This window comes from Acinetobacter sp. YH12156 (assembly GCF_013418235.1).
Lineage (GTDB): Bacteria > Pseudomonadota > Gammaproteobacteria > Pseudomonadales > Moraxellaceae > Acinetobacter > Acinetobacter pseudolwoffii.
Genome location: NZ_VPCL01000017.1, coordinates 1 through 50,988, shown reverse-complemented (window position 1 = coordinate 50,988; position 50,988 = coordinate 1). Strand labels below are relative to the sequence as shown.

At 43.5% G+C, this 50,988-nt stretch carries 51 protein-coding genes, 1 rRNA gene and 1 pseudogene; 33 read left to right on the top strand and 20 right to left on the bottom strand.

Annotation, left to right across the window (positions count from 1 at the left end):
- The 3 genes and pseudogenes from FTU87_RS14090 to FTU87_RS14080 all read left to right on the top strand — a co-directional run.
- Nucleotides 1-187: pseudogene (locus FTU87_RS14090) on the top strand (IS701 family transposase); the annotation flags it as partial.
- 216 nt (nt 188-403) lie between these two features.
- Nucleotides 404-2,521 (top strand): multicopper oxidase family protein, encoded by a 2,118-nt coding sequence (locus FTU87_RS14085; protein ID WP_180097689.1) that lies wholly within the window; start codon nt 404-406, stop codon nt 2,519-2,521.
- 116 nt (nt 2,522-2,637) lie between these two features.
- Complete coding sequence (locus FTU87_RS14080) at nt 2,638-3,363, top strand: folate-binding protein YgfZ (RefSeq protein WP_180097687.1); 726 nt, start codon at nt 2,638-2,640, stop codon at nt 3,361-3,363.
- Between the two features lie 52 nt (nt 3,364-3,415).
- On the opposite strand, the gene FTU87_RS14075 is transcribed toward FTU87_RS14080, so the two are convergent.
- Complete coding sequence (locus FTU87_RS14075; RefSeq protein WP_074383483.1) at nt 3,416-3,661, bottom strand: hypothetical protein; 246 nt, start codon at nt 3,659-3,661, stop codon at nt 3,416-3,418.
- 427 nt (nt 3,662-4,088) lie between these two features.
- On the opposite strand from FTU87_RS14075, the gene FTU87_RS14070 reads away from it, so the two are divergent.
- The gene (locus FTU87_RS14070) at nt 4,089-4,886 is read left to right on the top strand and encodes a tetratricopeptide repeat protein (RefSeq protein ID WP_180097685.1); all 798 of its coding nucleotides are present in this window, start codon (nt 4,089-4,091) and stop codon (nt 4,884-4,886) included.
- A gap of 15 nt (nt 4,887-4,901) precedes the next feature.
- Nucleotides 4,902-5,144, top strand: a complete 243-nt coding sequence (locus FTU87_RS14065) for a hypothetical protein (protein WP_100535377.1) — start codon at nt 4,902-4,904, stop codon at nt 5,142-5,144.
- A 1-nt stretch (nt 5,145) separates the two neighbouring features.
- Here FTU87_RS14065 and FTU87_RS14060 read toward each other — a convergent pair whose 3' ends face one another.
- The 3 genes from FTU87_RS14060 to FTU87_RS14050 form a co-directional block, all read right to left on the bottom strand.
- Nucleotides 5,146-6,072 carry an AEC family transporter gene (locus FTU87_RS14060; protein WP_005097988.1) on the bottom strand — a complete coding sequence of 309 codons (927 nt, stop codon included), beginning with the start codon at nt 6,070-6,072 and terminating at the stop codon, nt 5,146-5,148.
- A gap of 62 nt (nt 6,073-6,134) precedes the next feature.
- Nucleotides 6,135-7,244, bottom strand: coding sequence for an NADH:flavin oxidoreductase/NADH oxidase (locus tag FTU87_RS14055; protein ID WP_100329168.1), 1,110 nt, complete (start codon nt 7,242-7,244; stop codon nt 6,135-6,137).
- A gap of 93 nt (nt 7,245-7,337) precedes the next feature.
- Entirely contained in the window at nt 7,338-8,618 is a 1,281-nt protein-coding gene (locus FTU87_RS14050; protein ID WP_180097683.1) for a carbohydrate porin, read from the bottom strand.
- A gap of 396 nt (nt 8,619-9,014) precedes the next feature.
- Here FTU87_RS14050 and mutM point away from each other — a divergent pair, with 396 nt between their 5' ends.
- Nucleotides 9,015-9,875: a bifunctional DNA-formamidopyrimidine glycosylase/DNA-(apurinic or apyrimidinic site) lyase gene (gene mutM, locus FTU87_RS14045; RefSeq protein WP_159516689.1), complete on the top strand. Its 861-nt coding sequence runs from the start codon at nt 9,015-9,017 to the stop codon at nt 9,873-9,875.
- Nucleotides 9,872-10,156, top strand: a complete 285-nt coding sequence (locus FTU87_RS14040; protein ID WP_180097681.1) for a peptidylprolyl isomerase — start codon at nt 9,872-9,874, stop codon at nt 10,154-10,156. Before mutM ends, FTU87_RS14040 begins: the two co-directional genes overlap by 4 nt.
- Before the next feature lie 100 nt (nt 10,157-10,256).
- On the opposite strand, the gene mscL is transcribed toward FTU87_RS14040, so the two are convergent.
- Nucleotides 10,257-10,697 carry a large conductance mechanosensitive channel protein MscL gene (gene mscL, locus FTU87_RS14035; protein ID WP_074383487.1) on the bottom strand — a complete coding sequence of 147 codons (441 nt, stop codon included), beginning with the start codon at nt 10,695-10,697 and terminating at the stop codon, nt 10,257-10,259.
- A 182-nt stretch (nt 10,698-10,879) separates the two neighbouring features.
- A complete protein-coding gene (gene typA / locus FTU87_RS14030) occupies nt 10,880-12,718 on the bottom strand; it encodes a translational GTPase TypA (RefSeq protein WP_100329172.1) in 1,839 nt (612 codons plus the stop codon).
- A 174-nt stretch (nt 12,719-12,892) separates the two neighbouring features.
- Here typA and FTU87_RS14025 point away from each other — a divergent pair, with 174 nt between their 5' ends.
- The 3 genes from FTU87_RS14025 to FTU87_RS14015 all read left to right on the top strand — a co-directional run bounded on the left by FTU87_RS14025 (nt 12,893) and on the right by FTU87_RS14015 (nt 16,827).
- Nucleotides 12,893-14,263, top strand: a complete 1,371-nt coding sequence (locus tag FTU87_RS14025; RefSeq protein ID WP_005097996.1) for a uracil-xanthine permease family protein — start codon at nt 12,893-12,895, stop codon at nt 14,261-14,263.
- 66 nt (nt 14,264-14,329) lie between these two features.
- Nucleotides 14,330-15,364 carry a methyltransferase gene (locus tag FTU87_RS14020; protein WP_074383488.1) on the top strand — a complete coding sequence of 345 codons (1,035 nt, stop codon included), beginning with the start codon at nt 14,330-14,332 and terminating at the stop codon, nt 15,362-15,364.
- The gene (locus FTU87_RS14015) at nt 15,364-16,827 is read left to right on the top strand and encodes an amino acid permease (protein ID WP_005097999.1); all 1,464 of its coding nucleotides are present in this window, start codon (nt 15,364-15,366) and stop codon (nt 16,825-16,827) included. Before FTU87_RS14020 ends, FTU87_RS14015 begins: the two co-directional genes overlap by 1 nt.
- 52 nt (nt 16,828-16,879) lie before the next feature.
- Here the strand turns inward: FTU87_RS14015 and FTU87_RS14010 are convergent, their stop codons facing one another.
- On the bottom strand, nt 16,880-17,413 hold the full coding sequence (locus FTU87_RS14010; RefSeq protein ID WP_100329173.1) for a peptidase C39: 534 nt from the start codon (nt 17,411-17,413) through the stop codon (nt 16,880-16,882).
- Between the two features lie 100 nt (nt 17,414-17,513).
- Nucleotides 17,514-18,566 carry an outer membrane protein Omp38 gene (gene omp38, locus FTU87_RS14005; RefSeq protein ID WP_180097679.1) on the bottom strand — a complete coding sequence of 351 codons (1,053 nt, stop codon included), beginning with the start codon at nt 18,564-18,566 and terminating at the stop codon, nt 17,514-17,516.
- 375 nt (nt 18,567-18,941) lie between these two features.
- On the opposite strand from omp38, the gene FTU87_RS14000 reads away from it, so the two are divergent.
- Both FTU87_RS14000 and FTU87_RS13995 read left to right on the top strand, forming a co-directional pair.
- Nucleotides 18,942-19,463 (top strand): GspH/FimT family pseudopilin, encoded by a 522-nt coding sequence (locus FTU87_RS14000; RefSeq protein WP_164543224.1) that lies wholly within the window; start codon nt 18,942-18,944, stop codon nt 19,461-19,463.
- A 110-nt stretch (nt 19,464-19,573) separates the two neighbouring features.
- Nucleotides 19,574-20,749, top strand: coding sequence for a thiolase family protein (locus FTU87_RS13995; RefSeq protein ID WP_005098003.1), 1,176 nt, complete (start codon nt 19,574-19,576; stop codon nt 20,747-20,749).
- 174 nt (nt 20,750-20,923) lie between these two features.
- On the opposite strand, the gene FTU87_RS13990 is transcribed toward FTU87_RS13995, so the two are convergent.
- From FTU87_RS13990 to FTU87_RS13975, 4 genes are all read right to left on the bottom strand, one after another.
- A complete protein-coding gene (locus FTU87_RS13990; protein WP_180097677.1) occupies nt 20,924-21,910 on the bottom strand; it encodes a diaminopimelate dehydrogenase in 987 nt (328 codons plus the stop codon).
- Nucleotides 21,911-22,197: 287 nt separating this feature from the next.
- Nucleotides 22,198-22,683 (bottom strand): DUF934 domain-containing protein, encoded by a 486-nt coding sequence (locus FTU87_RS13985; protein WP_005098005.1) that lies wholly within the window; start codon nt 22,681-22,683, stop codon nt 22,198-22,200.
- The gene (locus FTU87_RS13980) at nt 22,676-24,319 is read right to left on the bottom strand and encodes a nitrite/sulfite reductase (RefSeq protein WP_005098006.1); all 1,644 of its coding nucleotides are present in this window, start codon (nt 24,317-24,319) and stop codon (nt 22,676-22,678) included. The genes FTU87_RS13985 and FTU87_RS13980 overlap by 8 nt, the downstream gene beginning before the upstream one ends.
- Nucleotides 24,320-24,576: 257 nt before the next feature.
- Entirely contained in the window at nt 24,577-25,698 is a 1,122-nt protein-coding gene (locus FTU87_RS13975) for a CaiB/BaiF CoA-transferase family protein (protein ID WP_100354973.1), read from the bottom strand.
- Between the two features lie 212 nt (nt 25,699-25,910).
- On the opposite strand from FTU87_RS13975, the gene FTU87_RS13970 reads away from it, so the two are divergent.
- The 4 genes from FTU87_RS13970 to FTU87_RS13955 all read left to right on the top strand — a co-directional run bounded on the left by FTU87_RS13970 (nt 25,911) and on the right by FTU87_RS13955 (nt 31,230).
- The gene (locus FTU87_RS13970; protein WP_005098008.1) at nt 25,911-26,921 is read left to right on the top strand and encodes an AraC family transcriptional regulator; all 1,011 of its coding nucleotides are present in this window, start codon (nt 25,911-25,913) and stop codon (nt 26,919-26,921) included.
- 170 nt (nt 26,922-27,091) lie between these two features.
- On the top strand, nt 27,092-28,297 hold the full coding sequence (locus FTU87_RS13965; protein WP_180097675.1) for an acetyl-CoA C-acetyltransferase: 1,206 nt from the start codon (nt 27,092-27,094) through the stop codon (nt 28,295-28,297).
- Nucleotides 28,298-28,592: 295 nt separating this feature from the next.
- Nucleotides 28,593-30,728, top strand: coding sequence for a 3-hydroxyacyl-CoA dehydrogenase NAD-binding domain-containing protein (locus tag FTU87_RS13960; RefSeq protein ID WP_180097673.1), 2,136 nt, complete (start codon nt 28,593-28,595; stop codon nt 30,726-30,728).
- Nucleotides 30,729-30,888: 160 nt separating this feature from the next.
- Nucleotides 30,889-31,230, top strand: coding sequence for a hypothetical protein (locus tag FTU87_RS13955; RefSeq protein ID WP_034608399.1), 342 nt, complete (start codon nt 30,889-30,891; stop codon nt 31,228-31,230).
- A gap of 70 nt (nt 31,231-31,300) precedes the next feature.
- Here FTU87_RS13955 and FTU87_RS13950 read toward each other — a convergent pair whose 3' ends face one another.
- Both FTU87_RS13950 and FTU87_RS13945 read right to left on the bottom strand, forming a co-directional pair.
- Complete coding sequence (locus FTU87_RS13950) at nt 31,301-31,732, bottom strand: GNAT family N-acetyltransferase (protein ID WP_074383497.1); 432 nt, start codon at nt 31,730-31,732, stop codon at nt 31,301-31,303.
- The gene (locus tag FTU87_RS13945) at nt 31,726-32,949 is read right to left on the bottom strand and encodes an SAM-dependent methyltransferase (protein WP_180097671.1); all 1,224 of its coding nucleotides are present in this window, start codon (nt 32,947-32,949) and stop codon (nt 31,726-31,728) included. Before FTU87_RS13945 ends, FTU87_RS13950 begins: the two co-directional genes overlap by 7 nt.
- Nucleotides 32,950-33,052: 103 nt before the next feature.
- Between FTU87_RS13945 and FTU87_RS13940 the strand changes: the two genes are divergently transcribed.
- The 3 genes from FTU87_RS13940 (at nt 33,053) to FTU87_RS13930 (ending at nt 35,679) form a co-directional block, all read left to right on the top strand.
- Entirely contained in the window at nt 33,053-33,697 is a 645-nt protein-coding gene (locus tag FTU87_RS13940; protein WP_005098015.1) for a hemolysin III family protein, read from the top strand.
- A gap of 142 nt (nt 33,698-33,839) precedes the next feature.
- A complete protein-coding gene (locus FTU87_RS13935) occupies nt 33,840-35,147 on the top strand; it encodes an MFS transporter (RefSeq protein ID WP_074383499.1) in 1,308 nt (435 codons plus the stop codon).
- Nucleotides 35,148-35,277: 130 nt separating this feature from the next.
- Nucleotides 35,278-35,679, top strand: a complete 402-nt coding sequence (locus FTU87_RS13930; protein WP_180040192.1) for a hypothetical protein — start codon at nt 35,278-35,280, stop codon at nt 35,677-35,679.
- A gap of 24 nt (nt 35,680-35,703) precedes the next feature.
- On the opposite strand, the gene FTU87_RS13925 is transcribed toward FTU87_RS13930, so the two are convergent.
- Complete coding sequence (locus tag FTU87_RS13925) at nt 35,704-36,714, bottom strand: metallophosphoesterase (protein WP_034608396.1); 1,011 nt, start codon at nt 36,712-36,714, stop codon at nt 35,704-35,706.
- 101 nt (nt 36,715-36,815) lie between these two features.
- Here FTU87_RS13925 and FTU87_RS13920 point away from each other — a divergent pair, with 101 nt between their 5' ends.
- Nucleotides 36,816-38,450: a phospholipase D family protein gene (locus FTU87_RS13920; RefSeq protein ID WP_180097669.1), complete on the top strand. Its 1,635-nt coding sequence runs from the start codon at nt 36,816-36,818 to the stop codon at nt 38,448-38,450.
- A 295-nt stretch (nt 38,451-38,745) separates the two neighbouring features.
- Here the strand turns inward: FTU87_RS13920 and FTU87_RS13915 are convergent, their stop codons facing one another.
- A complete protein-coding gene (locus tag FTU87_RS13915; protein ID WP_180097667.1) occupies nt 38,746-39,552 on the bottom strand; it encodes a 1-acyl-sn-glycerol-3-phosphate acyltransferase in 807 nt (268 codons plus the stop codon).
- A 189-nt stretch (nt 39,553-39,741) separates the two neighbouring features.
- Here FTU87_RS13915 and FTU87_RS15205 point away from each other — a divergent pair, with 189 nt between their 5' ends.
- The 8 genes from FTU87_RS15205 (at nt 39,742) to FTU87_RS13880 (ending at nt 44,654) form a co-directional block, all read left to right on the top strand.
- The gene (locus FTU87_RS15205; protein WP_005098021.1) at nt 39,742-39,873 is read left to right on the top strand and encodes a hypothetical protein; all 132 of its coding nucleotides are present in this window, start codon (nt 39,742-39,744) and stop codon (nt 39,871-39,873) included.
- 77 nt (nt 39,874-39,950) lie between these two features.
- Complete coding sequence (gene hflX, locus FTU87_RS13910; protein ID WP_005169463.1) at nt 39,951-41,291, top strand: ribosome rescue GTPase HflX; 1,341 nt, start codon at nt 39,951-39,953, stop codon at nt 41,289-41,291.
- Nucleotides 41,292-41,326: 35 nt separating this feature from the next.
- Nucleotides 41,327-41,698: a hypothetical protein gene (locus FTU87_RS13905; protein ID WP_005098027.1), complete on the top strand. Its 372-nt coding sequence runs from the start codon at nt 41,327-41,329 to the stop codon at nt 41,696-41,698.
- A 9-nt stretch (nt 41,699-41,707) separates the two neighbouring features.
- Nucleotides 41,708-42,382 (top strand): LrgB family protein, encoded by a 675-nt coding sequence (locus FTU87_RS13900; RefSeq protein ID WP_005098028.1) that lies wholly within the window; start codon nt 41,708-41,710, stop codon nt 42,380-42,382.
- An 86-nt stretch (nt 42,383-42,468) separates the two neighbouring features.
- Nucleotides 42,469-42,915 carry a DUF2147 domain-containing protein gene (locus FTU87_RS13895; RefSeq protein WP_005098029.1) on the top strand — a complete coding sequence of 149 codons (447 nt, stop codon included), beginning with the start codon at nt 42,469-42,471 and terminating at the stop codon, nt 42,913-42,915.
- 183 nt (nt 42,916-43,098) lie between these two features.
- Nucleotides 43,099-43,548, top strand: coding sequence for a DUF2147 domain-containing protein (locus FTU87_RS13890; RefSeq protein WP_005098031.1), 450 nt, complete (start codon nt 43,099-43,101; stop codon nt 43,546-43,548).
- 61 nt (nt 43,549-43,609) lie between these two features.
- Nucleotides 43,610-44,059: a DUF2147 domain-containing protein gene (locus FTU87_RS13885; RefSeq protein ID WP_074383505.1), complete on the top strand. Its 450-nt coding sequence runs from the start codon at nt 43,610-43,612 to the stop codon at nt 44,057-44,059.
- A 148-nt stretch (nt 44,060-44,207) separates the two neighbouring features.
- The gene (locus FTU87_RS13880; RefSeq protein ID WP_005098035.1) at nt 44,208-44,654 is read left to right on the top strand and encodes a DUF2147 domain-containing protein; all 447 of its coding nucleotides are present in this window, start codon (nt 44,208-44,210) and stop codon (nt 44,652-44,654) included.
- Nucleotides 44,655-44,706: 52 nt separating this feature from the next.
- Here the strand turns inward: FTU87_RS13880 and FTU87_RS13875 are convergent, their stop codons facing one another.
- The 3 genes from FTU87_RS13875 to pdxA are packed head-to-tail and all read right to left on the bottom strand — an operon-like array spanning nt 44,707 to nt 47,373.
- A complete protein-coding gene (locus FTU87_RS13875; RefSeq protein WP_005169457.1) occupies nt 44,707-45,552 on the bottom strand; it encodes a symmetrical bis(5'-nucleosyl)-tetraphosphatase in 846 nt (281 codons plus the stop codon).
- Nucleotides 45,553-45,558: 6 nt separating this feature from the next.
- The gene (gene rsmA / locus FTU87_RS13870) at nt 45,559-46,371 is read right to left on the bottom strand and encodes a 16S rRNA (adenine(1518)-N(6)/adenine(1519)-N(6))-dimethyltransferase RsmA (protein WP_005169455.1); all 813 of its coding nucleotides are present in this window, start codon (nt 46,369-46,371) and stop codon (nt 45,559-45,561) included.
- A 33-nt stretch (nt 46,372-46,404) separates the two neighbouring features.
- Nucleotides 46,405-47,373: a 4-hydroxythreonine-4-phosphate dehydrogenase PdxA gene (gene pdxA / locus FTU87_RS13865; RefSeq protein WP_180083418.1), complete on the bottom strand. Its 969-nt coding sequence runs from the start codon at nt 47,371-47,373 to the stop codon at nt 46,405-46,407.
- A gap of 305 nt (nt 47,374-47,678) precedes the next feature.
- On the opposite strand from pdxA, the gene rplM reads away from it, so the two are divergent.
- The 5 genes from rplM (at nt 47,679) to FTU87_RS13840 (ending at nt 50,603) form a co-directional block, all read left to right on the top strand.
- Nucleotides 47,679-48,107, top strand: a complete 429-nt coding sequence (rplM, locus tag FTU87_RS13860) for a 50S ribosomal protein L13 (RefSeq protein WP_004281682.1) — start codon at nt 47,679-47,681, stop codon at nt 48,105-48,107.
- A gap of 13 nt (nt 48,108-48,120) precedes the next feature.
- Nucleotides 48,121-48,507, top strand: coding sequence for a 30S ribosomal protein S9 (gene rpsI / locus FTU87_RS13855; protein ID WP_005007735.1), 387 nt, complete (start codon nt 48,121-48,123; stop codon nt 48,505-48,507).
- Nucleotides 48,508-48,844: 337 nt separating this feature from the next.
- Complete coding sequence (locus FTU87_RS13850) at nt 48,845-49,498, top strand: glutathione S-transferase N-terminal domain-containing protein (RefSeq protein ID WP_005098044.1); 654 nt, start codon at nt 48,845-48,847, stop codon at nt 49,496-49,498.
- Nucleotides 49,499-49,507: 9 nt separating this feature from the next.
- Nucleotides 49,508-49,936 carry a ClpXP protease specificity-enhancing factor gene (locus FTU87_RS13845; protein ID WP_005098047.1) on the top strand — a complete coding sequence of 143 codons (429 nt, stop codon included), beginning with the start codon at nt 49,508-49,510 and terminating at the stop codon, nt 49,934-49,936.
- 19 nt (nt 49,937-49,955) lie between these two features.
- The gene (locus FTU87_RS13840; RefSeq protein WP_005169443.1) at nt 49,956-50,603 is read left to right on the top strand and encodes a hypothetical protein; all 648 of its coding nucleotides are present in this window, start codon (nt 49,956-49,958) and stop codon (nt 50,601-50,603) included.
- A gap of 276 nt (nt 50,604-50,879) precedes the next feature.
- On the opposite strand, the gene rrf is transcribed toward FTU87_RS13840, so the two are convergent.
- A 5S ribosomal RNA gene (gene rrf, locus FTU87_RS13835) occupies nt 50,880-50,988 on the bottom strand; the annotation flags it as partial.

Sequence of the window (50,988 nt, the reverse complement as noted above, 5' to 3'; positions counted from 1 at the left end):
ACTGATTTTGAATCATATTTTTTCAGCCTTGATGGCCTACGTTGAGATACAAAAGAACCAGTTTGAGCGGATCTTTGAAAATGTATATCGTTGGCAGAAGAAATTATTTAGACCAGTTATCAAAAACGTCATTGATGACTTTATTCTCGATAAAAATCATCTGCTACCACAGAGAATCTATAAATAATAGTGCGTAAGTCCTATATGTATAAATATTATCGAATAATTAAAGATTTACATAAAAATTAGCACATTCAACACCAAAGAAAAAATACTTTAGACATACCGTTTATCTGCCTCCCCTAATTTGGTGATAACAGTTTTTCTCTCAATTAAGTAAATCTAAACAGTAATTACTTCACAACAACAATACTCATCACAAAAGTAGATAAAGGTGATTACGATGTTACAGCTTGCGATTATCGGTGTCATAGCAGCGGTCATAGCCGTACTGGCATCAAACTGGAATGGAGCTAAAAACCCTCCTAATCCTTATAACCCTTCAAATCCAAATAATCCGTCAAATCCAAGTAACCCAAACAACCCGACTCAGCCACCACCTGCTCCAACAGCACCGGATTCTCTGATCAGTAATCCGCCATTGCTACAGAAAAATGCCAAAGGCAAATACGAACTGATCATCGCGTATAAAATGGATAAGTTGTATAACCCCAGAAAAGGAACATGGGATCAACTGGTGCTCCGTGGCTATGTGACCAAGCCCAGTGTATTTAATAAGAAAAAAGCAGGTGAATATGTCGAAGACCGGCTGGTTGGGCCACAGATTCGGGTCAAACAGGGAGAAACCTTTTCTGTGCATTTGAATAACCAACTGCCCACGGAGTCCACAGCAACCTGCCCAGAACATATTCTCGATGCGAATGACCCGCATTGTTTTAATACCACCAATCTGCACACTCATGGCCTCTGGGTCAGCCCGCAAGGCAATAGCGACAATGTTTTCCTGAAGTTCAAACCACAGGAAAAATTTGACTATCAATTCAAAATGGAACCAAATCATCCTGCGGGTACTTACTGGTATCACGCTCATCTACATGGTTCAACGGCTATTCAGGTCTCTAGCGGCATGGCTGGCCCATTAATCGTAGAAGGCAGCCGTATTCCTCAAGTCAGGAATGGCAAAATCACATCGACGGGAGACATGGATATTCTGTGGAAAGATAAAGGCAAGAACAGCTATTCTAATGAAAATATCCTCCTGTTTCAGCAAATTCAGTATCGATGCACTCACCCGGCAGGTACAACCAATCTCAATAATTGTGATGCTGGTGAAGTCGGTATGCTGGAAGATTATCAAGGCCTGAATGCCTTTAATTCATGGGGAGCAAATCATTATTACACCTCGATTAATGGCAAAGTACATGGCGAGATTCAAGTTGAGCAAAACCAGTTTAAGCGCTGGCGTATGATTCATGGTGGTGTTCGCGACACCCTTGGTCTTATTATTAAGGAACTGCCAAAATCACAAAAATTTACCGCTGAACAAACCATTAAAGCTTGTTCTGAATTCCAGGAAGAAGACAAAAAAGCAGATTTTGATCAGCTCACCAGCTTGCCGGTCTATACCATTGCTCAGGATGGTTTAACCATGGATCATGTGCAGACACGTAGAATCTCGATATTTCAACCCGGTTACCGTCACGATGCGATGGTCACCTTTCCAAGCACGAATAGATACTGTATTTTTGACACCAACTTGAACATTGATGATGAAATCAATGCCATCCCTACATCCGGACAAATTACCCCTCAACTCGCTCCGGGTAATACGTTAAATGCCCAACTACTGGGATGGGTGAATGTCAAAGCGAGTAAATTAAAAGTGCAAACGCCAGCCCAGTTTTTACAAGCTCAGGCACAGAAAATTGGCTTAAACAAAGAAATCCAGACCCAGCTCTCACAGTTAAAACTTTCTGCCTTTATCGACCATCCATCGCTGATGACCACTGAAATTGAAAATCGCTTAAAGAACCGTCCACCACAACGCTCAACCTTCGATGCCAGCTTTGGTCCAAATGGTAAGTTTGGCTACCGTTACAGTGATATTGAGGGAATCTATAGTTTTGGTGACCTCTTTACCGGCGCGGATGCAGTAGAAGGTGCATATGTACGGAAACTGGAATTTGGGCAAATTGATGAATGGATTCTTAGCAGTAATAACCTGAATCATCCTTATCATATCCATGTGAACCCCTTCCAGATTGTAAAAGTACTGGATCCAACGGGTAAGGATGTCAGCGATATTCCGCTGGCAGTAGATCCAAATCCTAATCTGGAAGATATTCAATACCGCGGCTTAAAAGGACAGTTTAAAGATACAATCTTTGTTAAACAGGGGTATCAGGTAATTGTCCGCAGCCATTACAAGAAATTTGAAGGTGATTTTGTACAGCATTGTCATATTCTCGATCATGAAGATCAGGGCATGATGGAATATGTTCGGATTTGTGGCGGTAAATTCCCTTGTGATTCGCCATTACCGGCTAGCCATCACCACTAAATATTATCATTCCATAAAAGCCGATGATTTAGATTGTTGGCTTTTTTGTTTGCCTCTATTTGATGCTTGCTGCACAATAACTGCATTGATTTATAGTATTCAAACTGGGGCTTATCATGGCAACGTCTCCTGCTTTTACATTGTTTAGTCTGAATGGTGTTGATGCACAAAAATTCCTTCAAGGTCAGGTGACTTTGAATACTGAAACATTGGCTGAAAACCAGACACGTTATACCGCGATCTGTAGCTTGAAAGGCCGTATTCAATTTGGCTTATGGCTTAAAAAGCTCAGTCCGGAAAACTTTGAAATTGTAAGTACTGACGATCAGGCCACTGAACTGGCGAATCATATTAAAAAATTTGGTGCCTTTTCAAAAATGAAACTGGAACTGGTCGGTGCGGTTTATCCTGTGATCAATGATATTCATACTGACTTTGTTGCGACTGAAACCGATGTGGCGACCTGGGAGCAGCAAGCCATTGAATCAGGTCAGGCCTGGATTCAGGCGGCCACTGCGACCCTGTTTCAACCACAGGAATTGCGCTTACATCAACGTGAAAGCATTCACTATGACAAAGGTTGTTACTTAGGTCAGGAAGTCATTGCACGCTTATGGTTTAAAGCCAAGCCAAAACATTGGCTGCATCTGATTCAAGCGACGGGTGAAGCACCTGTAGTCGGCACTCAGCTCAACAACAATGTTGAAGTCGTGAATAGCATCAGTCTGAAGGATGGCTATAAAGCCTTGGTCGTAGCCAAACCTGACGCATTGGCCGAGTTGGGTCTAGAGGTTCTGAAACTTCCTGAAGCTTTGAGCGGTGATGTAGCACGTCCGCAATAATTCCGGTTTAGGCCCTAAAAAAGCCAAGAGTTAACTCTTGGCTTTTTTTGTTTTAGAAACCATGAAACAGCTTATTCATATCTTTCACCACATAATCTTTGAAGTGATAAGCACGAGCATGTTTGGCATCAAATTTTGTGGTTAATTCACCTTTTTGAAAGGTGTAGACCCGGTCTTCCTGACTAATCAAAAATTCTGCACCGAGCTTCATCAGCAGTGCGTCAATCTTGTCTTCATCCGCAATCGTGTCATCTACGTTAATTCTGTCATAGTGGCGTTTAATCGTTTTGACAAACATGGCTCAATCCTGGGAGGCTGATTTAAACCGAGATTTAACCAGAGAAGTTCCTTTAAGCAAAGTAATCCTTTCAATATCTGAATGATTGATAGGAAAGTTATCCAGATCAGTGATCTGGTTAAATCGGTATATCCTGCTTTGATGATTTATTTTGATTAAATCCCTTTCATAACTCAAGAAATGATAATTTTATTCATATTTAAATAGAGGTTGGACGTTCCTTCTCCCTTCGGGAGGAGGAGCATGCTGCGCAAGTCTCCGACAAGAAGATAGAATTTCATTTATAATAATTAAAAAATGATTTATGAAAGAACTCTAATGACAAATTGTATATTTACAAAGCACAAAATCCTTTTATGATGTAAGTGAAAATGATTAAAACCGCACCAAGGACTTAGGTGCCAGCAATAATAAGGTTATAGGAACCATGAAAAAGTTAATACTCGCTACTGTTCTTGCAGTTTCTGCGCAATTCACTCTGGCAAATACTGTAAAAGATCAGGCTGACCCCCAGTTTGTAAAAATTGAAGCCATGGTGAAAGCCAATAATTTCAAAGGCGCCTATGACGCTTTAAATCAATTGGCTAGTCAGGGAAATGCCCAAGCCCTATATAACTTAGGCTATTTAACCCAGACCGGCCAGGGCACTGCCAAAGACGAGAAAAAAGCCATCCAGCTCTATGAACAGGCAGCCAGCAAAGGTTACCCTGTGGCCAATTATGTACTGGGCAAAAATTATGCGGCGGGTACATTAGGACTAAAGCAGGATTTAAGCAAAGCCAAACAGTATCTGGAACGTGCCTCAGCAGCCAATTTTGATGATGCCAGTGTAGATCTGGTTGTGCTGTTATTTGCTGAAAATACCCCTGCCTCAAATAAAATCGGACTACAAAAGCTGCAACCATTAATCACAAAAGGTAATATGCAAGCGATTCACGCCAAAGCCTTATATGACATCAGCTCTGGTTTTAAAAACAAAGATGAAAAACCGATTCAGCAAGGTTTAAGCAGTATTCAGGATCTGGCGAAAAAAGGCTATATCCCTGCCCTGATGGCAGTCGGCAATATGTTTGCCAATGGCAGTATCGTGCAGCAAAACTTGCCTGAAGCGAAAAAAATCTTTGCTGCATTGGCACAGCAAAATATTCCGCAGGCTAAAGAGTCTTTGGCAGCAGTAGACAAAATGATGGCGGAGCAGAAAAAAATACCTGCCAAAAAGAGTTAATTTGGTTTCGCCCCAATGAGAAGCGGAGCTTCGCAAGAAAGGCATCTTGCGGAGCCATACTCTCATCGCAAAACTCGTCAGCCAGCATCCACTGGTAAATTTGTCGCAAAAACAATCATTTTTAATCTTGCGGTGCAATACACCGCATTCCTCAAACAGTTGCGGCTGACTTTTCTACCTGTAAAATATAATCATGAATTTAAAAAAGAAAATGCCAATATGGGGCTTTTTATAAGGAGAGAATCAATCCTGGAATGAGCTATCCCCACCACAAGGCAATCAAGCCGCTGGTCACGATAAAACCAGCGATGGTGCTCATCAGCAGTGGTGTTAAGGCTCGATCATTTAAACCATAGGCCTGTCCCAACATACCGAAGATTGTTGGCATCGGTAAGGCAGCAATCAAAGTACCCGCATGAACCATTTCCTGACTTAAACTGGTCAATTGACTGAGGCCAAGATACATCAGCAGCGGCATCATAATGTTGTTAGAAAACACCAGATAGAAACTTTGCAGATTAACGTATTTCAGGCTCATTCCCACAATACCGCCACCAATTGCAAACAAGGCCAATGGCGATGCTGTCTGCCCGATCAAGGCAAAAACCTGATCGATATAGAGCGGAATTTTAATCTGGAAAATCGCACAGGCCATACCCAGTACGACCCCCATAAATAAGGGGTTTGTTACTAAAGTCAGCACCACACTTTTAAAAATGGAGCCAAGATTTGCCTGATGCTGTGTTCCCAGCGCAGCCATGACCAGTACCAAAGGAATCAGCAACATACTTTCAATGATGACCACCAGAGAAGTATAAGTCATGGCCTGCTGCCCGATTAACAGACTAAGCACGGCCGTACCAATAAGTCCGGTATTCGACATCGCGGCGCCCAGCGACAATACTGCACTCTGCGAATGCGTATTCTGAAAATAACGGCGCATCATCCAGAAACCGCTACCATAGAGCAGTAAAGTTACGCTGCTATACACCGCAAAGTATTCAAAATACCAGATTTCATGCAGGTCTTTAGAGGCGAGAGACTGGAAAAACAGCAGAGGCAACGCCACTTTAATGACAAAAGCACCGACTGTACCCACTTGCTCTTTGTCTAACACTTGACTTTTTACAGTCAGATAACCCAGTGCCAACAATAAAAAAATGGGCACAATGACCGCAAAAATCATAATGCAGCGTCCTCATTTGCAATGAGTGACTATTATACGACCTTCCTGCTTAGAAAAGATTGTTAAAAAGGCTCAAACAGATGGTTTAGACCATGCGGGGCACTGCGAAGATATTGGGGTGAAATCTTTAGTTTTTCTTCAAGTGCCGCAGCTGCATGCCAAGGCCAATGTGGATCGTAGAGAATCGCGCGTGCAATAGCGATGGCATCGGCCTGCCCTTTTTGCAGAATATGTTCTGCCTGTTCTGCTTCGGTAATTAAACCTACAGCAATTACCGGAATATTGACGGCTTTTTTGATGGTATCTGCAAAAGGTACTTGATAGTTCGGTTTCACATCAATGTTCTGTTTGACATGTAAACCGGCACTGGAAATATGAATATAAGCTGCGCCCACCGCTTCGAGGGCCTTAGAGAGTTCAACCGAAGAATCAATATTCCAGCTATCCTCATGCTCCATCCAGTCACTCGCTGAAATACGCACTCCGATTGGATAATCTTCCGGAACTGCTGCCTTCATCGCTTGCAATACTTCCAGCGTCAGGCGAATCCGGTTTTCCAGTGAACCACCATATTTATCCTCACGCTTATTGGAAAGTGGCGACATAAACTGATGTAACAGATAACCATGTGCTGCATGTAGTTCAATCAGGTCAAAGCCTGCATCAACTGCGCGTTTGGCACTTTCTGCAAAGTCTGCAATGACCTGATCAATCTCTGCCTGATTCAGCGCTTTAGGAGGATGTTCGTCTGCCTGAAAAGGAAGATCACTGGCAGAAACAGTTTGCCAGCCATGTGCCTCATCCGGTTTAAACTGGCCTCTACCTGCCCATGGTTTATCTGTAGAGGCTTTACGTCCGGCATGTGCAAGCTGGATAGCAAATGGCATTGGCGATATAGATTTAACTTTGGCCAATAATGCTTTGATCTGGGCAGCTTGCTGATCATTCCACAATCCCAGGTCTGCATAACTGATACGACCTTCTGGTTGTACAGCAGTCGCCTCGACAATACAGAGTCCGGCGCCAGAGAGCGCATAATTCGCCCATTGCTGCTCATGCCAATACGTGATTTCACCCTCATCTGTGGCTGAATATTGACACATGGGTGCAATAATAATTTTATTGCTGAGTGATAATGAACCAAACTTTAGCGGTTGAAATAATAATGTCACGTGGCAATCCCTCTTTATTCATGTGAAGTATGATCGGGCAATAAAAAACAGGCTTTAAAAAGCCTGTTTAGTTATAACGTGAACGATCACTTTTTAGAAGATGATGCGGCTGGTTAAACCAAGTAGCAGTGCATTATCTACGTTGTTGGTTGCCCCTGGATTGACTACATATTGCAGGTTTGGACGTAGCATCAGCCACTTTGTTGCATTATAGCTATAGTTAAGTTCGATATTGTATTCTGCACTCGCATCAAAATTCAGATTCTTGATCCGGTCATTAATATGTACACGATTGACCGCCAGACCTAAAATATCATTCGGCTGGCTGTCCGCAAGACCGATATATTTCACACCAATTTGTTGTGAATTATCCACTTTGTTAGTATCGCGATCATGCCAGGTAAAGTTAGCAAATGAATGCAAACCCTGACGGCCCTGACCTCTAGACGTTAACTGTTGTTCTACAGCTAACCAGCCTGCAAAGGTACGGTTTTTACCCTCAATCCCCACACCATCGGCCTTACCCTTAGCAATATCAAACTGATTTTCGGGATTATCGGCAGTATTGTACATCCCGCCGACACGGTAGCTGCCTGGCAAGTTATTGATGAGTGATTTGGGTGTCCATACAATTTCTGCTGGAATGGTCACGCCATCGGCATGCTTAGTATCCAAACTCCAGCCTTGACCTTCTTTAGCACCATTGCCATTGTCCGGATTAAACTCATAAATACCGACTTGTACTGCAAGTTCAGGGTTTAGCTGCTGCTTTATACGCGCACCCCATTGTGATACTGGCGTGTTCATCCAGATATTGCCTTGCCATTTACCCATCTGCGCAGCACAAAATGCTGTACTGGCAAAGTCACAGGCCATCACATTAAAGTCCATGCCCAGACCCAAACGGCCAGCCTTAATACTCAGTCCTTGCTCTTTATAATTCTTTTCAATCGAAAGTTCACTCAGACGGCTATCCTGATTGCCACGCCCAAACGTACCTTGTGCATTGGCCATCTGTGGCGCTGATGGATCTTGCAAATCACGGATAGACGTACTTTGGCCTTGGCGCGCACTCATTGCAGCACGTACCGTGACACCGTTCCATCCTGCCAGTTTTTCCAGGTCCAGTTGAGTTCCCAACCATAACTGGGCAGAAGTTAATGGATCTGCGCCTGCATTCCGGCCACCATCCGCAAGATAGGCTGTATCAGTTAGCAGATTGGCTTCAAATTTAATTCCTTGCTGAGCCAGTTCTGTACGTTGACCATTCCAGTCCCCCAGTAAATATTGACCTTGCGGATCAAATGCAGATTCTGCCTGCGCGGTTGTCATGGCAGCCATTAATGGCAATAAAGCGAAACCTAAATATTTCATGTAAAACCTAAACATTCGGAGAGAAAAACAAGCAAGGTTTTTAAAATTGCTATTAGGTGCATGAATTTACATAACTTTTCCTATAAATTCTTATTATTTTTTTTATTATTGATTAAACTTTTAGTTATGCCTTAATACAAAAAATATAATTTTATTCAAAATAGTTAAATTATTTATATGTTTTTCAAAAACTTAGGATTTATTTATTTTTGCATTTATTTTATTTCTTTAATTTTTGGTCTAAACATGCAAAAAAACAGCTTATTCTTTAAGCTCTTACACCTCCAGTAAACATGAAATCCCCAGTCATTTTCTAATGGTTGCATCCCCATTAAGACTTGTAATCTCCGTAAATTCGCCCAATATTAGCTGCATCTCCCTCGCCTCTGATGTGTTATGCCTGAATTACCAGAAGTAGAAACCACCAAAACCAGTTTATTACCCTTGTTAGAACAACGTGTAAAACGGGTTGAAATCCGTCAGTCAAGTTTGCGCTGGCCCATTCCCGAAAATATACAAAAGCTGGTCGGGCAGAAATTACTCAACCTGTCGCGCCGTTCCAAATATATTCTGGCTGAGTTTGAGCACGACACCATGCTCTGGCATTTAGGCATGTCTGGCAGCTTTCGTTTGTGTGAAACAACTGAAGAATTACGCAAACATGATCATCTGATTATTCAGTTTGATGATATTGAATTGCGTTATCATGATCCGCGTCGTTTTGGCTGTATTTTATGGCTGGATGCGCAGTCACAAAGCAAACTGATTGATACGCTGGGACCAGAACCCCTGAGTGAAAATTTTAATTCTCAGTATTTATTTGAAAAATTGAAAAATAAAAATGTTGGCACCAAAGTTGCGATTATGGATAACCATGTGGTGGTAGGTGTCGGCAATATTTATGCAACCGAAAGTCTGTTCAATATGGGCATTCATCCAGCACAACCCGCCTCGACTTTAAGCTTGGCACAGATCGAAAAATTAGTGCTGGAAATCAAGCGCATATTAAAACAGGCCATTGATTTAGGCGGGTCGACATTACGGGATTACACCAACGCCATGGGGGAAAATGGCTATTTTCAGCAAACGCTGCTGGCCTATGGTCGTGCCGGGGAAATGTGCGTGAACTGTGAGACCACGCTTGAAAATATTAAACTGGGACAACGTGCTTCTGTGTTCTGTCCAGAATGTCAGCCTTTGAAAAAGATGCAACTCCCTGTCAAAAAACTGGCAACTGTACGAGGGGAAAAGTCATGAAAACAGCCATTGTGTGTCATATTCTGGTTAAAGATAAAGAAACTGCCGAGCAGCTTAAAAAGAAGATTTTGAGTGGCGCTGACTTTAATAAAATCGCCAAACAATATTCAACCTGTAATTCTGCCAAGCGTGGCGGAGAACTGGGCGAAGTAAAAAAAGGCCAACTGGTGCCTGTCATTGATAAGCTGGTGTTTACGGCTGCTGAACGGGTCTTACATGGTCCGGTCAAAAGCCAGTTTGGTTTTCATTTGGTAGAAATTAAGTTCCGGATGGATTTTTAATCTTATAAATCTCTCCCCACCTCCCTTTAACAAAAGGGGGGATTTAGGAGGATTAAAAAAACGGCACAAGAGGCGCCGTTTTTTATTTGTGTCAGAACGCTTATGCTTCAGGACGTTTTTTCAATTCATCACGAATTTCACGCAATAATTCGATATCTTCAGGGGTGGCTTCAGGTGCAGGTGCTTCTTCTGCCTGTTTACGACGAAGTTTATTCATCATTTTCACCAGTAAGAATACCACCCATGCCAACAACAGGAAATTAATCAGAATCGTTAGGAAGTTACCATAAGCAAATACATTCAGGCCTTCAGCCTGTGCATTTGTCAAAGAAGTGACATTATTAGGATTATCACCCAGTACCAGGAACCAGTTAGAATAGTCAACATCACCACCTAAAATCCAGCTAACGATTGGCATGATGATATCTTTTACAAAAGAATCAATAATTTTACCAAATGCTCCACCAATAATAACACCGACCGCGAGGTCCATCACATTGCCTTTGACAGCAAACTCTTTAAATTCTTGAATAATACTCATTTTTTCTCCAATAATTCATTTTAAAGTTTGTGATGAATTATACATTAATTATAAGTGATTTCATTTTCACATAAGGTGATGTTTTTTATAAGTTTTATGGTTCTAGTTAAAATTTTAATACAAAAAACCGCAACCTTTGAAAAGATTGCGGCTTTAGGAATCTTAGATCAATAATCTACAGATTATTTACCTGAACGGTTACGTTTACGTTCGTTTTCAGTCAAATAACGCTTACGGATACGGATTGACTTCGGTGTTACTTCAACTAGTTCGTCATCTTCAATGAATTCAAGCGCTTGTTCAAGCGTATATTCAACTGCAGGAACAAGTGTTAATGCTTCATCAGTACCAGATGCACGTACGTTGGTTAACTGTTTTGCCTTAGTCGGGTTCACAGTCATGTCGTCAGAACGTGAGTTAATACCAATAATCATACCTTCGTAAACTTCTAACTGAGGCTTAGCGAATAGACGACCACGGTCTTGTAATGTGAACAATGCATAGCCCAGGCAAGTACCTTGAACCATAGAGATCAACACACCGTTTTGACGTTTCGCAACTTGGCCTTGTTTCATTGGACCATAATGCGAGAAGCTTGATGTCATGATACCCGTACCTGAAGTCATCGTCATGAATTCAGAACGGAAACCGATCAAGCCACGTGAAGGAACAGTTGCTTCAATACGGATACGGCCTTTACCGTCAACTTCCATATTGGTCATCTCGCCTTTACGGCTGCCCATTTGCTCCATTACAGAACCTTGGTGCTGTTCTTCAACGTCAAACGTCACGTTTTCGTACGGTTCTTGCATTTGACCGTCAATTTCTTTCAAGATGACTTGCGGACGAGATACACCCATCTCGAAGCCTTCACGGCGCATGTTCTCAATTAAAACTGAAAGGTGAAGTTCACCACGGCCAGACACTTTGAAACGGTCAGGACTGTCAGTGTCTTCAACACGTAATGCGACGTTGTGGATCAATTCGCGATCTAGACGCTCACGAATGTTACGTGAAGTTACGAATTTACCTTCTTTACCAGCAAACGGTGAGTTGTTTACCTGGAATGTCATTGTGACTGTAGGTTCATCTACAGAAAGCGGTGGAAGCGCTTCAACAGCTTTCGGATCACAAATCGTGTCAGAAATGTTCAATGCATCGATACCCGTTACGCAAACGATATCACCTGCATTGGCTTCTTCGATGTCCACACGATCTAAACCATGATAACCCATGATTTTTAAGATACGACCGTTACGTGTCTTGCCTTCTTTGTCGATTACAGTCACTTGCGTGTTCAATTTAACTGAACCACGTTGAATACGACCAACACCGATAACGCCTACGAAGCTGTTATAGTCAAGTGAAGACACTTGCATTTGGAATGGACCATCAACGTCAACTGCTGGCGGTTCAACGATGTCTACAATTGTTTGGAACAATGGTGTCATGTCGTCAGCAAGTTCTTCTGGAGAAGGACCCGCCACACCACGAAGACCAGATGCATAAACGACCGGGAAGTCTAACTGTTCGTCAGAACCACCTAAGTTATCGAACAAATCGAATACCTGGTCAATCACCCAGTCTGGACGCGCGCTTGGTTTATCAACCTTGTTGATAATTACGATTGGCTTCAAACCACGTGCGAACGCTTTTTGCGTTACGAAACGAGTTTGTGGCATTGGACCTTCTTGAGAATCGACAAGAAGCAATACGCAGTCAACCATCGACATTACACGTTCAACTTCGCCACCGAAGTCGGCGTGTCCCGGGGTGTCCACGATGTTAATGCGGTATTCGGTATCTGTACGTTTATCTAACCATTTGATTGCAGTGTTTTTTGCAAGAATGGTAATACCACGTTCACTTTCGATAGCGCCAGAATCCATGACACGCTCAATCTCACCCGCGCGATCACCGAGAGCACCTGATTGTTGCAAAAGTTTGTCTACAAGAGTGGTTTTACCATGATCGACGTGCGCAATAATGGCGATGTTACGGAGAGTTTTAATATCTGACATGTAAATTCAATGCGTATGTAATTTGAGGGCAAATTATACAGAAAAATACAAAACTTTTATAGTCACTGTTACCACACTCCTCAACTTTTTTTAAGGAGATGGGCTTTTTTTGATTTTGTAAAGGCGTGTAACTCGATTAGAATAGCGCCACCCTGCCTTAATTTGCATTGACACATGTCTGATTTTAATCAATCTCCTCCTCCTAAAGATCAACTCGACCTGGTATATGGTCTGGATGATCGTCCAAAACCATTTATTGCTTTTTTAGCTGCATTCCAACATTTATTGGCAATTATTGTCCCGATCGTGACCCCTGGCTTGCTAATTTGTCTGGCACTTGGGGTATCCAAAGAAGACACCAACATGATTTTGTCCATGTCCCTGGTGATCTCAGGTATCGCGACTTTTTTACAGTCTAAAAAAGTCGGACCTTTTGGTGCCGGTCTGTTGATTGTTCAGGGAACCAGCTTTAACTTTATCGGCCCAATTATTGGTATTGGTTCAGCCATGGTTGCTGCCGGTACGCCAGTTGAGTCAGTCATGGCAGCAATTTTTGGTGTGGTGATTGCAGGTGCATTTATTGAAATGGGCGTGTCCCAGATTCTGCCTTGGATAAAAAAACTGATTACCCCTTTGGTGACCGGGATTGTCGTCCTTCTGATTGGTTTAACCTTAATTAAAGAAGGTCTAATCAGTATGGGCGGTGGTTATCAGGCCATGAGCGATAAAACTTTTGCCAATGCAGACAACCTGATCATGTCCTGCACAGTCTTGGCGCTGATCATTATCCTGAACCGTATCCGGATTACCTGGGTAAAAAGTTCTGCCATTTTGATTGCTTTGGTTTGTGGTTATATCCTGGCCGGCTTTATGGGCCATCTGGATTTTTCTGGTTTAAAAGATGCCCCACTGGTACAGATTCCAACTCCAATGCATTTCGGTTTAAGCTTCTCCTGGAGCCTGTTTATTCCGATGGCATTCATTTATCTGGTGACCTCTTTAGAAGCGATTGGCGATATCACGGCGACCTCAAAGCTTTCTAACCAGCCGGTCGATGGTCCAAAATGGATGCAGCGCATTAAAGGCGGTGTACTGGTCAATGGCGCCAATTCATTCCTTGCCGGTATTTTTAACACCTTCCCAAGTTCGGTATTTGCACAAAATAACGGTGTGATTCAGTTGACGGGTGTAGCGAGCCGTTATGTCGGCATCTGGATTGCTGCTTTACTGATCATTCTGGGTTTGCTGCCTGCGGTTGCCGGGATTATCCAGGCGGTTCCGCAAGCGGTACTGGGTGGTGCAGTGATGGTGATGTTTGGTGCAGTAGCAGCTTCCGGCATTAATATTCTGTCTGGCGTACATCTGGACCGCCGTGCCCTGCTGATTATTGCGATTTCACTGGCACTGGGTTTAGGTGTTGCACAAGTTCCACAAATTCTTGAGCATCTTCCTGAGTTATTCCGTAATATCTTTAGCTCAGGCGTTGCCACTGGCGGTATTGCTGCCCTTATTCTGAATGTTGTACTTCCTGAAACAAAGAAGTAATTTCATGTCCAAAGAACACTGTCTAGGTCAGACTTAGGCAGTGTTCTTTATATTGGAGAGATACCTATGGATCCTAAAAGCGAAGTTTTATTAAGACAATATGATTTTTTGTCGGGTCGCATCTTACTCATTAATGCACCGACAGATGATCTACTCGCTGAATTCGATGCCTCTATCAATCCCGCTGTCTGGACATGGAATTTTAATGATTTTCAATATTTCCAGTCGCAACAAGCAGATGTCCACTTTGGCGCAGAGATGCCTGAAGCTGAGTTTGATCAGGCGGTTATTTTTGTACCCAAGTCTAAAGAACTGCTCAATTATTTACTGCATAATGTGGCAGCACAACTTAAACCGGGCAGCAGTATTTTCCTGGTTGGTGAAAAGAAAGGCGGGATAGAGCGTGCAGCCAAACAGTTGCAGCCTTATGGTAAAACCCTCAAACTGGATAGCGCACGTCATTGCCAGCTTTGGCAACTGGTTCTAGACCACACGGTCGAGAAAAAATCACTTGCAGACTGGGCACAGCGTTATAGCGTCTCGACCCCGAATGGTGACCTGAATATTTGTGCCCTGCCGGGCGTGTTTAGTCAAAACCGTTTAGATATTGGGACTGCCACCTTATTACCTTATTTGTCACAAGTTACCTCGGGTAAAATCGCTGACTTTGGTTGTGGCGCAGGTGTGATTAGTGCGTATCTGGCAAAGTTGAATCCGAAAAACCGGATTTTCGCCATGGATGTGGATGCCTTTGCGCTGGCCTCCACCCAAATGACCTTTGATGAAAACCAGCTTAGCCCTGAACAGATCGAAATTAAAGCGGTCACTGGCATTGCTGATGCACCCTTGTTCTTGCATGCCATTGTCAGTAATCCGCCTTTTCATATGGGAATCGAGACCGATTACACGGCCAGCGAAACCTTGTGTAAAACTTCGCGTCGTCATTTAAAATCAGGTGGCGAGCTTTGGATCGTGGCCAACCGTTTCTTAAACTACCCGACCCTGATTGAACAAAACTTTGGTCGCTGCACAGTGAAAGCGGATCAACAAGGCTTTAAAGTGCTGTTCGCTAGCACACAAAAAAATGTTAAGGAATCGTGATGAGCGAAACGCAAAATACGATGCAGCTGCAGCGTAAGCTGGGTGCTCGTCATCTGAATATGATCGCCATTGGCGGATCCATCGGTACAGGTCTATTCCTGGCCTCGGGTGCGACCATTGCCAATGCCGGGCCAGGCGGAGCACTACTTGCTTATGCACTGATTGGTGTCATGATTTATTTCTTGATGACCAGTTTGGGCGAACTCGCTACGCATAATCCTACCTCGGGTGCATTTTTCACTTATGGCACTAAATATGTCGAGGGCGGTTTTGGTTTCGCTTTGGGCTGGAACTACTGGTACAACTGGGCCATTACCGTAGCTTTTGAGCTGGTTGCCGTTCAGTTCATCATGAAATTCTGGTTTCCCGATATTCCTGGTGTTTATTGGAGTGCAATTTTCCTGGCCATTATTTTTGGGATTAATGCCCTGACAGTTAAAGGCTTTGGTGAATCTGAATTCTTCTTCTCTCTGGTGAAAGTTGTCGCGATTATTGCCTTTATCATTATCGGTATCTGGATGATCGTGAAGATTATGCTGACCCCAGGCGCAGAAGCATTTGCCAACTGGAGTATTGGTGACGCACCTTTTGTCGGTGGTTTCCAAGCCTTAATTGGCGTGGCGATGATTGCCGGATTCTCCTTTCAGGGAACCGAAATGGTCGGGGTGGCTGCGGGCGAATCGAAAGATCCAAAGAAAACCATTCCGGTGGCAATCAAGCAGATTTTCTGGCGTATCCTGTTATTTTATATCGTGTGTATTTTCATTATCGGCACATTGATTGCCTACAATGACCCACGCTTATTACAGGCGGCTGCGACCGACAATATTGCGCTTTCTCCTTTTACCCTGCTCTATGAAAAGGCCGGCTTTGCCTTTGCTGCGAGCATTATGAATGCGGTGATTTTGACAGCCATTCTGTCTGCGGGTAACTCAGGCATGTATTCCTCTACGCGCATGCTATTTGATATGGCACGTAAAGGTAGTGCGCCAAAACTGTTTGGCCGTCTGGATCCACGCGGTGTACCGATGAATGCCCTGTATGCCACCACTGCAATCGCAGCACTGTGTTTCCTGACCACCTTCTTCGGTGAACAGGAAGTCTTTAACTGGCTACTCAATATGTCGGGCATGTGCGGCTTTATTGTCTGGCTCGGGATTGCGATTTCACACTATCGCTTCCGCAAAGGTTACTTGGCTCAAGGCTACAAACTGGAAGATCTGGCTTATCGCGCCAAGTTCTTCCCCTTTGCTCCTTGGTTTGCTTTTATTCTCTGTGCGATTGTCGTCCTTGGTCAAAACTATCAGGATGTTCTGGCAGGTCAATGGATGGGGGTTCTCTCGACCTATATCAGTATTCCATTGTTCTTGGCAATCTGGTTCGGATACAAATGGAAGAAAAAATCCAAACTGGTGTCTTATCAAGAGATGGATGTACAACCTATGAAACTTGATCAGGAATAAACCATCATAAATTAAAAAATCAGCCTACAGGCTGATTTTTTAATTTCTTAGATTAGTTATGCCGCATGACAAAATTACGGTCATCAATCACAATCACTTGCTGACAGATCCCCTCTGCCTGACGCTGCTGCTCGAATACATCTGCCGGCATCGCATCAAAACTGTCAAAGAAACTGATCTCATGTTCATCTATTGCATAGATCAATGAATGATTACCGACCCCTTCTAAGGTATCGTAGAAAACAATCACGAAACGGCCTGCTTCCACCTGCTGCTGGATTTCTGCACAAGAGATCACACGCTCTTCAACAGGTATTTTAAGTGTCTGTGCTTGTTGATAAAAATCAAGCTCGACTGGCTGTTTATCTGCATCATATTCGCTAAAAAAAGCAACATCCAGTCCCAGCGTCTGCAAAGCCACTGTAAGGGCAATAGTTGAAGTTCCCATTTCCGGATTGTGACGACAGAGCTGAACCAAGTCCGGAATATGCAGGTCAATTCCATAATGATGGAAAATCATCCAGATCGAGAAAATTCCGCTATTGGCTTCCAGATTTTGTAAATCTTCAGGAATTTCAACACCCATGTTATCACTCAATTACATCTTTAATGACTCAGTGTAGTCAAAATTCAGATATAAAAAAAGCGGCTCATAGGAGCCGCTTTTTTAACAATTCAATAATTAATTATTGAGCTTGTTGTTGACCTTCAACTAGTACAGTACGGCTACCAGTGATTGTCGCGAATACACGACGGTTCATAGCACGACCTTCTTTAGTGTTGTTGTCAGCAATCGGTTGATCCCAAGCGAAACCTTGAGTAGACAAGCGAGATGCATCTACGTTGTATTCATTCACAAGTGAAGATTTAACAGAGTTAGCACGAGCCAGAGACAAACGTTCGTTTAGTGCACGTGGACCAGTGTTATCAGTGTGACCTTCGATGCGAGCAGTAGCGTTTGGATATTCAACTAGCTTCTCAGCAACTTTCGCGATTTCAGGTTTGTATTGATCTTTGATGTTTGATTTGCTGGTATCAAAGAACACACGAAGTTCCATGTTCAGGTCTTCAGTCAACTCTTGTGGAGCTGGAGCAACCGGAGTTACAGGCTCAACTGGAGCAACTTCTACTACTGGAGCAGCTGGCTTCAGACGGCCACCTAGAACTACGTTAAGACCAGCAAGTGCTGTATAGTTCCAGAATTTTTCGTCAAAGTGGTAAGTACCACGAGCTTCAGTACGTAGTGCCAATGCATCATTGATGTGCCAGAATGCACCGATACCCGCATTACCTAGAGTACCTTCTTCTTCATTACCACGAGTACCGCGATTTACACCTTCAAATTCGTATTTGTAGTGACCAGCACCTAGAAGCATGTATGGCTTCACTTTGCTGTCATAGTTGCCAGTAAATACATCAGAAGTTGCGTAGAAGTTACCTGCAATATTCTGACCTTTGTATTCTGCACCAGGAGCTGCATAATCTACATCACCTTTAACTTGGCTGTATTCAGCTTCAAAACCTAACCAAGGAGTAAGTTCTACACCAATAGCTGCACCTACAAATAAATCATCTTGTAATTCAGGGCTGCTTGTAAGCTCACCATCATTACCGCCATTGTTGTGCTGAGTGTCTTGGAATGTATAACCTAACATCAACGGAGTAACAGTTACGCCTGCATTTGCAGCAGCAAAAGGTGCAGCTACAAGCATAGCTAAAGCAATACGACTCATTTTCATGGATTTATCCTCCAGAGATAACAATTGTTGTTCAAGCTCAAGCCCGTAATAGGCCATCCTGAGATAGGCTTTTTATTACCCCAGTTTTATTCTTAAGCTATTCACATGGCATCATACAAACACTTTATTATTTTTCCAAGTGCTTGATTAATTTAATCAAGTAAATTATTGACAAAATTACTTACAATTTCCGTTGTAATTCAGTAATTTTTTACTCAATTTTTTATTCTGAATGACCTATTGTGATTGCCAATTATTTTTTAATCGCTTTCTTGAAATTTGAGTAACAACCAAATTACACGCTCAACAAAGCATAAAAAACGCATAATTAATAACATGTTTCTTATAAAAATAATATATAAATCAGGTAACTCTATGTATAAAAAAATAACAAGAGCGTTCACTATTGTTGAGTTAATTATCTGTATTGCAGTGATTGCAATTTTAGCCAGTATTGCTTTACCTTACTTTCATGAGTATCGTTCCAAACAGGAAGCCAAAAATATCCCAATCAAATTATCTGCGATTAACCGCTATGCACGCAGCCAGGCAGCAGTGTTTCATCAGAATATTGTCATCTGTCCAAGCCAGGATTCCCTGACTTGTCAATCTAACCAATGGAATAAGAATATGCTGGTCTTTATTGATAAAAATAAAAATCGGCAAGTCGATGCGGGCGAACAAATTTTACACATTGATGCTTTGAATCTTAAATATGGCAACCTTAGTTGGCGAGGCGCATTAAGTTCACCAAGTGTCACCTATCAGGCACATACCGCCCTTCCGATTGGTTCGAATGGCAGTTTCTATTATTGTTCTGCTCAACTTTCAAGTCAACAGCGTATTGTACTGAGTAAAATGGGACATATCCGGGTAGAAAGTCTCCCTTCTTGCTAACAGAACTATGCAGTTTATGATTGACTGCGATTAGCGCTTCAATCCTGAGTTTTTTTCAATATACTGCTTATGTTTGAAAAATTGATTAAAACTCATACGGAGATATAACAATGACTGATATCGTAATTGTCAATGGTGCACGCACAGCCATGGGTGGCTTTCAGGGTAGCCTTGCCAGTGTAACTGCACCTGAACTGGGTGCGGCTTCAATTAAAGAAGCGATTGCTCGCGCAGGCTTACAAGCAGCAGATATTGAAGAAGTCATTATGGGTTGTGTCCTTCCTGCGGGTTTGAAACAAGGTCCTGCCCGTCAAGCGATGCGTCAAGCCGGCCTTCTGGATTCAACGGGTGCTGTGACCATTAACAAACTCTGTGGTTCTGGCATGAAAGCGGTGATGCAAGCAGCCGATATGATTAAAGCCGGTTCTGCAAATATTGTGGTTGCAGGGGGGATGGAATCAATGACCAACGCGCCTTATGTATTGCCAAAAGCGCGCGGCGGCTTCCGCATGGGACATGGCGAAATTAAAGATCATATGTTCCTAGATGGTCTTGAAGATGCTGAGACAGGTCGTTTGATGGGTTCATTTGCCCAAGATATGGCAAATACCAAAGGCTATACTCGCGAACAGATGGATGATTTCGCCATTCGCTCATTGAAACGTGCACAAACTGCTGTGAATGAAGGCTATTTTTCTGATGAAATCGTAGCAGTTACGGTAAAAACACGTAAAGGTGATGTGGTTGTTGATAAAGATGAACAACCGTTCAATGCCAATATTGATAAAATTCCAACCCTGCGTCCAGCCTTTGCCAAAGACGGTACCATTACCGCTGCCAATGCCAGCTCAATTTCTGATGGTGCATCAGCTCTGGTGATTAGCTCAGCGGATCATGCCGCAGCAAAAGGTTTAAATCCTTTGGCCAAAATTGTTGCCTATGCTTCAAATTCACAGCATCCTTCTGAATTTACCATAGCGCCAGTGGGTGCAATTCAAAAGGTTCTCGATAAAGCAGGTTGGAATGCTCAAGATGTCGACCTCTGGGAAATCAATGAAGCCTTTGCCATGGTGACCATGTGTCCAATGGATGAGTTCAAGCTTGATCCTGAAAAAGTCAACATTAACGGCGGTGCCTGTGCCCTCGGTCATCCTGTCGGTTCAACCGGTTCACGTATTATCCTGACTTTGATTCATGCGCTGAAACGTACCGGTGGTAAACGTGGTATTGCTGCACTTTGTATCGGTGGCGGTGAAGCGACTGCTGTGGCGATTGAGTTGCTTTAATTAAAAGTCTCCCTTTTAAAAGAGAGATTTAGAGGGATTTTAGAAATCCTCCCCTCTTGCGGAACATCGTTCCTCATCCTTTAATAAAGGAGGGGGAATTTTAGAAATCAAAAAGCCTCCAATTGGAGGCTTTTTATCGTCAAATATTCAAAGCTGTACTTTAAATGATAAGACTTAAAGAATTTCTTTACGAAGTTGCTCAGGTGATTTCATTGACAACAAGCCCGGTGCCACATCAAATGCTGTTTTTGCACCATACTGCTGCATTTGATTTAAACGATAAGTTGCACGTGCATAAGCAACTAAAACGCTGGCTGTAAATTCTGGATTACTTTCTAGTTTTAATGAAAACTCAAGCACTTGTTTATGTGCATCACTGGTGTTTCCACTACGAATCACAAAACCACCATGCGGCATACGTTGGTGATCTTGTGCTAAAGTTGCTTCATCAATGAAATTCACAGTCGTGTCATAGTCGGCAAAATAATCCGGCATGGTCACAATCGCTTGCTTCACTGCTTCTGCATCTGCACCCTCTGCAAGCACCACATAACACTCACGGGTATGTTTTTCTTTGGTCGTTAATACTGGACGAACACCACTACGTACTTTCTCAATTGCTTCTGTTGAAGGAATGGTATATTGCACCCCTGCTTTCACACCTTCTACACGACGAATGGCATCTGAATGACCCTGACTTAAGCCTTTGCCCCAGAAAGTATAGGTTTCACCGTCTGGTAGTAAAGCTTCACCAAATAAGCGATTGATCGAGAACATGCCTGGATCCCAACCAATGGAGATCATCGCAGTTTTCTTGCTGGCTGTTGCAGGTGCATCGACCGCTACATAATATTCAGGAATACGTGCGTGGGTGTCAAAACTATCGACAATATTAAACTGGCTGGCCAAGATCGGACCTTGTTGCGGTAAGTCGTCTTTTGAACCGCCACATAAAATCAACACATCAATTTTATCTTGGAAATCTGTCAGTGAGTCCATATGGAACACTTGGGTTGCTGCGAAACAAGGAGATACCGTTTCAGGCGCACGACGGGTAAAAATACCCACAAGTTGTAAATCTGGATTCTTTTGAATGGCGGTTTCAACGCCACGACCCAAGTTGCCATAACCAGCAATACCAATACGGATAGAATTTTGCATAAAGACAAGTCACTTCATCATGAAAAAATTAAAAAAATAAATCAGATGACGATCCCATTAAAATCGCCCTCTTGATTGATTTTGCATACTCGAAAATTAGCGCTCTGCTCGCGTTACTCTCAGCATAAAGATACTTATGCTACAGCAATTCGCAGCAATTTAAAGCATTCAGGATAGTATAGAAACAATCATATCTATCGTCTAAAGCAAACAAAAAGCCTGCATTGCAGGCTTTTTGTTTATAAGAAAAATAGACTTATTTACAGACAAGCTTTTTAACCCTCAGGTTAGGCACCTGTTTGATAATTTGCCTGATTCACCGCGGTCGATGCCTGGTACGGATTTTTAAAATCATTTAAACCGGCAGCCGCCTCCTGAATGTCTTTACCTTCTTTAATCACGAAAGTATCGAAACCAGAACGCTTCATGTAGTTCAACACATCTTTGAATACATCACCAGTGGCACGAAGTTCGCCTTGAAAACCTTGACGGCGTAAAAGTGCTGCAAATGAATAGCCACGGCCATCATTAAAACCGGCGAATTCAATAAAGATTGCATCTAATTGAGCTAGCGGAAATTCATTGCTTTCAGGTGAAGCATCAACGGTTAAGTACAATGCTTTTTTACCTGAAACATGGCGAAGTTGATCTAACTGATCTACCGTCAGGACCACATCACCTTGTGGTAAAACACCCTCTTCACCGATGAGCTGATAAGTATTTTCTGTCACTGTGCCATCTTTAGAGAGCACTGCGAGTGCGGTATTAAGCATATGCACGCTCCTTGAATGGTTGGATGCCAACACGGCGATAAGTATCGATAAACTCTTCAGCATCCTGACGTAGATCAAGATAGGTATTAAGAATTTCTTCTACAATATCCGGCACTACATCTGCTGCAAATGACGGCCCAAGAATGTCGCCAATTGAGGCATCATGGTCTGCATTACCGCCAAGCGTGATCTGGTAGAATTCAGCGCCTTTTTTATCAACACCCAAAATCCCGATATTACCGACATGGTGATGACCACAGGCATTCATACAACCAGAGATGTTCAAGTCCAGTTTACCCAAGTTGTAAATGGTATCCAGATCATCAAAACGGCGTGAAATCGCTTCAGAAATCGGAATCGATTTTGCATTGGCCAATGAACAGAAATCACCGCCCGGGCAGCAGATGATGTCGGTCAAGAAACCGATATGCGCGCGTGCCAGATTGTTTTGTTCAAGGGTTTGCCATACAGCAAACAAATCTTTTTGCGGCACATCGACCAGCGAGATATTTTGTTCATGCGTGGTACGTAATTCACCGAAAGTGTACTGATCGGCAAGGTCTGCAATCAGGTTCATTTCTTCAGTGCTGACATCACCCGGTGCAATGCCGGCACGTTTCAGTGAAATCGTCACAATACGATAACCTTTCACTTTATGGGCATTGGTATTGATATTGAACCACTGTTTGAATTTTGGATATTGCGCAAACAATTCAGTAAAATCTTCATCTGCATAATCTTGATAATCAAATGGGGTGAAGTTTTCATCCATTTTTGCCAAGGTGTCTGCATCGATTTTCAAAGTCTTAACAGTATGCGCAAATTCAGCTTCAACTTTCTCAGCAAATACCGCTGGCGTTAAAGCTTTGACCAAAATTTTGATACGGGCTTTATATTTGTTGTCGCGACGACCATGCAAGTTATACACACGAAGCACTGCTTCAAGATAAGCAATCAAGTCTTCACGTGGCAGGAACTCACGGATAAAGCTGCCAATCACTGGAGTACGGCCAAGACCACCACCCACTTTGATTTTATAGCCCATTTCGCCGGCTTCATTACGCACAATATATACACCGATATCGTGAAATGCAGTGGCGGCACGATCGGTTTCTTCAAGCGCAGAGACTGCAATCTTGAACTTACGTGGCAAGAAGGCAAATTCCGGATGGAAAGTTGACCATTGACGGATCAATTCACAGGTCGGACGCGGATCGGCAATTTCACCAGCCACTACACCGGCATACTGATCCGTCGTGGTATTACGGATACAGTTGCCTGAAGTCTGAATCGCATGCATTTGCACGGTCGCCAGTTCAGCCAGCATATCTGGCACGTTTTCCAGTGCCGGCCAGTTAAACTGGATGTTTTGACGGGTCGAAATATGCGCGTAACCACGGTCATATTCTTTAGCCAAATCAGCCACTTTACGCAGTTGCTTTGAGTTCATCAAACCATAAGGCACTGCAATACGTAACATCGGCGCATAACGCTGCACATACAGACCATTTTGCAGACGAAGCGGACGATACTCATCTTCGGTGAGTTTGCCGGCTAAATAACGTTCCGTTTGGTCACGGAACTGTGCAACACGTTCATTAATCAGTTGCTGATCGAAATCAGTATATAAATACATGGCGTACAGCTGCTAGTAGTTTCTATTATATCGATCGCAAGGATAGCGAGATTAAACCTATCAATAAAATGCTTTTTATACATATTTCATAGCTGTTTTATTGATAAGCCTGCCAAAGTTTCACTGATATCACGGTTTAGCGCATTTAGTGTAGTTTTAAAGCAATAACGCTTTAATTCATCAATCGTTAGCAGTTATCTTCATATAGTGATATTTCAATCTTTTACCCTTTTTTGTCTTTTAAATAATTAAAAATATTACCATTTTTCACTCTCACCCAAAAACTGACCGACAAAATCATAACGTATCTTTGAACGTGAAAATTTAATCGGACAGGCCAGTTGTGCTTCGGTCTGCTGACTATCGGGTTTTAATGGAACCTGTACTAGCCATTCTCGCTGTTGCGCTAAATCAGAATGTAAAGCTTCTTCAAGTTTTAGCACCGGCTCGACACAGACATCCAGCGCTGCGAATAGTGTTTGCCATTCCGCTAATGGTTTTGACTTTATTCTATTTTGAATTGCCTGTTTCACCGCAGCACGATCTTCTGGAGCAAAAGAATTGCCTTTTTCTAGAATAATCGGCAGTTCTAAAGCCTGTGCCAATCCCTGCATAAATTGAGGTTCCAGACTGCCAATCGACAGATAACGTCCATCCTGTGTTGCATAATAGTCATAGAAAGTCCCGCCATTCAGATAGCCAGACTCAGGTCGTTGATGCTGATTGCCAGCCAGACTGGCGGATGCGGCCAGATTATTCATGGTGACCACACAATCGGTCATGGAAATATCAATATATTGACCTTTACCGCTGCGCTGGCGTTCGATCACTGCCGCCAGAATTGCAATCACGGCATGCATAGAACCACCGGCTACATCGGCAACCTGAATGCCTAAAGCAGGTGGCCCACTTTCGATCCGGCCACTGTGTCCAGCAATACCGGACAAGGCCAGATAGTTAATATCATGTCCTGCTTTCGCTTTGTAAGTACCGGTTTGGCCATAGCCAGTGATGGAACAGTAAATTAATTTGGGGTTAATTTCGCTTAAGGTTGAGTAGTCCAGCCCAAGCCTTTGCATCACGCCGGGACGGAATTGCTCAATCACAATGTCATAATCTGCAACCTTGGATTTGACCAATTCGATATTGGTCGGATCTTTCAAATCCAGTGCTACCGATTGCTTGTTTCGGTTCAGATAACTCTGTGAAGTGGCCTGTCCATTGGCAAAGGGGGGCATTAATCGCAACAGGTCCGGGCGGGTCGGTGATTCAATATGCACAACCTCGGCGCCGAGATCAGCCAGATATAATGTCGCGAATGGGCCTGGTAATAATGTAGAAAAGTCTAGAATTTTCAATCCTTTTAAGGTATATGACATTGGAATATTTACTCTACTTATATTGCTTTTTCAGCATCATAGAAACATAAATGCATAAAAACAATGTCATGTTCAGCCATTTACCTTGATAGTTTCGGCAATCTAATATGTAAGAAAATGGCAAAGGTGTTCTTGTAAATTGCCATTGCTTTATTATTTTTCGTCATTTAGGTCAAATATTAGTGAACATTAAAGAGACTGAAGGATTAAACATGAGTCGTGATACGATCAGTATCCATTTCGTCAACGCAGCTCTATCTGGCGTTAAACGTCTGGGCATGGATGTCGATACTTTATTGTCTCACGTCGGGATTGAAGCAGAACTGCTGCATCAGCCCAAAGCGCGTATTTCACCTGAACAATATACCCGCTTTATAAAAATGTTGTGGATGGTGACTCAGGACGAGCATGTCGGTTTTGATAAACAGCAACGCCGTCTGGGTACATTTGCGATCATGTGCCAGCTGATTATTCATGCCAAAACCCTCGGTGATGCACTGGAACTTTCCTCGCAGTTCTATAAACTCTTCGGTGATGACTGGTCGGTGACCCTGGAACGTGACAAACACGAAGCACGTCTGGTGCCCCTCATTCCAAATGCGATGGATCCGGATCATTTTATTACCGAAAGCATGCTGATGATCTGGCATGGTCTGGCATCTTGGCTGATTGAACGTCGTTTACCGCTGGAACGTGTGCATTTTAGCTATCCACGTCCAGTCCATGCCGATGAATATGATGCCCTGTTCTTTGCGCCGGTAATGCAGTTCGACATGCCACGTACCGAAATCACCTTTGCTGCGGACTATCTGGACCTGCCGATCCGTCAGAATGAAGAAACCTTAGAGGAATTCTTAAAAGCTGCGCCTGCTCAGCTCCTAGTGAAGTTTAAAAATACCAACTCGCTGACCTCAAGAATCCGTGATGTATTGAAGAGCCAGATTGGCGAAGAAATGCCGACATTGAATGATGTCGCGTCAATGCTGTATTTATCTCCTCAAACCTTGCGCCGCCGTCTGGCAGCCGAAGGTAAAAGCTATCAAGGTGTGAAAGATGCCTTGCGCCGTGATGCCGCGATTCATCTGTTATTGAATCCAGATCTAACCCTCGAAGATGTCGCGCAGCAGGTCGGTTTCAGTGAAACCAGTACCTTCCATCGTGCCTTCAAGAAATGGACCGGTGTAACCCCAGGTCTATATCGCCAGTTGCATGGTTATCATTAATTAAAATTCTCGATATCCTCTTCTCCAGCCCAGGCTTCCAGACCTGGGCTTTTTTTATTGGCAAAAATCGTCAAATGATCTGGTCCGTTCTCGTCATTGCACTTCAAAATTTAAGTATTACACTCGAGTCATTAGAATAATTTTCAGCAAATTAATAAAAGGGACATGCTATGAGCGAGGCATATATTATCGACGCCATTCGCACGCCACGCGGAAAAGGTAAAAAAGATGGATCTTTACATCAAGTCAAACCCATTTCATTACTGACTGGCTTACTTAACGAACTTCAGGCACGTCATCAATTTGATACATCAAAAGTCGATGATATTGTGCTGGGTTGTGTCACACCGATTGGTGATCAAGGCGCCGATATTGCCAAAACCGCGGCGATCGCAGCGGGTTGGGACAATGATGTCGCCGGTGTACAAATCAACCGTTTCTGTGCTTCCGGTCTGGAAGCTGTCAATCTGGCTGCACAAAAAGTCCGTTCTGGCTGGGAAGATCTGGTCGTTGCAGGCGGCGTCGAATCCATGTCCCGCGTAGCGATGGGTTCCGATGGCGGTCCTTGGGCACTAGATCCTGAAACCAATATGGCCTGTGATTTTATTCCGCAAGGTATTGGCGCGGACTTGATTGCCACGATTGACGGTTATAGCCGCACCGACGTAGACCAGTTTGCCGAGCAATCCCAGAAGAAAGCCGCTGCTGCACAAGCCAATGGTTATTTCAACGCTTCTGTTATCCCGGTCAAAGACAAGGCCGGTGTGGTGATTCTGGACAAAGACGAATTTATCAAACCGACCACAACTGCTGAAGGCTTAGGCAAACTCAATCCTAGTTTCGCGACCATGGGACAGATGGGCTTTGATGCCATCGCCCTACAAAAATATCCTGAAGTTAGCACGGTGAATCATGTGCATCATGCCGGGAATTCTTCCGGAATCGTCGATGGTGCAGCCGTGGTTCTCATCGCATCGGAACAAGCGATCAAAGAACAAGGTTTAAAACCGCGTGCCAAAGTACTGGCCACGGCGCTGGTCGGGGCTGATCCTACCATTATGCTGACCGGCCCTGCCCCGGCAGCACGTAAAGCTTTGGCTAAAGCTGGCTTGACGATTGATGATATTGACCTGTTTGAAGTCAATGAAGCTTTTGCTGCGGTGGTGATGCGATTTATTAGCGAACTCAATGTTGATCCAGCGAAAGTGAATGTGAATGGTGGTGCAATCGCTATGGGTCATCCATTGGGCGCAACAGGCGCGATGATTCTGGGAACTTTACTGGATGAGTTAGAACGCCAAGGCAAAAAACGTGGACTAGCCACACTGTGTGTCGGTGGCGGTATGGGCATCGCCACCATTATTGAATTGGTTTAACTCAAATATTTAAAGTGTTTGATTCACGTTTTAGTCATATGCAACCTGAGCAAAACCAAAGCACTGCTTTGGTTTTAGCGCAAGATCATTGTTTTACAAAATTAATAGATTTTGCGTATGACAATGGTTTGCCTACTTTTGCTAAATGAGAAATACATTTCGCAAGACAGGTCAAACTGAAGCTTAAACCAAGAATTTAGATGAATTTGGAAAGGCTCTGTAATAAGGAAAATTTCTAAAATCTAATCAGGATATTAACTCCAAATTCATCCCATTATGATCTGGATAAAAATTTATGAGCGCAATTCAATATCAAAAAACTGAAGATAATATCGTCATTCTGACCTTTGATTCTCCAAACCAGTCTGCCAATACCATGAATGCAGATTTTCGTAGCGCTTTGGCTGAAACCGTAGAAAAACTCAAAGCTGATGAAAATATTACAGGCATCATTTTCCGGTCTGCGAAAAAAACTTTCTTTGCCGGTGGTGATCTGGATGAACTGATTCAAGCTACACCTGAACATGCGACTGAATTCTTCAACATGATTGAAGAGATGAAAGCACAGATGCGTTATATCGAAACCCGCGGCATTCCGGTTGTGGCTGCACTAAATGGCACAGCACTGGGCGGTGGCTGGGAGATTGCTCTGTGTGCCCATCATCGTATTGCCTTGAATGACCCTAAAAGCAAGTTTGGCCTGCCTGAAGTCACACTGGGTTTACTACCCGGTGGCGGTGGTATTGTCCGTAGCGTGCGCCTGCTCGGCCTGCAAAATGCCTTTCCCTTGTTGATGGAAGGCAAACAGTTGGGTATAGAGAAAGCCCGATCTTTAGGGCTGATTCACGATGTGGCAGACAATACCGATGAACTCTTAGACAAAGCCATTGTCTGGATCAAAGCCAATCCGAAGTCACAACAGCCTTTTGATGTAAAAGGCTACAAAATTCCGGGTGGTAGCCCTTCAACGCCAGCAGTTGCACAGATGCTGGCGATTGCCCCAGCGATGCTGCGTGATAAAACCAAAGGTTGCTATCCTGCACCTGAAGCAATCATGTCGGCAGCGGTAGAAGGTGCTCAGGTCGATGTCGATACGGCGCTGACCATTGAATCGCGTTACTTTACTTATCTGGCCACCGGTCAGATTTCTAAAAATATGATCGCTACTTTTTGGCATGGATTGAATGCGATCAAATCCGGTGCCAGCCGTCCCCAAAAGGTTGCGAAATGGAAAGCCACTAAAGTTGGCATTCTGGGCGCAGGCATGATGGGTGCAGGCATTGCTTATGTGACTGCCAGCAAAGGCATTCAGGTTATTTTAAAAGACATTTCGATTGAAGCGGCTGAAAAAGGTAAAGCTTATAGCCAGAAACTGCTGGATAAAAAAGTAGCTCAAGGACGTTTATCTGCTGATCAACGAGATCAGGTTTTAAGCCTGATTCAAGCGACTGCATCCAATCAAGATCTGGCCGGTTGTGACCTGATCATTGAAGCGGTGTTTGAAAATCCCGCACTGAAAGCTCAAGTCACACAAGAAGCAGAACAGTATCTTGCCAGTCATGGCGTGATGGCATCGAATACTTCGACCCTGCCTATTATAGAGTTAGCCCAGGCTTCAAAAAATGATCAGAACTTTATCGGTCTGCATTTCTTTAGTCCGGTCGATAAAATGCAGCTGGTCGAAATCATCAAGGGGCAAAATACTTCAGCAGAAACACTGGCCAAAGCCTTTGACTTTGTCCAGCAGATTGGCAAATTACCGATTGTGGTAAATGACAGCCGTGGCTTCTTTACCAGTCGTGTCTTTGGTACGTTCGTTCAAGAAGGTTTGCGCCTGCTGGCAGAAGGCGTGCATCCGGCGCGGATTGAAATGGCTGCACTCAAAGCCGGTATGCCAGTCGGGCCATTGGCCATTCAGGATGAAGTGTCCTTGACCCTCTCCGAACATGTGGCCAATGAAAGATACAAAGTCTTAGAAGCACAAGGTCAGACCATCACCAAATCACCCGCAGATGAAGTCATTCACAGTATGATTCATGAGTTTAACCGTAAAGGTAAGGCTGCCGGTGCAGGTTTTTATGATTATCCAGAAAATGGTAAAAAGCAGCTCTGGACGGGTCTCAACCACTGGAAAAAAGAGGTTGATCTTTCTGAACAGGAAATGATGGATCGTTTCCTGTTTGTGCAGGCACTGGATACCGTGCGCTGTCTGGAAGAAGGCGTGCTGGAGTCTGTGGTCGATGCCAATGTCGGTTCCATTTTTGGCATTGGCTTTGCAGCCTGGACGGGTGGCGCGGTGCAATTCTTAAATCAGTATGGTCTGGCCAAGGCGCTGACCCGTGCCAAGGTACTCGAAAACAAGTATGGTGAACGCTTCAAAGCACCGCAACTCCTGAAAGACCGGGCAGCAGAAGGCCAGCCGATTCAATAATTTTGAGCTCTAAATAAAAAGAGGAACTGAGTTGCTCTTTTTATTTTCCGGATTTGGCTGAATCACTGGATACACTCGTCTAATGACAGATTTCGATCTGCTTTTTGATCAATTTATGTTATAAAGTTACATAAGTTTGATATCCACGTGGGTAAGACCTATGACTGATCACAGTTCACCTGAAAAATCCCCTTGGGGTTGGAAAGCACTTATTATCTTCTGTATTTTAGGTGGATTATTCATGTTTATTTTTTGGCTTGCGGTGACGAATGAACCGGATTACATGCCAAGCCAGCAAAATAAACAGACGACCCAGCAGCATGCTTTTAAAAATGCACCGACCATGTCTCCTGAAGCAATTGCGAAGGCTCAAGCAGATCGTGAGGCACGTGCGACTGCCAATACGGCTCATTCCGATACAACAGCGAATGAACATAATATGTCAACTGAAGAACATGCCAACATGGAGAGTGCCGAGCATAGCTCAGCGCATGGCCACTGATCTTGATTCAGTAAGGGCGTAAAAAAGCGAGGTCAATGCCTCGCTTTTTTGTATCTCAATAACTAAAAAATTAAAGCTTTAAATACATATCAATATGCGGGATGCCGCAATCCAGATAGTCTTCGCCCTGAACCTTAAAACCCAATGCCTGATAAAAACCGATGGCATGTACTTGCGAAGACAGTTTTAAATCTTTTCGATGATCTGCTTTGGCATAATCGATAATCGCCTGCATCAATTGCTGCCCGATTTTCAAGCCACGATGTGACTTTAACACTGCAACACGACCTACACTGTTATTCGCCAGCAATCTTGCAGTGGCTATCACATGACCCTTTTCATAGACCACAAAATGGATGGAAATGGCATCTTGCTCATCCCATTCCTCTTCAGCGGCAATATTCTGCTCTTGAATAAACACGGCTTCGCGAATGGTTTTGGCATGCTTCGCTAAATCCTCCCAACCACCCGAAACAATTTTAAACTCTGAATCCTTTAGCATTTAGAACCAATCCCCTGCTGATCCCACTGATTATTCAATAACAATTCCAGTGAATGTTTTTGGATAGCGTACATTTCTTTCAAGTCCTGAATCTGTTTCAAGACCTCCTGATCGGGTTGTTGGTAATCTTTGCGTTTCGTCGCCAGAATCATTTTATTTTTACTGGTATGTTCCAGTGCCACAAACTCAAAAACTTTGGTTTCATAACCATAGGCTTTCAGCAATAACGCACGAATGGTATCGGTCAGCATTTCTGCCTGTTGACCGGCATGAATACCAAATTGCAGCATCGGACTCAGCACTTTTGGCGCCTGTAACTGTGGGCGCAATTCCTTATGGCAACATGGCGCACACATGATCATCTGTGCATTCAGGCGAATACCGCTGTGAATCGCAAAATCCGTTGCCACATCACAGGCATGCAAAGCAATCATTACATCCAGACGTTTCGGTGCATAAGTACGCACATCGCCCTGAAAAAAGTCGAGCTGATCAAAGCCAGATTGTTGCGCGACCTTTTGGCAGAACTCGACCATTTTCGGATTCAGTTCCCCCCCTGTAACCCACGGCGTCTCACCATGTTTTTGCATATAGTCATATAAAGCACAGGTCAGATAGCCTTTACCGGAGCCAAAATCCACCACACGCAGACCTTCGACTTGTGGCTTGAGCTGCGCCAATGCACCCGAAAAAATCTCGACAAACTTATTAATCTGTTTCCATTTACGCGCCATGCTGGGAATGATCTGCGCGTTATGATCGCTAATGCCGAGATGCTGTAAAAAGATGCTGTCCTGATCAACATAACGTTGTTTAATCCGGTCATGACCCTGTTCAGCGGACTTGGCCTGAAGCGTCGAGTTTTTGTTTTTAGTACGAGTCAACATGGCTTTTTTCTTGTTTTTTTTCAGCTGTAATTCTTCATCTAGCGTCAGCAAATTGGCTTGCTTGCAACATGCCAATAATGCCGTCACCTGCGCCAGTGCATCCGCTAAAGGATAGTTTTTGGTGACATCCTGAGTTTTATGGCGATACAGACAGCTCAGTACTTTTTGCCCATTTAATGAAATGACTCGCAAGGTCATTTTCTCTAAATCCTGCAGTTCACCTTTATACTGGCTTAAGATCAGACGATCAAATTGATCACTTTCAACAGCTTGCTGAAATACATCTAAAAACTGCTGTTCTTGGTCTGAGAGAGTTGCCAACGTTGACATAGATAAAACCTGAAATGAATTGCCCCTCAAGTTTAAATCTTCTTAACCTAAAAGCAAAATTGAATTACTATACAAATGTATATTTTAAAGAAGAATGACAATCATGCAGAATGCGCCGCTGGTTCCAGATTATGATCACACTGAGGAACGAATTAATTATATCAGTCATGCTGTGGGTGCTGGATTATCGGTAATTGCTGGTATTCTTTTGATTATTAAAGGGTCTTATCTCAGTACTGGACAATGGATTGGACTTTGGGTCTACGCGCTGAGCATGATCTTGCTGTTCTCTGCGTCCATGCTCTATCACATGGCCACCGCAGCAGACCGTCGTTATTTTTATAAAAAAGTTGATCATACTGCAATTTATTATTTAATCGCCGGAACCTATACGCCTTTCCTGTCAATTGCCATTCCAACAGCCAAAGCCCAGTATTTATTGATTGCACTCTGGGTGATCGCCCTCATTGGTACACTGTTCAAGTTCGTTTTCATTCATCGTTTCCAGAAAATTTCTTTAGTGGCTTATCTGGTCATGGGCTGGCTGGCGCTGCTGGTGATGGATGATATGCAACAATATCTCAGTGCTCAATCTTTGACCTTTCTGATCATTGGCGGATTGGCTTATACCGTAGGTGCATTGTTTTACGCTTTAAAAAGAGTAAGATATACCCACGCTATCTGGCACATATTTGTATTGATAGGCGCAGGATCACATTTTCTGTCTATCTATCTTTACGTGATTTAATCATCTTCTTTTTCATTTCAGTGACCCTGAGCGAGTTAAAGCGAGAAGATTGCAGTTGTTTTTTTAAAAAATTACGCCTTTTTTAAAAAGATTACGCTTTTAAAACTAAGCTTTTTTATTTTTAGTAAGTGTAAGGTTCTCCATGGCGTCGTCTAATTCTGCTGCTCAGCCAGCACAAAATTCAAAATTTCGCGTTTTAACCGCGAGCTTGGTCGGTACTACAATCGAGTTCTTCGATTTTTATATCTATGCCACTGCTGCTGTCATTATTTTTCCATATCTGTTCTTCCCTGCAAGTACAGATCCGATGACTGCCACCATTCAGTCGCTTGCCACTTTTGCCATTGCTTTTATTGCCCGCCCGATTGGTGCGGCACTCTTTGGTCATTTAGGTGACCGGATCGGGCGAAAAGCCACATTGGTCGCTGCCTTGCTGACCATGGGTATTTCCACCGTTGCGATTGGCCTCTTGCCCACTTATGCGCAAATCGGGATTGCTGCACCACTCTTGCTTGCACTCTGTCGTTTAGGTCAGGGCTTGGGGCTGGGTGGTGAATGGTCAGGTGCCGTACTTCTTGCCACCGAGAATGCACCTGAAGGTAAACGTGCCTGGTATGGCATGTTCCCACAACTGGGTGCTCCAATCGGCTTTATTCTGGCAACAGGTTCTTTCCTGACGTTGGGCGCTTTCATGTCTGAGGCTGACTTTATGGCTTGGGGCTGGCGTATTCCATTTATCTCAAGTGCCTTGCTGGTGATTGTCGGTTTATGGATTCGTTTAAAACTGCATGAAACCCCGGCATTCCAAAAGGTGCTAGATAAACAAAAAGAAGTGAACATTCCATTTGTTCAAGTCTTCAAAAAACATTCTCGCATGCTGGTACTCGGCACCATCGCTGCAATTTGTACCTTCGTGGTGTTCTACCTCACCACAGTATTTGCATTGCAATGGGGTACTAAACAGCTAGGTTATTCTCGTGAAGAATTCCTGCAATTGCAGTTGGTTGCAACCCTATGTTTTGCTGCCTTTATTCCACTTTCTGCAGTATTGGCCGAGAAGTTTGGCCGTAAAACCACCTCGATTGCAGTCTGTGTTATCTCTGCCATCTTCGGGATTTTCTTTGCAGATATGCTGGAATCTGGCAGCACGCTGGTGGTATTCCTGTTCTTGTGTATTGGTCTGGCGATCATGGGTTTAACCTATGGGCCAATCGGCACTGTATTGTCTGAAATCTTCCCGACTTCAGTACGTTATACCGGTTCTGCATTGACCTTTAACCTGGCAGGCATCTTTGGTGCATCCTTTGCTCCGCTGATTGCCACCAAACTGGCAACGACTTATGGTCTGTCTGCAGTCGGTTATTACCTGACCGCAGCATCAATCCTGTCACTGATTGCATTTCTGTTGATTCGTGAAACCAAGAATGATGATGTAAATAATCAAATTTAAAGTCTTAGTTTGATTTAAAAGCCAGCATTCGATGCTGGCTTTTTTATGATTTCACAACAAAACTCTGCTACTTATCTCGTTAAATTTGCTCAACAATCAAATGGACTCAACCAGACAATGAGACAAGGCAATGCAGGAGCTTATTGAATCCCTAACCCAGAAACAGTTGGTCAATATTATCATTTTGCTGGAAGATGATAAAAAAATAGAGGCCGTTCGCTATATCACCGAGCATACGACTTTGAATGAAATCCAGGCGCTGCAAGTGATTGAAGAGATTGTCCGTGAGCACGATGTGGTCATGAAAACTGAAAGCACAGGACCGCGCTTTAGTGATGATGCAGGTGAGATTGACCTGGTAACGCCTCCCCTTGAAATTCCGACCCATCCGAGCCTGAATACCCCCACAGAAGCTGAAATTACCGCACGACAATTACGCGAAGAAGTCCCAACCCGAAAAATTGAAAATAAAATCTGGATTCTGGCAGCCATTGCAGTGCTGTTATTGATCCTGATCTGGATCATTAGTTAAAGCTGAACAGGACAATATCTCCATTTAGATCAGTTCAATAATATCGATAGTGGGCGGCACTCGAAAACGAAAAGGTACGCCGACCAAACCGGTGCCGACCGTGACAAACACATCTGCATGTTCATGACGGTACATGCCCTTCTTATGCCCCAAAATTGACACTTTTTTCATGACATAATCGGTCAGCCAAGGCAATTCCACCTGTCCGCCGTGGGTATGTCCAGCCAGCATGAGAGGACGTGTCGGTAATTTGGGAATCATATCCACCGTATCGGGATTATGCGACAAAATGACCCAAGGCTTGTCCTGAGGTAAATCTGGCAGACTGCGCATATCGGCTTTACCCGCCCAGAGATCGCCCACACCCAAGAGCCGAAATTCATCAAATTCGACAATTTGCCCTTCAATATCCATGACCTGATTGACTTGCAGTGCATAATGCAACAGTTCCTGAATCGGTGGTCCCGGATATTGCTCGTCATGATTGCCATTGACGGAATAGACTGGGGCATGAATTTCTTTTAAAACTGCCAGTTCTTGTGCCAGTTTATTTTCCGGCTCATAAGTCCAGTCTCCGGCCACCACCACCAAATCGGGTTGAACATGATTTAACTTATGCACAATTTGTCGCAACTGCCGTTCATGACCAGAAAACAGACCGATATGTAAATCTGCAATCAGGGCAATCCGGACGGGTTGCTTTAAGCGTTTATCCGCATTGATCTGATATTGTGTCGTTTTCACTTGAATTAAATGCGGCTCGATAAAGCGTGCATAACTCAAGACGGCGCTGATCAAAAATACAAAAACAGCTTCATGCAAGGAATAATAACCGCTCCATCCGGCATAAATACTGAAGAACACCAGTGGAACCAGTAAATAGGACAGGTAAAAAGCCAACAAATGACAAAATGCTTTAAATGGATGAATGGTCTCGGTACGAGATTGACTCGACCATGCCTGGTACACAGCCCAGATGGCCAGAATGGCCATGCCTAAATAAAAATAAAAAAGTACGGAACTGGTATCCCACATAGATTTGCCTTGTCGAGTCGAGAAGCTGATTACTGGCTTTATATTTATCTTTTCATAGCTGGCAATTATACTCAATTCTAATTTTTCATTCTTCGACTTATATGGCCACTGCTCCCCACGTTCAAGCTCATTCAAAATTTTCCTGCTTTTCATCAATTTACCGCTATAAAGCTGGAATTTTACTGAGCTGTAGCATGATCTTGGGTCTTCCTGCATGCAGTACTTTGCCCAAGCAAACTGAGCAGCCTAGCCAGATGGCATTTGAAACAGATACCTCACAAACCAGTTTGGCGCAAATTGTTGAACCTTTACGTGAACAGAACATCGGCCTGACCGGTTATCGTGTGCTCTATGACCCACTCGAAGCACTGGGTGCGCGTATCCAGCTGATTAACAAGGCCGAGCGTAGTCTGGATCTACAGTATTATATTTGGGACAACGACCGGATTGGCACCCTTGCCCTGCATGCGATTATTCAGGCGGCAGATCGTGGCGTAAAAGTGCGTCTGTTAATGGATGACAATAATGCCAAGAAAATGGAAGGCATTTATCTGGCCTTAAACCAGCATCAGAATATCGATGTCAAACTGTATAATCCCTACCGTTTTCGAAAATATCGTGCCATGGACATGGTGCTGGATTTAAAGCGTATTAATCGCCGCATGCATAATAAAAGTTTTATTGCCGACAACCAGATTGCCCTGATTGGTGGACGCAATATGAGTAACCAGTATTATAATGTCAGTGAAATTTATCAGTTTTCCGATGTCGATGTGATGCTGGTCGGTGCAGCATCGGATGAAATCATTCATTCCTTCGATGAATACTGGAATGATGATTATGCCTATCCGGTGCAACAGATTGTCAATCCGCGTCATCATGGCTTACGTTTTCCCAGCCTGAAACAGCAACTGGCAGTACATAGCCAGAACCCGGCCACTCAGGACTATCTGAATCTGGCAAATCGTTCAAGAGCATTCGATGAATGGCTGGAACAGAATATTCAGCTGGATTGGGTTGAAGCTGAAGTAGTCAAAGATCCGCCGAGCAAAATCAAGGCCAAAGCCAGAACTGAAGAACATCTCAATTTTCAGCTCTTACAACATCTGGAAAAACCCGAACACAGTGTCGACATTGTCTCTGCCTATTTCGTTCCGGAAAAAATCGGGGCCGATCGCTTAAAAAAACTGGCCGATGAAAATATTAAGGTTCGAGTATTAACCAATTCGTTTAAAGCCAATGACGTTTCGCTGGTACATGCCTTTTATGGCAAATATCGTCAGGATCTACTCGAGAATGATGTACAGCTTTATGAGTTTCTGGCAGCACCGGATAGCGACAACCTGAATGCCAATACTGAAGAGATTTCTAAAAAAGCCAAAGTCAGTCTAAAAGGCCTGAGTCGTTCCAGTCTGCATGCCAAGCTGATGGCGGTAGATCAGAAACAGGTCTTTATTGGTTCATTTAATTTTGATCCACGCTCGGCCTATCTCAACACTGAAATTGGTGTCTTACTGAATAGTCCATCTTTAGCACAGGCAGTGCACCAAACCATGGACCAGAACTTGAGCAAATATGCCTACAAACTGGTGCTGGATGCCAACCAGAATATTAACTGGAAAATCAAGAAAGCCAATGGAGAGGTTAAAACCTTCACCAAAGAACCCGGAATAAAATGGTACCAAAAAGCTGGACTCAAACTGGTGTCATGGTTACCAATCGAAGGGTTTATGTAAGTGACAAACAGCTTGAGTTGAACTATTTAAAATAGCCTCTTCTTTAACGCTGCCTGCTTCTAGTGGATTTGCCCCAAGTTTCAGAGATATGAGTGTGGCAAGGATGCCACACATTATCCATCACGACAGGACGTCGTGTATGGCTAATAAAGACTTTTGCCTACTTTGGGTCTGTCAAAAGTAGAGTTTTGCCAACACAAAGCCATTTAAATGTTTAAAGCAAAGATGAGGCTATACACGTCTATTCCCAAGAATAGATATCAAATGCCTAAATTTCTCATCCAGTTGTTTTTTATTAAGTCTTTTCTAGTACACGCGATTGCAACTCCACCAAGCCAGCCTGCATGGTTTGCTGTACCACACGGGTCAGGCTTTCAACAGTGTGCCCCTCAGTCGCGATTGCAGGTAAAGCCACTAAATGTGCAATCACTTGTGGCATTTCCAGTACTTTTTTGACATGGGCTGCAAAACTGATGTCATTGATAAACGGCGCAACCACATCGAGGTCGCCCTGCTGATTCACATAACAAATCAGGCAAATTTGCACAGGACGCTGTGCCTCAATCGCAGCACCTAAAATCCGGCCGTGTACTTTTTTAATGGCTCGCCCATCTGAAGTGGTGGCTTCAGGAAAAAATAATACGGGAATATTCTGTTTTAAAAATCCGGTAATCTGTTCGCGGATACGCACCGAATCACCAGAACCACGTTTGATAAATAAAGTGCCGCCACCTTTGGCCAATTTACCCAGAATTGGCCAGTTTTCAATTTCTGCTTTGGCCAGAAAAAATACGCGTGCCCCTGAACCTAAAACTGCAATATCGAGCCAGGACACATGGTTACTCACCCATAAAGCGGGTTCGCGCGGAATTTCACCGTGCACCTGGACTTCTATGTTGAATACTTTGCACAACTGTCGACAAAAATGTTGCACATAACGGGTATTGGTTGGATTGTTCGGATTTTTGTATAAACCGTGACGGAAAACCAAATAGAACCCTTCACTGATAACAACCAGTGAAGCTGTTACTTTTCGCGTATAAAGCCAGAATTTTGCCAAGCCATGTCGGTGAGATGTTTGATCTTGTACAGTTGGGTTCATAAAAACGTCACTAAATCCTAAGCTAGATACAGGGAATATCCACGAATTAAACTCATTCTATACTGTTCATTCGCAACATGCATTGATAATAAAAACCGACCAATAAGATCTATATCTTCAATTTTAATTGGATTAATAAATCATTTAGAATAAAAACATCGGAATATTAGATTAAAAAGGATCGCTGCCATGCCAGATCAAACCCAGCCTGCGAATGAAAAGCTTCAGCCTTTACAAGTGCTCAAATATATTTTGGGTGGTACCTGTATCTATGCCGCTGTACTGGTAACACTTGCACAACTGTTTGTCACCGCACTTTAAACCAAAGCCGCGCTAATTCAGTATCTGCCTCGCTCTTTTTCAACTACACTAAAGCTTTCAAGTGGAGATTGGCCTGAGTGGAATATTTAGAACAACATCGGGGGAAAGAACGCGTCATTCTGGTGAGTGTCAGCGTACAAATGCTGGATGACCTTGATGCTGAAGAGTTTAATCTGCTGGCGCAATCTGCAGATGCCGAAATTCTGGAACATATTCATGCTCAACGCGTCAAACCGGATGCCAAATTTTTTATCGGGTCAGGCAAAGCAGAAGAAATCGCCGAATGCGTAGAAGAACTGGACGCCAATCTGGTCATTGTTGATCATGCCCTGACACCGGCCCAGGCCCGCAATCTGGAACAGGTCATCAAGTGCCGTGTGGTCGATCGTACCGAACTGATTTTAGATATTTTCGCCCAGCGTGCCCGTACCTATGAAGGCAAGCTGCAAGTCGAACTGGCACAACTGCAACATTTATCATCCCGCTTAATTCGCAGCCGTGGCAATCTCGACAGCCAAAAAGGCGGCATTGGCTTGCGTGGCCCGGGTGAAACCCTGCTTGAAACTGACCGTCGTTTACTGCGTATTCGCATGGGACAACTGAAAGCCAAAATTGATAAAGTCCGCCAGACCCGAATGCAAGGTCGTATTGCCCGTCAAAAAGCAGCTGTCCCCACTGTGTCTTTGGTCGGTTATACCAATGCCGGCAAATCGACCCTGTTTAACCTGCTGGCCAAGAGTGATGTCTATGCAGCCGATCAGCTTTTTGCCACCTTGGACCCGACTTTAAGACGTCTGGAATGGGATGGCATCGGTAATCTGGTATTGGCAGATACGGTGGGTTTTGTTCGCAATCTTTCCCACTCGCTGGTTGAATCCTTTAAGGCGACCCTGGAAGAAACCGTAGAAGCTACCCTGTTGCTGCATGTCATCGATTCAAGTAGTCCAGAAATGCTGGAGCAGATTGAAGCGGTTGAAAAAGTCTTGAAAGAAATTGGTGCCGATGTTCCGATCCTGCAGGTTTACAATAAAATTGACTGTAGCGGCGATGAGGCCAAAATTATTTATCGACGCCCGGGTGAGCCAGAACGTGTCTATGTTTCAGCACATAGTGGCGAAGGGATCGACCTGCTGCGTAAAGCGGTACATGAAGCCCTGATGGGACAATTGCAATCCTTTGACCTGATTCTGAAACCCGCCTACGGCAAGCTGCGCAACCAGCTTTATGGTTTAAATGTAATCCAGTCAGAACATTATGATGATGAAGGTCAGCTGCATTTACATATTCGGATTGCAGCACAAAAATTGGAGCAGCTGATTAAACAGGCGCATTTACCTTTAGATGAAATTTTGGGAAAACAGGCGCAGCAGTTTCAACGTCCACTGGAAGCGTTTGAAATCCGGTCAAAGATCGAGTAAAACTTGATAAGTAAACTTAATAATTGATCATACGAATGAACTGGATAAAACGAATAGACTGGCCAGCATGGATCGGCACCCTGTTACTTATTATTGTCTTTCGGGAAGCATCCGTCTGGCTCATGACCCAGCTGGATCATCCTGAATTGGGCAATCTGGTAGGGTTACTCAGCTTATTGATTGCCCTTTTTACCTGGCGCTATTTCGGCAAACTTCCCGCTCGTCTCGTAGACACCAATAACAAGCTGATGAAGGAAAGCGCCTTTGCTTTCCTGCCTGTCAGTGCAGGTGCACTGATGATGCTGGTCCATATGGGCCAGAAAATTCCGGCATTTTTGTTCATCATGTTTTTCAGCACCCTGATTCCTTTATGGATTTACGCCAAAATGGCCAAGCGCTGGTTATAGGAGTACCGCATGTTATCTATTTTATATGGCTTTGCGGTCACGCTGATGGCCTATCTGATTGCCAAACCCTGTAACCGGATCATCCCGCAAATTCCTGTCATCGTATTTAGCATGTTCTTTGTGCTTGCAATTTTATTTGTGCTCGGGATTCCTTATCAAAATTACATGGATCAAGTGAATCCGCTCTTCAATCATTTACTTGGCTATGTGACCGTCGCCCTGGCCATTCCACTGGCTGCAATGCGCTATGATGACTTACCACTAAAAGCGATTATCGGTATCTTGGTTTTTGCCAGTATCAGTGCTGTCGCCCTGCCAATGGGACTGGCATATCTGCTGCATATGTCTTCCGCAGATATTATGGCTTTCGCGACTCGGGCGGTGACGACACCCATTGCGATTAATATCGCCACCTTGCTGGATGCTCCAATCAGTATGGTGATTCTGATTGTGATTCTTTCCGGAGTGATTGGCGCAGCATTTTCACCGTTTATCCTGCGGCATATCAATGATGAACGTGCTTCCGGACTGGCCTTAGGATTGGCAGCACATGCGATTGGTACAGCTCAGGCCTGGCAGCGTGGCAGTGTTGCGGGACGTTATGCCGCTTTCGGTATGGCAGTCAATGCGGTGTTTACTGCCATCTGGCTGCCTACTTTTATACTTTATTTGCAAAAAATGTGACTAGTGAATCATTTTAATTGTTTGTTTTGTGCTTTAATCGTTCCTAATATACAAACATAAAACAATTTTATTCAAGGAACAGAAATATGAAAAAGGTTCAATTATTCTCGGCTTTACTTTTAACCTCTTTCAGCCATCTGGCCTTAGCTTCGGATCTGTCAGGGACATGGCGTAATATCGATGATAAAACCGGTTCACCTAAAGCATTCCTGGAAATTCGCGAAACAGCTACAGGCACTTATACGGCCAAAATTACCAAAATCACGCCGCGCCCGGGCTATACCCCAAAAGAAAATTGTGTCTCTTGTCCTGCACCTTATACCAATAAACCGATTCTTGGACTGGATGTACTGACAGGCCTGAAGCACACCGGCAATAATAACTTTGCTCAAGGCAAACTACTCGATCCATTATCCGGGAATGTGTATAGCACCAAGGCAAAATTAAGCAGTAATGGTAAACGTCTGACTTTACGCGGCTATGTAGGCGTTTCGGCCCTGGGTCGCAGCCAGACCTGGATTAAACAGGATTAATTCATACTCTATTGAATAAAATGTGATGAGTTTAAAATTTAGCAGAGAGAAGCTTGCATTTTCATACATTAAGTTGTATGAATATTGAACATATGCTTTTCTCATGGATTATGAAAGTATAATAAGTAGAATTTACATAATATGTATCAAATGGAATTTGATGCGTTGTCATAAGGATATCGTATGCAGAAAATTGCAATTTTAGGTGTATTTACAGCCTCTATAGTCACCTGCTCCATGGCATTTGCGCAGGAGTTATCGGGTTTCTGGCAACAGATTGACGATAAAACCGGCTCACCTAAAGCACTGATTGAAATGAAAACTCAGGCAGATGGTTCTTATACTGGGAACATTCACAAAGTTACACCGCGACCAGGCTATACGCCACGGGAAAAATGTATAAAGTGCCCACCCCCATATACAGACAAACCGATTTTAGGACTAGAGATCATTAAAGGGCTGAAACCAACCAGCAAGAATAACTATGGACATGGTCAAATACTCGACCCTTTAACTGGCAAAATTTATGATTTAAAAGGGCGGATTTCTGCCAATGGGAAACGACTGACTCTACGTGGATACATTGGGATATCTGCCATCGGCCGTACACAAACCTGGATTCGCCAGGATTAATAAAGCAGCACATTTGTGTTGGAGATATTTTATTTCATCTATAAAAAAAGGGATAAATATAATGAAACAATCTAAATTAGGATTAATATTCATCGCTGCCATGATGACTGGCACTGCGTATGCACAGGACTTAACAGGCACCTGGCAACAAATTGATGACAAAACCGGTTCACCAAAAGCAGTGATTGAAATTCGCCAAAATGATAACGGTACGTTTGCCGGAAAAATTATCAAAGTTACGCCACGTCCGGGCTATACTCCACAAAAAACCTGTAATAAATGTCCCGCGCCTTATACCAATCAACCTATTCTGGGCATGGATGTACTGACTGGCTTAAAACATGCGGAAGGCACCAATAACTATGAAAAAGGCCGTGTGATCGACCCGCTGGCAGGTAAAATTTACGATGCCAGAGTACGTCTAAATGCCAATGGTAAACGTTTAACCTTGCGTGGTTATGTCGGCGTTTCTGCTTTAGGCCGCAGCCAGACCTGGATTCGTCAGGATTAGTATCCAATTCTCAATATTAATAAAAGCTGCCAACTTGGCAGCTTTTTTTAGTACATTAACTCTATAGTATTCAGATAATTATTGACTATTTAATCATAATTCCTAACATGAGGGCGCGATGACAAAAAACTCTCTGGAATGACTCTCTATGTTAAAAAAAATATTACTTGCCGCATTGACCACAGGGTTTAGCATGACCCTTTGGGCGGAAGATATTACTGGAACTTGGCAACAAATTGATGATAAAACGGGAGCTGCCAAAGCGATTATCGTAATTAGCCAAGAGCCTAATGACACTTACTCTGCTAAAATTGTGAAAGTTACCCCTCGTCCGGGCTATACACCACGTGAAAAATGTAATGCCTGCCCTGCTCCCTATACCAATCAGCCCATTTTAGGTATGACAATTATCAAGGGCTTAAAACATGTTAAAGGCACCAATAACTATGAAAAAGGTAAAGTGATTGATCCTTTGGCAGGTAAAATTTATGACGCAAAAATGCGTTTAAACAACACTGGCAAACGTTTAACCCTGCGCGCCAGTGTAGGTGTTTCAGTACTTGGTCGTAACCAGACCTGGATACGTGCAGACTAATAGATAGTTTAAAAAAGCCACGTGATCACGTGGCTTTTTTTATTGGATTTACTTAGATCACCGGATTATCAACCGCGAACATCTGCTGATCTTCCAGACGGAATGCCATGAGTTGATTGCCCCAGACACAGCCACCATCGACATTTTGAATTCGGTCCGAAATAGTTTTACCATTTAAGGCAGCCCAGTGACCAAACAGAATCTGATGGCTTTGCGCTGCTAATGACTCAAATTCAAACCAGGGTTTAAAGCCTTCCGGCATTGGATCATCTAGCGCATCTTTAAAGCTGTATTCCAGACGCCCCTCTGCATCAGTGAGACGCATCCGGGTCAAATAATTCACGATACAGCGAATACGCTCATGGCCCTTTAGCTGGTCTGACCACAGTGCGGGTTCTTTCCCAAACATCTCTTTCAAAAAATCATCCAGCACATCGAAGTCATCATTAGAAATGATGGCTTCAACTTCTTGTGCCAATTGAGCAGTTTTTTCTGCATTCCAGATATTCGGAATCCCTGCATGGGTCAGAATAGTCTGCTCATTTGGAAATAGACACAGCGGCTGTTTACGCAGCCAGTCAATCAGGTCATCGCTGTCGATGGCATCAATCACATCACGAACATTGTCTTTTTCTTTAATCGGCTTGATGCCGCGGGCATAGGCCAATAAAGTCAAATCATGATTACCCAAGACTGTTGCAGCCGATCCCTGTTCGGCCAGCTTCTTGATAAACCGCAGTGCAGCAATTGAGTTTTCACCTCGTGCCACCAAGTCTCCAGCAAACCAGATAAAGTCCTGATCTGCATCGAAGCGGATTTCTTTGAGCAGAGCTTTCAAGGCCTCAAAACAGCCTTGCACATCGCCAATTACATAATTATATCGAACAGTGCGGTTCATCGTTATTTAAGCCACCATTTGATCTGAAAGTGCAACAAACTGTTCAAGGGTCAGAGTTTCTGGACGTGCCATCGGGTCAACACCCGCTTTTTCAAAACCATCTTCAACCAGCATGCCTTTTAAGCTATTGCGCAAGGTTTTACGACGCTGGGTAAAGACATGAGATACCAGACGTGCCAGCGCTTTTTCATTTTTGGCCACAATCGGCTTGTCTGCATAAGGCTCTAAACGAAATACCGCCGAGGTTACTTTTGGTGGCGGATTGAAAGATCCCGGTGGTACTTCAAACAGGAAAGTCGGTTTGCAGAAATACTGGATCATGACTGACAAACGGCCATATTCCTTAGTATTTGGTAATGCGGTAATCCGATCAACCACTTCTTTTTGCAGCATGAAGTGCATATCCTGCACTTTGCCACCAAATTCCAAAAGATGAAAAAGCAGGGGAGTAGAAATATTATAGGGCAAGTTACCAACCACGCGCAGCGGACGGCCTTCTTCAAATAATGTTGAATAATCAAAGCGCAGTGCATCGGCTTCAATAATGGTTAAACGTTCTGGATGTGGTACACGACCCGGCAGGCCCGCAGCCAAATCACGGTCAAGTTCGACCACAGTCAATGCATCACACTCACCAATCAAAGGTGAGGTCAATGCGGCCAGACCCGGCCCAATTTCCAGAATGTTCTGACCTGGACGTGGGTTGACTGAGCGTACAATTTTGGCAATGACACGTTGGTCATGTAAGAAGTTTTGACCAAATCGTTTTCGAGCCTGATGCCCTTCTTCTTTTGGGTTTAAGGCATTAATTTGATACATAAAAACATTTCCAACGTGAGTGATGAACAATAATCAGTGGCGCGCCAGATCGAGGGCTAAATCGACAGCAACGTGCAGGCTGGAACTTTTCGCAAGTCCCGTACCCGCAAGGGAGAGTGCTGTGCCATGATCTACAGATGTACGAATAAAGGGTAAGCCGAGGGTAATATTAATGGCTTCACCAAAGCCCTGTGATTTTAACACAGGTAAGCCCTGATCGTGATACATCGCCAGAACCGCATCGGCATCTTTTAAGTTTTCCGGGGTAAATAACGTATCTGCGGGCAAGCTTAAACTCATATTGATGCCTTGAGCACGGTAGCTTTCAAGTACCGGATTAATCACTTCAATTTCTTCCATACCCAAATAGCCACCCTCGCCTGCATGCGGATTGAGACCGCAGACCAAAATATGTGGATGTTCAATCTTAAATTTGGATTTCAGATCGTGAATCAGAATATCGATGACTTGATGCAAACGCTCTTTGCTAATCGCATCGGCAACGGCACGTAAAGGAAGATGCGTCGTTGCCAAAGCCACACGTAAAGTCTTGGTCGCCAGCATCATCACCACCCGCTCAACGCCTGCAAATTCTTGATAATATTCGGTATGACCGCTGAAATGGATGCCAGCTTCATTCATCACAGACTTTTGCACCGGTGCAGTTGCCACGCCGACACTTTTAGCTGACATGGCATAGTCCGCAGATCGTCGCAGTTGTTCTAATACATAAGCGGCATTGTTCGGGTTCAATTCACCTAATACCACAGGCCGATTGAGTGGCACATGTTCAACATACAGCTGACCTTTTTTTGAAGATGCGTCCTGTCCGGTATATTCAATCAATGCCACAGACAATTTCAATTGATCTGCACGGGCTTTCAGCATATTCAGATCGGCCAATACTACAATCGGACGTTCATCCACACGTTCTGCCAGACTCAGGCAAATATCAGGACCAATTCCAGCAGGTTCCCCGCTAGTGACATATAAAGGCAGCATCATCTTCTCAATTTGGCAAAGCTGAGAAATATTATAACCCGATCATATCCAGGCTGCAGCGATCATTGCAAAGCGTCCTTATAAATCAATATTTTGATACGATTGAAAGGATGGTTACAAATATAGTCATCGTTTTTGCGAGATATTCAGGTTTATGCCTTTCCTTATTTCAGGAGATTAGATAAAATACAGCGCTTGAAATTTCAATTTTCATTTGTGATTCTTCACGTATTCGTTTAGAATCGCGTCTCCTTTAGTTTGGACAGATTCCATAGTCCAAACCAACTATAATAGGTAGTGGTTTAATGAAAACTCTCAGCGCTAAGCCAGCTGAGGTTCAACACGACTGGTACGTTGTTGATGCTTCTGGCAAAACTTTAGGTCGCCTTGCGACTGAAATCGCTCGTCGTTTACGCGGTAAGCACAAGACTTCTTATACTCCTCACGTTGACACTGGCGATTATATCGTTGTAATCAATGCTGAAGAAATCACTGTGACTGGTAAAAAGTCACAAGATAAGAAATACTATCGCCACACTGGTTTCCCTGGTGGTATCCGTGAGACTAACTTTGAAAAGTTAATCGCTCACAAACCAGAAGCAGTTCTAGAAAAAGCTGTTAAAGGTATGTTACCTAAAGGTCCTCTTGGTTATGCAATGATCAAGAAAATGAAAGTGTATGCAGGTACTGAGCATCCACACGCTGCTCAACAGCCACAAGTTTTGGACATCTAAGGGATAACAGCACATGGCTACTAATTATGGTACAGGTCGCCGTAAGACCGCAACTGCACGTGTTTTCCTATCAGCTGGTACTGGTAAACTCGTAATTAACAACCGTACTCTTGAACAGTATTTCGGTCGTGAAACTGCTCGTATGGTGGTTAACCAACCTCTTGAGCTGCTTGAAGCAACTGAGAAATATGACCTTTACATCACTGTTGCTGGTGGTGGTATCGGTGGTCAAGCAGGCGCAATCCGTCACGGTATTACTCGTGCATTGATCGCTTCTGACGAGACTTTAAAACCTGCTCTTCGTCAAGCTGGTTTCGTTACTCGTGATGCTCGTGAAGTTGAACGTAAGAAACTTGGTTTACGTAAAGCTCGTAAACGTCCTCAGTTCTCTAAACGTTAATTCGTTTACCGAACCGGACAAAAAAGCCTTGGATTATTCCAAGGCTTTTTTTATAAGTATTCATTATCAATATTGAAGGATATTTTTGCGGTTATTGTTCATGTATATCTTTACCCCAGCCCCCGTCATGGCACCAAAATGATTTACTCAGATAATAATTTGCCACACCAATAACAATAAATAGCAGGATGATGAGCGGTTTAATAAGCATGCTGTTTTTCTCCAGATATTTTTCTTATAATCTACCTTGGCTCAAGCCGATTGATCTTTGATGCTTGGTGCTTTTTAGGTTGAATTTTAGTATCCTAGTCTATTCATTAGAACTTCATCAGGATTTATGTCAGTCGAAAGCGCGCCTCTTCAAGGAATTACCTTATATAGTCATGCCGATGACTTCCGTTCCCATTGGATTCGCTATGTGCTTGCCGAGAAGCAAATTAAATACAACCTGATTCTGGTAGATACAGATGACGAGGATCTGGCCAGTCTCAATCCTTATAATCAGTTGCCGATGCTGATCGAAAATGAACTCAAATTATTCAATACTTCAATTATTTCTGAATATGTAGATGATCGCTATCGTCAGAATAAACTGTATGCCGATGCGCCGATGCCGCGCGCGGAGCAACGTCAATACATCTGGCGCTTTGAAAATGACTGGCTACAACTGGCCGATATCATGTTACGTCATCCAGACACCCTAGATAAAAAAGCCAAAAACCAGGCACAGAAGCAGTTACAAGATATCCTGACCTCATTGATGCCACTATTCCAGCATTTTCCCTATTTTATGTCTGAACAATTCAGTATTCTGGATTGCATGTTGGCGCCAATTTTTATCCGCCTGAAACAGATGGGCATAGAATTACCGCAGCAGCAATGCCGTCCATTTTATTTATATTGCCAGCGAATTTTCAGTCGTCCTGCCTTTGTAAAATCTATGACATTGCAGGAAAAAAACCGTTATTCAGCACAAATCAAGAACCTGTAGAGAAACATCATGTCCGAACAAGAATTCAACCTTAGCCCTACTCGTCCCTATATGGCACGCGCAATCTATGAGTGGGTTTGCGATAACAATATGACGCCCTACTTGCTGGTCGATGCGACACGTCCAAATACCATGGTTCCTGAGCAGTTTATTAAAGATGGGCAGATTGTGCTGAATATTGTGCCTCATGCGGTACATGCGCTACATATGAGCAATGATGCAATTAGCTTCTCTGCTCGCTTTGGTGGTGTCTCTCGTGATATCTATGTCCCTATGGCAGCCGTACTCGGTATTTACGCACGTGAAAACGGCCAAGGTTTATTCTTTGATCCAAGTGAATATGAACATACACAAACCGATGAAGATGCTTTAAAATCAAGCACTGAAGAAAAACCTGAACAGCCAAAGAAAAAACCAACTTTAAGGTTATTAGATTAAAAAATAATGGAGCAAGTGAATGGCTTTTGATTTAGTACAATATTTTGTTGAACAGATAGAAACTCAAAAGCCTGAGCTTCTAAAAGACCATACGAAAGAAGAAAGACGAAAATATATAACTGAAATTAATGCCTTAACTTTAGGCAAACTGATTACCGAGTGGCGCAACAATCCACAAAAAATTTATAACGAAATTAATCATCCTGATGAATTATATATACTGGAAGTCGTGCGTCATCTGGCCACCCATTCGGAAAACCAGTCAGCTCTGGATCGAACTCAACTAGAACAAAGCACCTCGGAAATTTTCCATTTACAGCTCACTGAATTAAAACAGTTACATGATACCGGCAATCATAATCTTAACAGCATTCAAGAACTGCTCACCGGCCAGATTGAACATTTATCCGGTCAAGCAGATGATTGGGTTTGGACAACAAACAACCTAACAGAACTCAAAGGCTCTAAACCAATTGTACAAGAAGAGCTATCATTGGAGGCATCAATGAAGGAGTTTAATCAAATGGTAAGCCAGAATCATCAGCATCAAGATGTTGAAGACGTCGTTCTTGTAGAAACCCCAACATGGGCAAAGATTGTTGAACCCATCATCGCCATTGCAATTCTTTGGGTATTAATCGCAGCCGTAATGCGCGTATTTGGTTAAAATGAACTGCAATCAAAAACCAGCATTTTGCTGGTTTTTTTATTTGCCAAGATTTATAAGATCGGCCTATCAATTATTTTAGAGCAAACCCAAGATTCAAGATCTCCTATCACTCCTATAAGAACAACCCTCCTAAGAAAGTTTTGATCAGCTTTGAAATATAAATATATTTAAGCACTTCAATAAGTTTGAGAAGCTCTAGTAGTTTCAATATTGCTTATTAAAAGTTACAAAAAAACACCCCCCTGCTTATGCAGGGGGGTGTTTCGAATAATGAGCTGGCGATGACTTACTCTCACATGGGTAACCCCACACTACCATCAGCGCAAAGAGGTTTCACTTCTGAGTTCGGGAAGGGATCAGGTGGTTCACTCTTGCTATTGTC

Coding starts and splice junctions, on each gene's coding strand:
- FTU87_RS14085 (WP_180097689.1), top strand. CDS start 404: ATGTTACAGCTTGCGATTATCGGTGTCATAGCAGCGGTCATAGCCGTA.
- FTU87_RS14080 (WP_180097687.1), top strand. CDS start 2,638: ATGGCAACGTCTCCTGCTTTTACATTGTTTAGTCTGAATGGTGTTGAT.
- FTU87_RS14075 (WP_074383483.1), bottom strand. CDS start 3,661: ATGTTTGTCAAAACGATTAAACGCCACTATGACAGAATTAACGTAGAT.
- FTU87_RS14070 (WP_180097685.1), top strand. CDS start 4,089: ATGAAAAAGTTAATACTCGCTACTGTTCTTGCAGTTTCTGCGCAATTC.
- FTU87_RS14065 (WP_100535377.1), top strand. CDS start 4,902: ATGAGAAGCGGAGCTTCGCAAGAAAGGCATCTTGCGGAGCCATACTCT.
- FTU87_RS14060 (WP_005097988.1), bottom strand. CDS start 6,072: ATGATTTTTGCGGTCATTGTGCCCATTTTTTTATTGTTGGCACTGGGT.
- FTU87_RS14050 (WP_180097683.1), bottom strand. CDS start 8,618: ATGAAATATTTAGGTTTCGCTTTATTGCCATTAATGGCTGCCATGACA.
- mutM (WP_159516689.1), top strand. CDS start 9,015: ATGCCTGAATTACCAGAAGTAGAAACCACCAAAACCAGTTTATTACCC.
- FTU87_RS14040 (WP_180097681.1), top strand. CDS start 9,872: ATGAAAACAGCCATTGTGTGTCATATTCTGGTTAAAGATAAAGAAACT.
- mscL (WP_074383487.1), bottom strand. CDS start 10,697: ATGAGTATTATTCAAGAATTTAAAGAGTTTGCTGTCAAAGGCAATGTG.
- typA (WP_100329172.1), bottom strand. CDS start 12,718: ATGTCAGATATTAAAACTCTCCGTAACATCGCCATTATTGCGCACGTC.
- FTU87_RS14025 (WP_005097996.1), top strand. CDS start 12,893: ATGTCTGATTTTAATCAATCTCCTCCTCCTAAAGATCAACTCGACCTG.
- FTU87_RS14020 (WP_074383488.1), top strand. CDS start 14,330: ATGGATCCTAAAAGCGAAGTTTTATTAAGACAATATGATTTTTTGTCG.
- FTU87_RS14015 (WP_005097999.1), top strand. CDS start 15,364: ATGAGCGAAACGCAAAATACGATGCAGCTGCAGCGTAAGCTGGGTGCT.
- FTU87_RS14010 (WP_100329173.1), bottom strand. CDS start 17,413: ATGGGTGTTGAAATTCCTGAAGATTTACAAAATCTGGAAGCCAATAGC.
- omp38 (WP_180097679.1), bottom strand. CDS start 18,566: ATGAAAATGAGTCGTATTGCTTTAGCTATGCTTGTAGCTGCACCTTTT.
- FTU87_RS14000 (WP_164543224.1), top strand. CDS start 18,942: ATGTATAAAAAAATAACAAGAGCGTTCACTATTGTTGAGTTAATTATC.
- FTU87_RS13995 (WP_005098003.1), top strand. CDS start 19,574: ATGACTGATATCGTAATTGTCAATGGTGCACGCACAGCCATGGGTGGC.
- FTU87_RS13990 (WP_180097677.1), bottom strand. CDS start 21,910: ATGCAAAATTCTATCCGTATTGGTATTGCTGGTTATGGCAACTTGGGT.
- FTU87_RS13985 (WP_005098005.1), bottom strand. CDS start 22,683: ATGCTTAATACCGCACTCGCAGTGCTCTCTAAAGATGGCACAGTGACA.
- FTU87_RS13980 (WP_005098006.1), bottom strand. CDS start 24,319: ATGTATTTATATACTGATTTCGATCAGCAACTGATTAATGAACGTGTT.
- FTU87_RS13975 (WP_100354973.1), bottom strand. CDS start 25,698: ATGTCATATACCTTAAAAGGATTGAAAATTCTAGACTTTTCTACATTA.
- FTU87_RS13970 (WP_005098008.1), top strand. CDS start 25,911: ATGAGTCGTGATACGATCAGTATCCATTTCGTCAACGCAGCTCTATCT.
- FTU87_RS13965 (WP_180097675.1), top strand. CDS start 27,092: ATGAGCGAGGCATATATTATCGACGCCATTCGCACGCCACGCGGAAAA.
- FTU87_RS13960 (WP_180097673.1), top strand. CDS start 28,593: ATGAGCGCAATTCAATATCAAAAAACTGAAGATAATATCGTCATTCTG.
- FTU87_RS13955 (WP_034608399.1), top strand. CDS start 30,889: ATGACTGATCACAGTTCACCTGAAAAATCCCCTTGGGGTTGGAAAGCA.
- FTU87_RS13950 (WP_074383497.1), bottom strand. CDS start 31,732: ATGCTAAAGGATTCAGAGTTTAAAATTGTTTCGGGTGGTTGGGAGGAT.
- FTU87_RS13945 (WP_180097671.1), bottom strand. CDS start 32,949: ATGTCAACGTTGGCAACTCTCTCAGACCAAGAACAGCAGTTTTTAGAT.
- FTU87_RS13940 (WP_005098015.1), top strand. CDS start 33,053: ATGCAGAATGCGCCGCTGGTTCCAGATTATGATCACACTGAGGAACGA.
- FTU87_RS13935 (WP_074383499.1), top strand. CDS start 33,840: ATGGCGTCGTCTAATTCTGCTGCTCAGCCAGCACAAAATTCAAAATTT.
- FTU87_RS13930 (WP_180040192.1), top strand. CDS start 35,278: ATGCAGGAGCTTATTGAATCCCTAACCCAGAAACAGTTGGTCAATATT.
- FTU87_RS13925 (WP_034608396.1), bottom strand. CDS start 36,714: ATGTGGGATACCAGTTCCGTACTTTTTTATTTTTATTTAGGCATGGCC.
- FTU87_RS13920 (WP_180097669.1), top strand. CDS start 36,816: ATGGCCACTGCTCCCCACGTTCAAGCTCATTCAAAATTTTCCTGCTTT.
- FTU87_RS13915 (WP_180097667.1), bottom strand. CDS start 39,552: ATGAACCCAACTGTACAAGATCAAACATCTCACCGACATGGCTTGGCA.
- FTU87_RS15205 (WP_005098021.1), top strand. CDS start 39,742: ATGCCAGATCAAACCCAGCCTGCGAATGAAAAGCTTCAGCCTTTACAA.
- FTU87_RS13905 (WP_005098027.1), top strand. CDS start 41,327: ATGAACTGGATAAAACGAATAGACTGGCCAGCATGGATCGGCACCCTG.
- FTU87_RS13900 (WP_005098028.1), top strand. CDS start 41,708: ATGTTATCTATTTTATATGGCTTTGCGGTCACGCTGATGGCCTATCTG.
- FTU87_RS13895 (WP_005098029.1), top strand. CDS start 42,469: ATGAAAAAGGTTCAATTATTCTCGGCTTTACTTTTAACCTCTTTCAGC.
- FTU87_RS13890 (WP_005098031.1), top strand. CDS start 43,099: ATGCAGAAAATTGCAATTTTAGGTGTATTTACAGCCTCTATAGTCACC.
- FTU87_RS13885 (WP_074383505.1), top strand. CDS start 43,610: ATGAAACAATCTAAATTAGGATTAATATTCATCGCTGCCATGATGACT.
- FTU87_RS13880 (WP_005098035.1), top strand. CDS start 44,208: ATGTTAAAAAAAATATTACTTGCCGCATTGACCACAGGGTTTAGCATG.
- FTU87_RS13875 (WP_005169457.1), bottom strand. CDS start 45,552: ATGAACCGCACTGTTCGATATAATTATGTAATTGGCGATGTGCAAGGC.
- rsmA (WP_005169455.1), bottom strand. CDS start 46,371: ATGTATCAAATTAATGCCTTAAACCCAAAAGAAGAAGGGCATCAGGCT.
- pdxA (WP_180083418.1), bottom strand. CDS start 47,373: ATGCTGCCTTTATATGTCACTAGCGGGGAACCTGCTGGAATTGGTCCT.
- rplM (WP_004281682.1), top strand. CDS start 47,679: ATGAAAACTCTCAGCGCTAAGCCAGCTGAGGTTCAACACGACTGGTAC.
- rpsI (WP_005007735.1), top strand. CDS start 48,121: ATGGCTACTAATTATGGTACAGGTCGCCGTAAGACCGCAACTGCACGT.
- FTU87_RS13850 (WP_005098044.1), top strand. CDS start 48,845: ATGTCAGTCGAAAGCGCGCCTCTTCAAGGAATTACCTTATATAGTCAT.
- FTU87_RS13845 (WP_005098047.1), top strand. CDS start 49,508: ATGTCCGAACAAGAATTCAACCTTAGCCCTACTCGTCCCTATATGGCA.
- FTU87_RS13840 (WP_005169443.1), top strand. CDS start 49,956: ATGGCTTTTGATTTAGTACAATATTTTGTTGAACAGATAGAAACTCAA.